At 67.5% G+C, this 56,947-nt stretch carries 52 protein-coding genes, 1 tRNA gene and 2 pseudogenes (1 of these 55 cut by a window edge); 34 read left to right on the top strand and 21 right to left on the bottom strand.

Features of this window, described 5'->3' with window-relative positions:
• The 3 genes in view from menD to ACYQ8K_RS05950 are tightly spaced (at most 51 nt apart) and all read left to right on the top strand, a layout consistent with a single transcriptional unit that may run on beyond the window.
• On the top strand, positions 1-103 hold the end of the coding sequence (gene menD, locus ACYQ8K_RS05960; protein ID WP_459967549.1) for a 2-succinyl-5-enolpyruvyl-6-hydroxy-3-cyclohexene-1-carboxylic-acid synthase. 1,544 nt of this gene lie to the left of the window's left edge; 103 of the gene's 1,647 nt are visible here — the last part of the coding sequence; its start codon lies beyond the left edge, outside the window; its stop codon occupies positions 101-103.
• Positions 104-114: 11 nt separating this feature from the next.
• A complete protein-coding gene (locus ACYQ8K_RS05955) occupies positions 115-672 on the top strand; it encodes a DUF3592 domain-containing protein (RefSeq protein WP_459967547.1) in 558 nt (185 codons plus the stop codon).
• 51 nt (positions 673-723) lie between these two features.
• Entirely contained in the window at positions 724-1,878 is a 1,155-nt protein-coding gene (locus ACYQ8K_RS05950) for a glycosyltransferase family 4 protein (protein ID WP_459967545.1), read from the top strand.
• Between the two features lie 10 nt (positions 1,879-1,888).
• Here ACYQ8K_RS05950 and ACYQ8K_RS05945 read toward each other — a convergent pair whose 3' ends face one another.
• The 4 genes from ACYQ8K_RS05945 to ACYQ8K_RS05930 all read right to left on the bottom strand — a co-directional run bounded on the left by ACYQ8K_RS05945 (position 1,889) and on the right by ACYQ8K_RS05930 (position 6,144).
• Entirely contained in the window at positions 1,889-3,127 is a 1,239-nt protein-coding gene (locus tag ACYQ8K_RS05945) for a cytochrome P450 (RefSeq protein ID WP_459967543.1), read from the bottom strand.
• 246 nt (positions 3,128-3,373) lie between these two features.
• Positions 3,374-4,861: an FAD-dependent oxidoreductase gene (locus ACYQ8K_RS05940; protein WP_459967541.1), complete on the bottom strand. Its 1,488-nt coding sequence runs from the start codon at positions 4,859-4,861 to the stop codon at positions 3,374-3,376.
• A gap of 174 nt (positions 4,862-5,035) precedes the next feature.
• Positions 5,036-5,236 (bottom strand): CsbD family protein, encoded by a 201-nt coding sequence (locus tag ACYQ8K_RS05935; protein WP_459967540.1) that lies wholly within the window; start codon positions 5,234-5,236, stop codon positions 5,036-5,038.
• An 83-nt stretch (positions 5,237-5,319) separates the two neighbouring features.
• A complete protein-coding gene (locus tag ACYQ8K_RS05930) occupies positions 5,320-6,144 on the bottom strand; it encodes an SDR family oxidoreductase (protein WP_459967538.1) in 825 nt (274 codons plus the stop codon).
• Positions 6,145-6,201: 57 nt separating this feature from the next.
• Here ACYQ8K_RS05930 and ACYQ8K_RS05925 point away from each other — a divergent pair, with 57 nt between their 5' ends.
• A complete protein-coding gene (locus ACYQ8K_RS05925) occupies positions 6,202-6,894 on the top strand; it encodes a demethylmenaquinone methyltransferase (protein ID WP_459967536.1) in 693 nt (230 codons plus the stop codon).
• A 7-nt stretch (positions 6,895-6,901) separates the two neighbouring features.
• Here ACYQ8K_RS05925 and ACYQ8K_RS05920 read toward each other — a convergent pair whose 3' ends face one another.
• Positions 6,902-7,312: a DUF732 domain-containing protein gene (locus ACYQ8K_RS05920; RefSeq protein WP_459967535.1), complete on the bottom strand. Its 411-nt coding sequence runs from the start codon at positions 7,310-7,312 to the stop codon at positions 6,902-6,904.
• 112 nt (positions 7,313-7,424) lie between these two features.
• Positions 7,425-8,663, bottom strand: a complete 1,239-nt coding sequence (gene menJ / locus ACYQ8K_RS05915; RefSeq protein ID WP_459967534.1) for a menaquinone reductase — start codon at positions 8,661-8,663, stop codon at positions 7,425-7,427.
• A gap of 22 nt (positions 8,664-8,685) precedes the next feature.
• Here menJ and grcC1 point away from each other — a divergent pair, with 22 nt between their 5' ends.
• From grcC1 to ACYQ8K_RS05900, 3 genes are all read left to right on the top strand, one after another.
• The gene (grcC1, locus tag ACYQ8K_RS05910; protein WP_459967532.1) at positions 8,686-9,693 is read left to right on the top strand and encodes a nonaprenyl/(2E,6E)-farnesyl/geranylgeranyl diphosphat synthase; all 1,008 of its coding nucleotides are present in this window, start codon (positions 8,686-8,688) and stop codon (positions 9,691-9,693) included.
• A gap of 103 nt (positions 9,694-9,796) precedes the next feature.
• A complete protein-coding gene (gene htpX / locus ACYQ8K_RS05905) occupies positions 9,797-10,660 on the top strand; it encodes a zinc metalloprotease HtpX (protein WP_459967531.1) in 864 nt (287 codons plus the stop codon).
• A gap of 23 nt (positions 10,661-10,683) precedes the next feature.
• A complete protein-coding gene (locus ACYQ8K_RS05900; RefSeq protein WP_459967647.1) occupies positions 10,684-10,944 on the top strand; it encodes a helix-turn-helix domain-containing protein in 261 nt (86 codons plus the stop codon).
• A gap of 46 nt (positions 10,945-10,990) precedes the next feature.
• Here ACYQ8K_RS05900 and ACYQ8K_RS05895 read toward each other — a convergent pair whose 3' ends face one another.
• The 4 genes from ACYQ8K_RS05895 to ACYQ8K_RS05880 all read right to left on the bottom strand — a co-directional run bounded on the left by ACYQ8K_RS05895 (position 10,991) and on the right by ACYQ8K_RS05880 (position 15,948).
• Positions 10,991-12,511, bottom strand: a complete 1,521-nt coding sequence (locus ACYQ8K_RS05895) for a SulP family inorganic anion transporter (protein ID WP_459967530.1) — start codon at positions 12,509-12,511, stop codon at positions 10,991-10,993.
• 242 nt (positions 12,512-12,753) lie between these two features.
• Complete coding sequence (locus tag ACYQ8K_RS05890; protein WP_459967529.1) at positions 12,754-13,779, bottom strand: NAD(P)H-dependent glycerol-3-phosphate dehydrogenase; 1,026 nt, start codon at positions 13,777-13,779, stop codon at positions 12,754-12,756.
• A 60-nt stretch (positions 13,780-13,839) separates the two neighbouring features.
• Entirely contained in the window at positions 13,840-15,351 is a 1,512-nt protein-coding gene (locus tag ACYQ8K_RS05885) for a flavin-containing monooxygenase (protein ID WP_459967528.1), read from the bottom strand.
• Between the two features lie 105 nt (positions 15,352-15,456).
• On the bottom strand, positions 15,457-15,948 hold the full coding sequence (locus tag ACYQ8K_RS05880) for a YajQ family cyclic di-GMP-binding protein (RefSeq protein ID WP_065055770.1): 492 nt from the start codon (positions 15,946-15,948) through the stop codon (positions 15,457-15,459).
• Positions 15,949-16,017: 69 nt separating this feature from the next.
• On the opposite strand from ACYQ8K_RS05880, the gene ACYQ8K_RS05875 reads away from it, so the two are divergent.
• The 3 genes from ACYQ8K_RS05875 (at position 16,018) to ACYQ8K_RS05865 (ending at position 18,163) form a co-directional block, all read left to right on the top strand.
• A tRNA-Tyr gene (locus ACYQ8K_RS05875) sits at positions 16,018-16,101 on the top strand.
• Positions 16,102-16,594: 493 nt separating this feature from the next.
• Positions 16,595-17,638 carry a Fic family protein gene (locus tag ACYQ8K_RS05870; protein ID WP_459967527.1) on the top strand — a complete coding sequence of 348 codons (1,044 nt, stop codon included), beginning with the start codon at positions 16,595-16,597 and terminating at the stop codon, positions 17,636-17,638.
• 270 nt (positions 17,639-17,908) lie between these two features.
• Positions 17,909-18,163 carry a hypothetical protein gene (locus tag ACYQ8K_RS05865; RefSeq protein WP_459967525.1) on the top strand — a complete coding sequence of 85 codons (255 nt, stop codon included), beginning with the start codon at positions 17,909-17,911 and terminating at the stop codon, positions 18,161-18,163.
• Between the two features lie 257 nt (positions 18,164-18,420).
• Here ACYQ8K_RS05865 and ACYQ8K_RS05860 read toward each other — a convergent pair whose 3' ends face one another.
• Entirely contained in the window at positions 18,421-19,368 is a 948-nt protein-coding gene (locus ACYQ8K_RS05860) for a DMT family transporter (RefSeq protein ID WP_459967524.1), read from the bottom strand.
• Positions 19,369-19,487: 119 nt separating this feature from the next.
• Between ACYQ8K_RS05860 and ACYQ8K_RS05855 the strand changes: the two genes are divergently transcribed.
• Positions 19,488-19,988, top strand: coding sequence for a hypothetical protein (locus ACYQ8K_RS05855; protein WP_459967522.1), 501 nt, complete (start codon positions 19,488-19,490; stop codon positions 19,986-19,988).
• Between the two features lie 45 nt (positions 19,989-20,033).
• Positions 20,034-20,570 (top strand): hypothetical protein, encoded by a 537-nt coding sequence (locus tag ACYQ8K_RS05850; RefSeq protein WP_459967521.1) that lies wholly within the window; start codon positions 20,034-20,036, stop codon positions 20,568-20,570.
• Between the two features lie 172 nt (positions 20,571-20,742).
• Here the strand turns inward: ACYQ8K_RS05850 and ACYQ8K_RS05845 are convergent, their stop codons facing one another.
• Positions 20,743-21,750 carry an Lrp/AsnC family transcriptional regulator gene (locus ACYQ8K_RS05845; RefSeq protein WP_459967519.1) on the bottom strand — a complete coding sequence of 336 codons (1,008 nt, stop codon included), beginning with the start codon at positions 21,748-21,750 and terminating at the stop codon, positions 20,743-20,745.
• Between the two features lie 100 nt (positions 21,751-21,850).
• Between ACYQ8K_RS05845 and ACYQ8K_RS05840 the strand changes: the two genes are divergently transcribed.
• From ACYQ8K_RS05840 to ACYQ8K_RS05815, 6 genes are all read left to right on the top strand, one after another.
• Positions 21,851-22,600, top strand: coding sequence for an SDR family oxidoreductase (locus ACYQ8K_RS05840; protein WP_459967518.1), 750 nt, complete (start codon positions 21,851-21,853; stop codon positions 22,598-22,600).
• 12 nt (positions 22,601-22,612) lie between these two features.
• On the top strand, positions 22,613-23,473 hold the full coding sequence (locus ACYQ8K_RS05835) for an LLM class flavin-dependent oxidoreductase (protein ID WP_459967517.1): 861 nt from the start codon (positions 22,613-22,615) through the stop codon (positions 23,471-23,473).
• A complete protein-coding gene (locus ACYQ8K_RS05830) occupies positions 23,470-24,279 on the top strand; it encodes an alpha/beta fold hydrolase (protein ID WP_459967515.1) in 810 nt (269 codons plus the stop codon). Before ACYQ8K_RS05835 ends, ACYQ8K_RS05830 begins: the two co-directional genes overlap by 4 nt.
• A gap of 125 nt (positions 24,280-24,404) precedes the next feature.
• Complete coding sequence (locus ACYQ8K_RS05825; protein WP_459967513.1) at positions 24,405-24,638, top strand: hypothetical protein; 234 nt, start codon at positions 24,405-24,407, stop codon at positions 24,636-24,638.
• Positions 24,628-24,939: a type II toxin-antitoxin system PemK/MazF family toxin gene (locus ACYQ8K_RS05820; protein WP_459967512.1), complete on the top strand. Its 312-nt coding sequence runs from the start codon at positions 24,628-24,630 to the stop codon at positions 24,937-24,939. Before ACYQ8K_RS05825 ends, ACYQ8K_RS05820 begins: the two co-directional genes overlap by 11 nt.
• Before the next feature lie 390 nt (positions 24,940-25,329).
• Positions 25,330-26,628 carry an NRAMP family divalent metal transporter gene (locus tag ACYQ8K_RS05815; RefSeq protein ID WP_459967510.1) on the top strand — a complete coding sequence of 433 codons (1,299 nt, stop codon included), beginning with the start codon at positions 25,330-25,332 and terminating at the stop codon, positions 26,626-26,628.
• A gap of 10 nt (positions 26,629-26,638) precedes the next feature.
• On the opposite strand, the gene ACYQ8K_RS05810 is transcribed toward ACYQ8K_RS05815, so the two are convergent.
• From ACYQ8K_RS05810 to ACYQ8K_RS05800, 3 genes are all read right to left on the bottom strand, one after another.
• Positions 26,639-27,922, bottom strand: a complete 1,284-nt coding sequence (locus ACYQ8K_RS05810) for a hypothetical protein (protein ID WP_459967645.1) — start codon at positions 27,920-27,922, stop codon at positions 26,639-26,641.
• 315 nt (positions 27,923-28,237) lie between these two features.
• Positions 28,238-29,467: a cytochrome P450 gene (locus tag ACYQ8K_RS05805; protein ID WP_459967509.1), complete on the bottom strand. Its 1,230-nt coding sequence runs from the start codon at positions 29,465-29,467 to the stop codon at positions 28,238-28,240.
• A 152-nt stretch (positions 29,468-29,619) separates the two neighbouring features.
• A complete protein-coding gene (locus ACYQ8K_RS05800; protein ID WP_459967508.1) occupies positions 29,620-30,516 on the bottom strand; it encodes an NYN domain-containing protein in 897 nt (298 codons plus the stop codon).
• A gap of 34 nt (positions 30,517-30,550) precedes the next feature.
• On the opposite strand from ACYQ8K_RS05800, the gene ACYQ8K_RS05795 reads away from it, so the two are divergent.
• Positions 30,551-31,429, top strand: coding sequence for an alpha/beta fold hydrolase (locus ACYQ8K_RS05795; RefSeq protein ID WP_459967506.1), 879 nt, complete (start codon positions 30,551-30,553; stop codon positions 31,427-31,429).
• On the opposite strand, the gene ACYQ8K_RS05790 is transcribed toward ACYQ8K_RS05795, so the two are convergent.
• On the bottom strand, positions 31,426-32,673 hold the full coding sequence (locus ACYQ8K_RS05790) for a cytochrome P450 (protein ID WP_459967504.1): 1,248 nt from the start codon (positions 32,671-32,673) through the stop codon (positions 31,426-31,428). The genes ACYQ8K_RS05795 and ACYQ8K_RS05790 overlap by 4 nt on opposite strands.
• Positions 32,674-32,745: 72 nt before the next feature.
• Positions 32,746-34,959 carry an FUSC family protein gene (locus ACYQ8K_RS05785; RefSeq protein WP_459967644.1) on the bottom strand — a complete coding sequence of 738 codons (2,214 nt, stop codon included), beginning with the start codon at positions 34,957-34,959 and terminating at the stop codon, positions 32,746-32,748.
• Positions 34,960-35,070: 111 nt separating this feature from the next.
• On the opposite strand from ACYQ8K_RS05785, the gene galT reads away from it, so the two are divergent.
• The 3 genes from galT (at position 35,071) to ACYQ8K_RS05770 (ending at position 38,193) form a co-directional block, all read left to right on the top strand.
• Positions 35,071-36,171 carry a galactose-1-phosphate uridylyltransferase gene (galT, locus tag ACYQ8K_RS05780; protein WP_459967503.1) on the top strand — a complete coding sequence of 367 codons (1,101 nt, stop codon included), beginning with the start codon at positions 35,071-35,073 and terminating at the stop codon, positions 36,169-36,171.
• A complete protein-coding gene (locus ACYQ8K_RS05775; protein ID WP_459967502.1) occupies positions 36,168-37,262 on the top strand; it encodes a galactokinase in 1,095 nt (364 codons plus the stop codon). Before galT ends, ACYQ8K_RS05775 begins: the two co-directional genes overlap by 4 nt.
• Before the next feature lie 241 nt (positions 37,263-37,503).
• On the top strand, positions 37,504-38,193 hold the full coding sequence (locus tag ACYQ8K_RS05770; protein WP_459967501.1) for a PAS and ANTAR domain-containing protein: 690 nt from the start codon (positions 37,504-37,506) through the stop codon (positions 38,191-38,193).
• A gap of 12 nt (positions 38,194-38,205) precedes the next feature.
• Here the strand turns inward: ACYQ8K_RS05770 and ACYQ8K_RS05765 are convergent, their stop codons facing one another.
• Positions 38,206-38,676 (bottom strand): hypothetical protein, encoded by a 471-nt coding sequence (locus ACYQ8K_RS05765; RefSeq protein ID WP_459967643.1) that lies wholly within the window; start codon positions 38,674-38,676, stop codon positions 38,206-38,208.
• Positions 38,637-39,116 (bottom strand): annotated as a pseudogene (locus ACYQ8K_RS05760) (LpqN/LpqT family lipoprotein); the annotation flags it as partial. The gene ACYQ8K_RS05765 and the pseudogene ACYQ8K_RS05760, both read right to left, overlap by 40 nt.
• 202 nt (positions 39,117-39,318) lie before the next feature.
• Between ACYQ8K_RS05760 and ACYQ8K_RS05755 the strand changes: the two are divergent.
• Positions 39,319-41,952, top strand: a pseudogene (locus ACYQ8K_RS05755) (GH92 family glycosyl hydrolase).
• 4 nt (positions 41,953-41,956) lie between these two features.
• Here ACYQ8K_RS05755 and ACYQ8K_RS05750 read toward each other — a convergent pair.
• Positions 41,957-44,332 (bottom strand): lysylphosphatidylglycerol synthase transmembrane domain-containing protein, encoded by a 2,376-nt coding sequence (locus ACYQ8K_RS05750; protein ID WP_459967500.1) that lies wholly within the window; start codon positions 44,330-44,332, stop codon positions 41,957-41,959.
• Positions 44,333-44,488: 156 nt separating this feature from the next.
• Here ACYQ8K_RS05750 and ACYQ8K_RS05745 point away from each other — a divergent pair, with 156 nt between their 5' ends.
• The 11 genes from ACYQ8K_RS05745 to ACYQ8K_RS05695 all read left to right on the top strand — a co-directional run bounded on the left by ACYQ8K_RS05745 (position 44,489) and on the right by ACYQ8K_RS05695 (position 56,754).
• Positions 44,489-45,439, top strand: a complete 951-nt coding sequence (locus ACYQ8K_RS05745) for a class I SAM-dependent methyltransferase (RefSeq protein WP_459967499.1) — start codon at positions 44,489-44,491, stop codon at positions 45,437-45,439.
• A 2-nt stretch (positions 45,440-45,441) separates the two neighbouring features.
• Positions 45,442-46,389 (top strand): class I SAM-dependent methyltransferase, encoded by a 948-nt coding sequence (locus ACYQ8K_RS05740; protein WP_459967498.1) that lies wholly within the window; start codon positions 45,442-45,444, stop codon positions 46,387-46,389.
• A gap of 83 nt (positions 46,390-46,472) precedes the next feature.
• Positions 46,473-47,195, top strand: coding sequence for a FadR/GntR family transcriptional regulator (locus tag ACYQ8K_RS05735; protein ID WP_459967497.1), 723 nt, complete (start codon positions 46,473-46,475; stop codon positions 47,193-47,195).
• A complete protein-coding gene (locus ACYQ8K_RS05730; protein ID WP_459967496.1) occupies positions 47,192-47,989 on the top strand; it encodes an MlaE family ABC transporter permease in 798 nt (265 codons plus the stop codon). The genes ACYQ8K_RS05735 and ACYQ8K_RS05730 overlap by 4 nt, the downstream gene beginning before the upstream one ends.
• Before the next feature lies 1 nt (position 47,990).
• A complete protein-coding gene (locus ACYQ8K_RS05725) occupies positions 47,991-48,860 on the top strand; it encodes an ABC transporter permease (RefSeq protein WP_459967495.1) in 870 nt (289 codons plus the stop codon).
• Positions 48,861-48,865: 5 nt separating this feature from the next.
• Positions 48,866-50,080, top strand: a complete 1,215-nt coding sequence (locus tag ACYQ8K_RS05720) for an MCE family protein (RefSeq protein ID WP_459967493.1) — start codon at positions 48,866-48,868, stop codon at positions 50,078-50,080.
• A complete protein-coding gene (locus ACYQ8K_RS05715; protein ID WP_459967492.1) occupies positions 50,077-51,108 on the top strand; it encodes an MCE family protein in 1,032 nt (343 codons plus the stop codon). Before ACYQ8K_RS05720 ends, ACYQ8K_RS05715 begins: the two co-directional genes overlap by 4 nt.
• Positions 51,105-52,562 carry a virulence factor Mce family protein gene (locus tag ACYQ8K_RS05710; protein ID WP_459967490.1) on the top strand — a complete coding sequence of 486 codons (1,458 nt, stop codon included), beginning with the start codon at positions 51,105-51,107 and terminating at the stop codon, positions 52,560-52,562. The genes ACYQ8K_RS05715 and ACYQ8K_RS05710 overlap by 4 nt, the downstream gene beginning before the upstream one ends.
• On the top strand, positions 52,559-54,058 hold the full coding sequence (locus ACYQ8K_RS05705) for a virulence factor Mce family protein (RefSeq protein ID WP_459967489.1): 1,500 nt from the start codon (positions 52,559-52,561) through the stop codon (positions 54,056-54,058). The genes ACYQ8K_RS05710 and ACYQ8K_RS05705 overlap by 4 nt, the downstream gene beginning before the upstream one ends.
• A gap of 8 nt (positions 54,059-54,066) precedes the next feature.
• A complete protein-coding gene (locus ACYQ8K_RS05700; RefSeq protein WP_459967642.1) occupies positions 54,067-55,200 on the top strand; it encodes a virulence factor Mce family protein in 1,134 nt (377 codons plus the stop codon).
• A 3-nt stretch (positions 55,201-55,203) separates the two neighbouring features.
• Positions 55,204-56,754 carry an MCE family protein gene (locus ACYQ8K_RS05695; RefSeq protein ID WP_459967488.1) on the top strand — a complete coding sequence of 517 codons (1,551 nt, stop codon included), beginning with the start codon at positions 55,204-55,206 and terminating at the stop codon, positions 56,752-56,754.
• A gap of 103 nt (positions 56,755-56,857) precedes the next feature.
• Here the strand turns inward: ACYQ8K_RS05695 and ACYQ8K_RS05690 are convergent.
• A partial coding sequence (locus ACYQ8K_RS05690) for a hypothetical protein (protein ID WP_459967641.1) occupies positions 56,858-56,947 on the bottom strand: 90 nt, incomplete at its 5' end.

Here is a 56,947-nt window from a genome sequence, read left to right as displayed (position 1 = left end):
CACGGCCCTCGACGAACCGGGGCCCGGGATGCGGGTGCTGGAGGTCAAGGCCGACCGGTCGTCGCTGCGGCAGCTGCACGCGGCTATCAAGGCCGCGCTGTGAGGCGCATCTAGATGGCGGTATCTCCAAAAGTACTGCTGCGCATCCTGATTCATGGGCGTAGTGATGAACCGCCGAAAACGCGGTCGCGGATTGCGTTGCGGTGGGCCCGGATTGCGGTGCTGATCGTGACGGGCCTGGTCACTTTGCAGTCCGTGCTGCTGGTGGCCGGCGCCTGGCGCAACGACATCGCGATCACCCACAACATGGGCGTCGCGCAGGCCGAGGTGCTCAGCGCCGGGCCGCGCCGCTCCACGATCGAATTCGTCACCCCCGAGCGGGTCACCTATCGCCCCGAGCTCGGCGTGCTTTATCCGTCCCATCTGGCCACCGGGATGCGCATCTACGTCGAGTACAACAAGAACGACCCGAACCTGGTTCGCGTGCAGCATCGCAACGCCGGGCTGGCGATCATCCCGGCGGGTTCCATCGCGGTGGTGGGCTGGCTGGCCGCGGCGGCGATCCTGGTGGCGCTGGCGCTGCTGGACAAGTGGCTGGACCGTCGCGACGACCCCCGCGACGCACCGGCCAGCCCGGCCGCAAAAAGTGTCGGACCTGCAAATTTCGCGTGACGTATACACACAGTCAACCTTGCCGACAGCCGACGCTGACACCGTAGTGATGTGCGCGTTGCCATCGTCGCGGAATCCTTCCTCCCCGAAGTCAACGGTGTCAGCAACTCGGTGATCCGGGTGCTCGAGCACCTGCGCCGGACGGAGCATGAAGCCCTCGTCATCGCCCCCGACACGCCTCCCGGTCAGCCCCGGGCCGATCGCATTTACGACGGGATCCGCGTTCACCGGGTGCCGTCGCGGATGTTTCCCAAGGTGACCACGCTGCCGCTCGGCGTGCCGACGCCCCGGCTGGTGAAGGTGTTGCGCGGATTCGATCCGCACGTGGTGCATCTCGCTTCGCCCGCGCTGCTCGGCTACGGCGGGGTGCGGGCGGCGCGGTGGCTCGGGGTGCCGACGGTCGCGGTGTATCAGACCGACGTGCCGGGCTTCGCGGCGAGCTACGGCATTCCGATGACGGCGCGGGCCGCCTGGGCCTGGTTCCGTCACCTGCACGGTCTCGCCGACCGTACCCTGGCGCCATCCAGTGTGACGATGGAATCGCTTGTAGCTCACCGCTTTCCGCGAGTTCACCGGTGGGCGCGCGGCGTCGACGTGCTGCGGTTCGCGCCGTCCGCGCGCAACGAGACGCTGCGCGCACGCTGGTCGCCACAGGGCAAGCCGATCGTCGGATTCGTGGGCCGGCTCGCGCCCGAGAAGCATGTCGAGCGACTCATCGGGCTGGCCGCCGGCGACGCGGTTCAGCTCGTCATCGTGGGCGACGGTGTCGACCGCGACAAGCTGCGAAAGGCAATGCCGACAGCGGTTTTCACGGGCGCGCTATACGGCGAAGAACTCGCCGCGGCGTACGCCAGCATGGACGTGTTCGTACATCCCGGTGAGCACGAGACGTTTTGTCAGGTCGTGCAAGAAGCGCTGGCGTCGGGGTTGCCGGTGATCGCCCCCGACGCCGGCGGCCCACGTGACCTCGTCACCCCGTGGCGAACCGGTCTGCTGTTGGCCGTCAACGAGTTCGAGTCCCGGCTGCCCGACGCGGTCGCACACCTGATCACCGAACGGCCGCGCTACGCGCTGGCCGCCCGGCGCAGCGTGGTCGGCCGGAGTTGGCCGGTCATCTGCGACGAACTCCTCGGCCACTACGAGGCGGTGCTGTCGCCGTTCGTGCGACGCCAGCTGCTGTCCACCCGTCACGCGCAGGGGGAGTGAGCGGGGGCCGTCACGCTACGGCGTCGAATTCGATTGGCAGCGTGGTCGGTCCGCTCAGCCCGATTAGGGGCTTCCATGGCGCGGGTCCGCTGCGGCGGGCGTTGGGCATGTGCTGCGTCATGATCGCCAAGGCTTCGGCGAGCTCGAGTCGGGCCAGGTTGGCGCCTAGGCAATAGTGCATGCCGGCGCCGAACGTCTGTATCGGCGGCGCTCCCGTGCGGGTGATGTCGAGTCGGTCGGGGTCGTCATAGATGGCGGGATCGCGGTTGGCGGCGGCGGTGTTTGCGATAACCGGTGTGCCCGCGGGGATGACCACGCCGACGAGCTCGACGTCCTCGTGAGCGATGCGCAAGGTGACACCCGCGATCGGTGAATGCCGCATGGTCTCCTCAACCGCGCTGTTCGCGAGGTCGGGACGCGCGGCCAGCAGGGCCCACTGATCGGGGTGATCGCAGAGCACCTGCACCGAGGCGGCCAACTGATTACGGGTGGTGTCCGTGCCGGCCACCAGCAGGCTCGCGGTCAGCATTCGCAGCTCGTCGAGGGTGAGGCGATCGCCGTCGTCCTCGGCGCGGATCAAATCGGAGATGAGGTCGTCGGTCAGCCTGTGCCGTCGCTGCACAACCATGTCGTCGATGTAGGCATCGAGCTGTTCCCATGCGGCCAGGATGGTGCGCTGGTGGGTGGCCGCCTCCCAGCTGAAGGCCTTGAAGATGTCGTCGGTCCAGTCCGAGAACAGCTTCCAGTCCTCGGCCGGGGCGCCCAACAGCGCACAGATGATCGGGATCGGATATTGGCGGGCGATGTCGGTGACCACCTCGCAGCGCCCGGTCGCGGTGTGGCGGTGCACCAGTTCGGTGATCACCTCGACGATCGTCGAGCGCAGCCGCGCGGTGGCGCGCGGCGTGAAGGCCTTGGACACGAGCCGGCGCAGCCGACGGTGTTCTGCCCCGTCGAGACTGATCAGGTTCGTGGCGACGCGCTCCCACAATGGTCCGGAGGTGATGCCCTGGAAGGCGAGGAACATGCCCTGTGGCACGCGGAATCGCGGGTCGCGCAACACCGTTCGGACCAGCTCATAGGTCAGCAACTCCGGCCCATGCGAACCGATGGCGATCGGTGCCTGGCGGCGCGCCTCTCTGAAGATTGCGTGGGCCTCGTCGATGCCTTGGCAATGTTCGTAGTTCATCGTCGGAAGGCCGGCATCATAGACGCTCGGGCAGATCGACGCGTCAACCGTGATGGTCATGGTGTGCCCCGTAGGTCGTCGGTGAGGTGCTTGCACCACCGAGTGTTATCGGCGTGGGAACCCACCGCACGCGTAGCCGACTACCTGTCTTGCAGGCTTTTTCGCGCGATCCGGTTCACGCCCGAGCGCTGCGGGACGCCCGGGCGTGAACGGGACCGGCGTCGAGTGAATGCCGTTCATCAACATCGATGGCATCCGCTCGATTGGCTCGGCCGATTCCAGATTTCTCATCCGCACGAGCGATGACTACGTTGTGACGCCGGGTGTCAGCTGCTCACCCAGTGGGCCACAACGGATTTGGAATCGTTCCCGGACTGTGTCGAGGACATGTCGCTGGTGCTCGCGTTCCCGGCGATGCGTGAGCATGAACCGTGCCAGGCCCGGCAGGCGGCGCGGTAGGGGGTACCACTTGTCGAAATCGAGACCGTTCTCGTTGAACACGCGACTGGGGACGTTGTCGTAGATCAGGCTGAGGTTGTGCTGGACGAGCGCGAAGAGCACGTACGGAAATGCCAGCGGTGCCTTCTGCCGCAGTGCCTGCCAATCGATTTCGTAGAGCGGGATCTCACGGAGCTTGTCCAAGAACATCAAATGCCCCAGGAAATAGCCCATGAACGCCGGCAAGTGCAAAATAGCCGACCGCACGTTGATGGAAACGACTGCGCCACTGGGTGAAACGTACGGCTCGTAAAGATATTCGCCGGAGAACTTGACGTATCCCGTGCAGTTGACCACCCAGCTGCCCGGTTGGATCGTCTTCGTCGATCCGCTCCGGAACACCAACTCGGTCGTGCCATTGTGGTCGACCGCATCCTCGAAATAGTCCATGATGAGGTCGTTCAGCCCGGCGGAGATCGTGCGGTTCTCGGCCTCGGACAACACTCCCAGCACGAAGTTGTCCGCCTGCGGGGTCACGAACGTGCCGTGGGTGGCGCGATACCAATCTTGGACTTCCGATTCATTCGTGCCGTCGTACCGGCGGCTCAGCTGTGTGGCGAGGGCGCTCGGCGGTATGCCCGTCCACCAGCGGCGGGCGCCGCTCGGCAACAGGCTGTCACGGCAAGAGAAGAAGGTACCGCGGCCGGCAACGAGGTTCACCTCACGACCGGGGTAGGTGGTGATCAATGCGTGCGCAGTGTCCATCGCGGTCTTTCCGCCACCGATGATCCACACCGGCGCTTCGCTTTCCTCGATGTCGCCTTCCCGAACGTCGCAGTAGTCGGGCGACACCGAATGGACGCGCGTGCTGGAGATGTCGAGCGGTTCGTTGGGCGTGACGCCCAGGCCGTAGGCTTTGATCAATCGCTTGGCCTCGATGACGAGCCACCGGCCGTCGGCGGCTCCAGCGGTGACCCGCACGATTCCGTTCGCTTCTTCTTCCGACTCGAAGTTCCAGCCGAAGTACTCGTCGACCTGGACGCGCTCGCGTATCACGTCGACGCAGTGCTGAAAATGGTCGAGCACCTCGCCCTTGGTGGCCAGGTAGCTGCGGTCCTCGCCGAGCCTCCACTTGATGTTGCCCGCGGTGAACATGGGATGCGGTTGGTGCAGCCTGACGTAGGGGTACACGTCGACCCACATGCCCCCGACGCGCGGGCGACGGTCGATGAGGATCACCTTCTGATCGCGCGACAGGTATCGGCTCGCGGCGAACAGCGCGTTCAGCCCGGCGATGCCGGCTCCGACGATGCAAACGTCGCAGGTTTCCACGGGTGCGTACTGAGGTGCGGACATCGGAGCGCCTTTCCTCGCAGAGTCCTCATTGTGCGTCCGCACCCCGCTGCCTGGGATGAGTAATCGACTACTTCATTAATGGCGAGTCAACAAGATCTCGCAGCTGCGATTGAAGGCGCCGCCGGCTCGCGCGCGAGGGGTTCGTCGGCTAGACCTGCGCGAGGGGTTCGTCGGCTAGACCTGTCGGCGCCGCCGGGGCCGGCGGGGCCGGAATGCGTCTTTGACCTTTTCGCCGGCATCTCTCAAGTGGGCCGCCCGCTGGTCGGCCCTGCCCTCGGCTTCCAACGCCGGGTCGTTGATGGCGCGACCGGTTGCCGCCTTGAGCTTGCCCGTGACCTGCCGCACCTTGTTTCGGGCCTTATCCGCGGCGCTCATAGCGTGTCCTTCAATTCCGTTCCAAGTGGTACTAGAGCGCTTACCCCTTTTCCCGCCGAGCCACGCGCCTCTCCTCGCGCCGATCAGCCCTGCGCCAGCTCGGCGACGGGCTGCCATTCTTCCCAGTTGCGCAGCCGGCTCTCGTAGTCGGCCTTGGCCGTCTCCAGCGGGGAAGCGCCGAAAAACACTCGCAGCGGCGGCTTTTCGGCGTCGACCACCTTGAGCAGCGCGGCGGCGGACGCCGACGGGTCACCCGGGCTGGCCCACCGGCGGCCGCGCTCGGCCTGGACGGCCGCGCGGACGTCGTCGTAGGCCGGTATCGGATCGGCGTGCTTGGCGGAGTCACCGGCCCAGTCGGTGTCGAAGCCGCCCGGCTCGATCAGCGTGACGTGCACGCCGAACGGCGCGACCTCCTGTGCCAGCGCCTGCGAGAAGCCCTCCAGCGCCCACTTCGACGCGTGATAGATGCCGACCAACGGGAACGCGGTGATGCCCCCGATCGAGGACACCTGGATGATATGGCCGCTGCCCTGCGTGCGCAGGTAGGGCAGCGCGGCCTGAGTGATCCACAGTGCCCCAAAGACATTGGTTTCGATCTGGTCGCGCGCGTCCTGCTCGGAGAGTTCCTCGACGAAACCGAATTGCCCGTATCCCGCGTTGTTCACCACGATGTCGAGCCGGCCGAAGTGGTCGTGCGCCTGCTTGACCGCCGCGAAGTCGGCCGCCCGGTCGGTGACGTCCAAACGGATCGGCAGCAGCGCGTCGCCGTACTTGCGCGCCAGGTCGTCCAGTGAGGCGGTGTCGCGCGCCGTGGCGGCGACTTTGTCGCCACGCTCGAGCGCCGCGATCGTCCACGTCCGTCCGAAACCCCGCGATGTACCGGTGATAAACCAAACTTTTTGAGTCACGCCTTCCTACAACGCCGCCCACGCGACCTCATTCCCGCACGAGGTAGCGTCTTTCTGGTGAGCCGTGCGGAGTTGGACAAGGATCCCCGGGATGTCGCGTCGATGTTCGACGGCGTCGCCCGCCGGTACGACCTGACCAACACCGTGCTGTCGATGGGGCAGGACCGGTACTGGCGCAAGGCCACCCGGTCGGCGCTGGCCATCGGGCCCGGTCAGAAGGTGTTGGACCTCGCCGCGGGCACCGCGGTGTCCACCGTGGAGTTGGAGAAGTCCGGGGCGTGGTGCGTGGCCGCCGACTTCTCGGTCGGCATGCTGGCGGCGGGTGCGGCGCGCGACGTCCCGAAGGTCGCCGGCGATGCCACCAGGCTGCCGTTCGGCGACGACGTATTCGATGCCGTGACAATCAGTTTCGGGCTGCGCAACGTCGTCGACACCCAGGCCGGGCTGCGCGAGATGGCCCGCGTCACGCGGCCGGGCGGACGGTTGGTGGTGTGCGAGTTCTCCACGCCCAGCAACGCGCTGTTCGCCACCGTCTACAAGGAGTACTTGATGCGGGCGCTGCCGCGGGTGGCGCGGGCGGTGTCGAGCAATCCCGAGGCGTACGTGTACCTCGCGGAGTCGATCAGGGCGTGGCCCGATCAGGCGGCGCTGGCGCAGCAGATAATAAAGGCCGGTTGGACCGGGGTGCGTTGGCGCAATCTGACCGGCGGCATCGTCGCCCTGCACGCGGGGCACAAGCCCCTGCGCTGAGTCGGTTCTAGTGGTTGCCGGCGGCCTGCACGAAGGGCACCTGGTCGGGGCAGTAGTGATCGACCGCTGCGCCGAGGAATTGGAACGCCTGGCCCTGAGTGGTGCCGCGCGGCAGGTTGCGCTGGATGAAGGTGGCCGACTTGTACGCGTCGCCGTCCACGCCCCTGCCGATGCGGTCGCAGGTGATCTTGCCCAGCCACGCCAACTGATCCTGCGGCTGGTAGATGCCGAAGCCGTTGACGGTGTTCTTGAACGGCGCGTCGTAGTCGCTCGGGGGCGACGGCGTGCGCGGGGTGGGGTACGGCGCCGTCGGCGGCGGATCCGCCTGCGCCGGCACGGAGAGCTGCGCCGGCACGGCCAGCGCGGCCAGAGCGATTGCAGCAGCGGCTCCGATAGTAGCCAGGCTCGTTCCCTTCATTAGCTGGACTATACACGCCTCGCCGCGGGTGTGGAGACGAAAGCCCATCGTCGACCGACGGCCCCCTCAGACCGCGGCCGGCCCGCCGACCTGCGGCGATGGGAGTGATTGCTCAGCTGAACGGCGTGCGACGGTCGAGCAGCCGGGACAGCCGTCCGCCGCCGCGCCAGGCGCGCGCCACCCAGTCCGCGTCGTCGTCGGTGACCAGGTTGGCCATCACCCGCACGGCGATGGTCATCAGCGTCGTCGAGCGCATCGCGATCGGTCCGGTCGACGGCAGGAACCGCTGGAACGTCAGCAGCAGGGCCAGCCGGCGCGCCACCGAGAAGCCGCGACCGTAGTGCTGCTGCAGCAGCGATGGCCACACCTGCGACAGGTCGGGGCAGTCCAGCAGCGCCGCGGCCAGCCGCCCGGTCTCGAGGCCGTAGTCGATGCCTTCGCCATTGAGTGGGTTCACGCAGGCCGCGGCGTCGCCGATCAGCATCCAGTTGGCGCCGGCCACCCCCGACACCGCGCCGCCCATCGGCAGCAGCGCCGAGGCCACCGCGCGCGGGTGGCCGGTGAAGCCCCACTCGTCGCGGCGTAGGTCGGTGTAGTAGTCGATCAGCGGCCGCAGCGCCAGGTCGGCCGGCCGTTTCGCCGTCGACAACGCGCCGACGCCGATGTTCACCTCGCCGTTGCCGAGCGGAAAGATCCAGCCGTAGCCGGGCAGCACTTTGTCCTTGGAGCCGTCGGGTCCGCGCAGTTCCAGATGCGACGTCAGCCAGGGGTCGTCGGCGCGCGCGGTGGTCAGGTAACCGCGCGCGGGCACGCCGAAAACCGTTTGCGTGTGGCAGCGCCCGCCCCCGTTTCGGGCCCGCCACGAGCGCGCGCCGTCGGCCACGATCAAGTGGCCACAGCTCACCTCGGTGCCGTCGGCCAGCGTCACCGAAGTCACCCGTCCCAATGAATCATGTTGCGCGGCAACGGCCTTGGTCCCGAGCAGCATCCGCGCCCCGGACTCCTCTGCGACTTTGCGAATCCGGTCGTCCAGCTCGAAGCGGGCCACCGCGCTGCCGGTCGACGGGAACGACGGGCCGGGCCAGTCGACCTGCACCTCGCCGCCGAACCCGCTCATCCGCAGCCCCCGATGCCGGATGCGGGTGTCCAGCCAGTCGCGCAGGCCCAGCCGTTCCAGCTCGGCGACCGCGCGCGGGGTCAGCCCGTCGCCGCAGGCCTTGTCGCGGGGAAAGTTCGCCGAATCGATGACCAGGACGTCGTTGCCCGCGCGGGCGGCCCAGGCCGCCGCCGCCGAACCTGCGGGTCCTGCGCCCACGACCACCACTTGGGCTCGGGTCGCTGCCGTCCTCATGCACACCAGTATGTTTGGTCCCGTGAGTACTCCGGCGACGGTGGTGGCGGGCGTTGACTTCGGTGACCCCGCGTTCGCGGCGACCGTACGGGATGGTGTCGGCCGCATCGAGCAGCTCATGGAGGCGGAATTCCGCAGCGCCGACGACATCATGACCGAGTCGCTGACGCACCTGTTCAAGGCCGGCGGCAAGCGGTTCCGGCCGCTGTTCACGGTGCTGTCGGCGCAGATCGGGCCCGACCCGGACGGGGTGGACGTGACCATCGCCGGCGCCGTCATCGAGCTGGTGCACCTGGCCACGCTGTACCACGACGACGTGATGGACGAGGCCGAGGTGCGTCGCGGCACCCCCACCGCCAACGTGCGCTGGGGCAACAACGTCGCGATCCTGGCCGGCGACTACCTGTTCGCCACGGCCTCCCGGTTGGTCTCCCGGCTCGGGCCCGAGGCGGTGCGGCTGATCGCCGAGACGTTCGCCCAGCTGGTGACGGGGCAGATGCGCGAGACCCGCGGGTTCGTCCAGGGATCCGACCCGATCGAGCACTACCTGAAAGTGGTGTACGAGAAGACCGCGTGCCTGATCGCCGCGGCGGGCCGGTTCGGCGCCATGTTTTCGGGCGCCGACGCCGATCAGGTGGAGCGGCTGAGCCGCCTGGGCGGCATCGTGGGCACCGCGTTCCAGATCTCCGACGACATCATCGACATCGACAGCGACTCCCACGAGTCCGGCAAGCTGCCCGGCACCGACGTGCGCGAAGGCGTGCACACCCTGCCCATGGTCTACGCGCTGCGCGAACCCGGCCCCGAGGCGGCGCGGCTGCGTGAGCTGCTGGTCGGGCCCATCGACGACGACGACGCGGTGGCCGAGGCGCTGGCGTTGCTGCGGGCGTCGCCGGGCATGACCAAGGCCAAGCACTCGCTGCAGGACTACGCGGCGCAGGCCCACCAGGAGCTGGCCCTGTTGCCGGACGTCCCCGGCCGCCACGCCCTGCAGACGCTGGTCGACTACACCATCAGCCGGCACGGCTAGGGGCGATCGCGAAGTCCTGTGGAACCAACGGGACCATCTCGGGCGTTCAATGAGCTGTAATCGGCAATAACGCGCGCCCCCGAGTGTTCCAAGGAGGACACCGATGACCTGGCATCCGCATCACAACACGTTCAAGACGTTCGCGTTGCTGGTTGGCATGTCCGCGTTGATCGTGTTCGTCGGTTCGCTGTTCGGCCGGACCGCGATGTTCCTCGCGGTGCTGTTCGCCATCGGCATGAACGTCTACACGTACTACAACAGCGACAAGCTGGCGCTGCGGGCGATGCGCGCGCAGCCGGTGTCGGAGGTGCAGGCGCCGGCGATGTACCGGATCGTGCGTGAGCTGGCCACCGCCGCGCACCAGCCGATGCCCCGGCTGTACATCAGCGACACCAACGCGCCCAACGCGTTCGCGACCGGGCGCAACCCCCGCAACGCGGCGGTCTGCTGCACCACGGGCATTTTGGACATCCTCACCGAGCGCGAGCTGCGCGCCGTGCTGGGGCACGAACTTTCGCACGTCTACAACCGCGACATCCTGATCTCGTGCATCGCTGGCGCGCTGGCGTCGGTGATCACCGCGCTGGCCAACATGGCGATGTTCGCCGGCATGTTCGGCGGTAACGACCGCGATGGCGAGAATCCCTTTGCGCTGCTGCTGGTTTCGTTGCTCGGTCCGATCGCCGCGACCGTGGTGCGGCTGGCGGTGTCGAGGTCACGCGAATACCAGGCGGACGAATCGGGCGCGGTGCTGACCGGCGACCCGCTGGCGCTGGCGTCGGCCCTGCGCAAAATCTCCGGCGGGGTCCAGGCCGCCCCGCTGCCGCCGGAGCCCCAGCTGGCCAGCCAGGCGCACCTGATGATCGCCAACCCCTTCCGGGCGGGCGAGCGGATCGGATCGCTGTTTTCGACGCACCCGCCGATCGAGGACCGTATCCGCCGGCTGGAGGAAATGGCCGGACGCTAGCCCGAGTCCGCACGTACCATCGGATTTGGAGGGTGATGGCGATGACTGAACCCAATTCGATGGATATTCACGAAGCCGGGCTGGCGCTGGATCTGCCCGACTTGATCTTCGAGACGCGCGCCGGTGCCGGCATGAATCAGGCCCAATTGGCCGAGGCGCTGGGCACCACCCGCGAAGCCGTCGCCGCGTGGGAGGACGGGACCGAGGTGCCCCGCGTGGACGTGCTGGAACGGCTGGCGCAGGTGTGCGGCAAGCGGTTACACATCCGCATCGACGTCGACTGACCGTTGCGCGCCCCTTGTGCCCGAGCCGGGTCGGGCCGGAAACCAGTTACGCTGCGGCCTCGGGCCTTTGCGCGTCGACCAGCGGTTCGTCCGCGTCGCGACGACCCGTTTCGATCACGCCCTGAATGTGAACCGTCCCGCCCGTCGCCTCATGCTGTTGCTGCCAGTCGGTAATCGTCTGGTGCGCAGCGTGATCGAGGTAATGCACCGCAATGGCCACGGTCGCCGTCGCGCCCTGCGGGACCGACGCGAGCATCCGCGTCAGCCTCGGCAGCGCCAGGAAGGTGCATGCCGCGCCCTGGATGCTCACCCGCCATTCGTCGTCCACCGGCGTGGCTTCGATCTTGGCCCGGATCACCCGCCAGCCGGTCAGCGTGATGGCCAGCGCGAGCCCGATCATCACCCCGTGCAGCAGGTTGAGGAAGATGACGCAGACGGCCGTCACGACGTACACCGCGAGATCGCCGTGCTTCATTGCGGTTTCGATGTGTGCCGGCTTCAGCAGCTGAATCCCGATCACGATGAGCAGACCGGCGAGGGCGGCGGTCGGGATCTTTTCGACCAGCCCCGCGAACGGGATGGTGAACAACAGGATCCAGACGCCGTGCATGATCGCCGAGGCGCGAGATTTGGCCCCCGCGTTGACATTTGTGGAGCTGCGCACGATGACCCCGGTTACCGGGAGCCCGCCGATGCTGCCCGACAGGATGTTGGCGGCGCCCTGTCCCACCAGCTCGCGGTTGAAATCGGTGCGTGGCCCGTTGTGCATCCGGTCAACCGACACCGCCGACAGCAGGCTCTCGACGCTGGCGATGAGCGCCACCGTGATCACCCCGATCGCGACCGCGCCCCAGTTGCCGTGGGGAAGCTCGGGTAACTGCAGCGCATCCAGCGGTGACCCCTCGAGGTTGATCCGGCGCACGTGGAACGGGAAGGCCACCGAGATCACCGTCACCGCCACGATGGCGACCAGCGGACCCGGAACGCGGCGCACCTTGGCCGGAACCCATCGCCACGCCACCAGGATGACGATGACCAGCACCCCCAGGATCACGCCCGGGCGGTGCGCGCCGATGATCTGGCCGGGCAGCCCGATGAGGTTGTGCCAGGCCGTGCTCTTGGACTTCCCACCGAGCAGCACGTGCGCCTGCTGCAGGGCGATCGTGATGCCGATGCCGGCCAGCATCGCGTGCACGACGACCGGCGAGATCGCCAGGGCCGCGCGCGCAACCCGGCTGAGCCCCAGCAGCACCTGCACGACTCCGGCGGCAACCGTGATCAAGCACGTTATGCCCCAACCGAAATCGGACACCAGGCCGGCGACAATCACCGTCAGCCCGGCCGCGGGGCCACTGACCTGCAGCGGGGAGCCACCCAACGAGCCCACGACGATCCCGCCGACGATCGCGGCGATCAGGCCGGCGAGCACCGGCGCGTTGGACGCGATCGCGATCCCCAGCGATAGGGGCAGTGCGACCAGGAAGACCACGAGTGATGACGGCAGATCGTGCCGGATGACGCCCCGCAGCCGATCGATGCGCGGCCGGTCCTGTTCAACGTTGTGCATCGGTCGCGTCCCTCGTTAGGTGTTAGCGGGGGATGTCCGATATCCATCCCATATTTGGTCTAGTTACCTCTTCGTAACGTGTTGGCGTACAGACGATTACGCCGGGCCGACCCGCAGGATCGCGCCCGGAAACTCCTGGTCGCCTGGAACGACGGTATTTTGCTGGCAAACGCCGGTCAAGCCGACGGGCCCTGCCCATAGAGAACGCAAAGATTTGAATTCCCTGGCCTCGAAGAACCAGTTCAGAAGCCCGAGCCGTGCACCTCATGGCCGGGAACCTCGGCGATCAGGCCCCGATAGGCCTGCTCGACCGACGAGCCGTGGTTGATCACCGCGTCGACCTCGCGCGCGATCGGCATGGTGAGGCCGAACTCGTTGGCAAACTCCATGATCACGCTCGCGGCCTTGACGCCCTCGGCGACCTGGTTCATCGAGGCGATGATCTCGTCGATCGGCTTGCCGGCCCCCAGCTGCTCACCGACGTGTCGATTCCGGCTGCGCTGGCTGGTACAGGTGACGATGAGGTCGCCCAGCCCGGCCAGGCCCGGGAAGGTATCCGGGTTGCCGCCCAGGGCGACGCCCAGCTTGGTCATCTCGCGCAGCGCGCGGGCGATCACCAGCGCGCGGGTGTTCTCCCCGATGCCCAGCGAGTAGCCCATCCCGACCGAGATGGCGTAGACGTTCTTCAGCGCCCCGGCCATCTCGACCCCGATGACGTCATCGGTGGTGTACACGCGGAAGCGCCGGGTGCGGAACAGGCCCGACAGCCGGGTCGCCAGATGCTGGTCCGGCATCGCCAGCACCGCCGCGGCCGCGTAGCCCTCGCCGACCTCGCGCGCGATGTTCGGCCCGGCCAGGATGCCGGCGGGGTGGCCGGGCAGGGTCTCCTCGATGATCTGCGACATCCGCATGTTGGTGCCCTGCTCGAGTCCCTTGACGAGCGACACCACCGGCACCCACGGCCGCAGCTCCTTGGCCAGCTCGCTCAGCACGCCCCGAAAGCCGTGCGAGGGAACGCCCATCACCACGACATCGGCGGAGTTCGCCGCCTCGGCGAAGTCGGTCGTGGCGCGCAAAGTGTCGCTCAGCACGACGTCGTTGCCGAGGTACCGGCTGTTGCGGTGGTTCTCGTTGATGTCGTCGGCGGTCGCCTCGGAGCGCACCCACTGCAGCGTCGGACCGCGACGCGCGCAGATTGATGCCACGGTGGTGCCCCAGGAACCGCCACCGAGGACAACGACTTTGGGTTCGCGCTTCTCAGATGCCATGGCGATCAGCGTATTGCGGACACCTGCGATTTAGTAGCAGTTCACGAACACTCAGATTGGCTAGCCGGCCAGCGGTGCCCGGTCGTCGACGCGGCCGAACACCATCGCCTCCTCGATCCGGTCGAACCGGTAGTCGAGGGCGTCGGCCAGATAGTTCTGCCGCACGTTCCAGGGCCGCTTGGTGCCCGACTTCGGCAGCATGTGCACCGAGCGCAGCACGTAGCCGGCGTTGATGTCCCACGACGGCTTCTCGGCCATCGGCTCGTTGCCGCGATGCGGGGCGGCGCGGGTGTAGCCGTGAGAAGCCATGTGTTCCATCAGCTTTGCCGTGGCGCGGGCGGTGATGTCGGCGCGCAACGTCCACGAGGCGTTGGTGTAGCCCACGCACCAGAACAGGTTCGGCACGTCTTCGAGCATGTGCGCTTTGTAGACGAAGCGGTCGCTGGTCTTGATCTCGGTGCCGTCCAGGCTGATCGCCGCCCCGCCGAGCGCCTGCAGCTGCAGCCCGGTGGCGGTGACGATGATGTCGGCGTCGAGGTGCCCGCCAGATTTCAGCGCGATGCCGGTCGCGTCGAAATGGTCGATGTGGTCGGTGACCACCTCGGCGCCACCCGCGCTGATGGCGTTGTACAGGTCGGCGTCGGGGATCAGGCACATCCGCTGGTCCCACGGGTTGTAGCGCGGCTTGAAGTGGGTGTCGACGTCGTAGCCGGCGGGCAGGCTGCTGATCGCCTTGCGCCGCAGCAGCCATCGCACCAGCCCCGGCGCCTTGCGGGACAACGCGAAGAACACCGCCTCGGTCAGGGCGCTGTACAAGCGGATGACGAGATGAGCCGGCTTGCGGGGCAACAGCTTTCGAGCGATCGCGGCAACGGTGCCGTACTTGGACGCCGAAATGAGATAGGTCGGCGAGCGCTGCAGCATGGTGACTTTCGCGGCGCGGTCCGACAGCGACGGCAGCAGCGTGACCGCGGTGGCCCCGCTGCCGATCACCACGACTTTCTTGCCCGCGTAATCCAGGTCTTCGGGCCAGTGCTGCGGGTGCACCACGGTGCCCTCGAACTGCTCGATGCCGGGGAATTCGGGGGTGTAGCCCTCGTCGTAGTTGTAGTAGCCGCTGCCGAAGAACAGGAAGCGGCCGCGGTACAGCTTGCGCGCGCCATCCTGCTCGACGGTGACCGTCCAGGTGTCGGTGGCGGAGTCCCAGTCGGCCGAGCGCACGTAGCTGTTGAACCGGATGTGCCGGTCGATGCCGTACTTGCGCGCGGTGGCGGCCAGATACTCGCGGATGTGCACGCCGTCGGCGACGCCCTCTCTGCGCGTCCACGGCTCGAACGGGAAGGACAGCGTGAAGATGCTGCTGTCGGAGCGCACCCCCGGATAGCGGAACAGGTCCCACGTCCCGCCGATCTGCGCGCGCCGCTCCAGGACGGTGTACGTCAGGTTCGGGTTGCGCTCGGTGATCCGATAGGCCGCGTCGATGCCGGAGATGCCGGCGCCGACGATGATCACGTCGGAGTATCCGGCGTCGGTCGCGCCGCTATCGGCGGCTTCCTGGGGAGTCACGGTCATCGTGAACCTCGCTCAAATTGTGGGACTCGCCACCAGCCTAGAGACCCACCGGTTGGTCGGGCTAGAAACTCGCGAATCCGCGCGACGGCGCGCCAACCGCGCCGGTCAGCGGTAGTTGACGAACTGCAGCGCAACATCCAGGTCGGCCTGCTTGAGCAGAGCTTGGACGGCCTGCAGGTCGTCGCGCTTTTTGCTGGTGACCCGGATTTCCTCGCCCTGGATCTGCGTCTTGACGGACTTGGGGCCGTCGTCGCGGATCAGCTTGGTGATCTTCTTGGCGTTCTCGCTGCTGATCCCCTGCTTGAGGGTGCCGTTGATCTTGTAGGTCTTGCCCGAGGCCTGCGGTTCGCCGGCGTCGAAGGCCTTCATCGAGATGTCGCGGCGGATCAGCTTCTCCTTGAAGACGTCGACGGCCGCCTTGACGCGTTCCTCGGTGGACGACGTCAGCTCGATTGCCTCGTCGCCCTTCCAGGCGATTGTGGTGTCGGTGCCGCGGAAGTCGAATCGGGTGGCCAACTCCTTGGCCGCCTGGTTGAGCGCGTTGTCGACCTCCTGGCGATCCACTTTGCTGACGATGTCGAACGATGAGTCCGCCATGCGTTCCGTCCCTTCACTCGGTGATAGGCGTTTGTGCTTTGTCTACTCGCTCGTTGTAACCTGTCTGGCGGCAGGTTGCCCGAGCGGCCAATGGGAGCGGACTGTAAATCCGTCGCGAAAGCTTCACAGGTTCGAATCCTGTACCTGCCACCACACGTCAGCCGGCGTTTCTGGCTGCCGGAACACGCTTGGGTGCGTGGCTGGTGCGCAGTCGGTACGCAATAGCTGCGGCAGTCTCCCGACTCGCTTAACCCTTTGCCTTCGAACCGTGCCGATCCTTCCACTGACAAGTTGCGATCCAAACTCGTAGATCGTCGAACCGAACGTCGCGCAGCGGAACGTCAGTCACTGCGACGCGGCGCTGGGCGCGGGCGCAGCCCGGTCTCGAACTGCTTAGCTTGAACCTACGGGCATGTCATTCAGGAAACAGGACTGAAACCTGAACGAATGTCCCCTTGGTTCAAGATAGCTTGCACGGTTGAGCACGTCATTCAGGAAATTGGCTTAAACTTGAATGGTGGACGTTGAGGCGGTACGTCAGTCCCCCATTGGGGAGTTGGTACCAATCAGTGGGACTGACCCGCGAACAATGACGCCCTGGGAGTACTGGGCCTACCTACCTAGCGCACTTCCCCAACTGCCTCACTTGACACCAAGAGCGATCTCACTGTCCGCGAAGGCCGGAGCCGCCGTCGCACGCCTCGACGAAGCTGTAGCCCGGCTGCCTAGACCCGAAATTCTCGTACGACCAATCATCAGGAAAGAAGCACGAAGCACATCAGCGCTGGAAGGCACATATGCGACTTTCGAGGAAGTCCTCGAGGCCGACTTCCTCGAAGACCAGCAGATGTCGTCCGAGCAGCGGGAAGTCCGCAACTTTGTCGAGGCGACCGAGTCCGCCGTAATTAGCATCCAAGACCGCCGCATCACCCGCTCCTTCCTGGGCGAACTGCAGCGCATGATCGTAAAAAAAACCCCCGGCGACACGCCAGACGCCGGCGACATCAGGCCACATCAGGTCGCAATCGGCCCCAAGGACAAACCCATCGAGGAAGCCCGGTTCGTCCCATGCCCTCCGGGAGCTCAACTCGAAGCTGGTGTTAAGGACTGGGAGAGCTGGATCGCGGCAGAGTCGGATCTACTGATAATCGCGAAGGTGGCGATCGCCCACTACCAGTTCGAAACATTGCACCCATACGGTGACGGGAACGGCCGGCTTGGCCGACTCATATCCATACTGCAACTGATGAAGGAAGGCGAGCTGCGCTGGGCAGTCCTGAACATCGCACCTTGGTTCGAGGCCCACCGAGACCTCTACCAAGAAGGACTGCTGCAGCTAACGCTTACCGGGGATTTCAGTACGTGGGTCGAGTTATTTGCGCACGCAGTGGAAATGCAAGCGCGCGAAGGCCTGCAGAAAATCCAGGAGTTGCTCGCCCTCCGCGATCAGATGGTTGCCACGCTGCGCGCGGGCGGACTGCGCGGATCGGCTATCGAGATCGCAGAGATACTCATCGGCTACCCCGTAATTGATGTCCGCACAGCCAGCCGACTCATTAACAAAACCTTCGAGGCGAGCAACGTCGCCATCGCCAAGCTGGTCGAGCACGGCATCTTGCAAGAGATCACAGGACGGTCGCAGAATCGGCTATTCGGCTGCGTCCAGGCGGCGTACACCATCACCAAGTAGGCCAGCAGAGCAGCGGCGGCAGACGCGCAATGGTTACGCCGGCACGGCCCCGAAAACGGGCCGCCGAGGGGGCTTTTGAGCTGCCTTCGGGCGATCCGGTTCCGGGGACATCTGCCCGGTCCGCTCGTGGGGTTGTGATTTGACGTTGCCGAAAGCCCGATCTAAATGTACGAATGTCAAACAATCCGGCTGAAACACGCACGGCCGCAATCCTTCCCACGGCGCGTTTTCGCGCGTAGCGTTGTATTACCTGGGAAAGGTGGTTTGCCCATGAGTGTCACATCTGACATCGCCAAGGCCACCGGACTGTTCCAACAAGGCGTCGACCTGATGGACTCTGCAGATAGCGTGGGCGGCCTCGAAGTCGCACGAAACATGATGCAGGACGCTATGTTCGAACTATTAGACGTGAAAGTAATTCTTCGGGCCAGCGATCCCATGGCGGCGCGACTGGAACAAACGGTGCGGCGCGGGAATGTCTATCTCGATCGCCTCGACATTTTCATCGCTGAAGCGACGGGCTGAGCCCTTTCTGACGGACCCTGACCGAGACGGCACCCCGGCGCTGACTCCTCCCAACCCAACCCCGGCGTCGGGGTGTCCCGCTGTGCGCATTACCGACACTCGTTGTGTCCGAGGCCTGTCCGAGACCTTTCGCTAAGGCCCGCAAGGCTGAAACCCTGCCGGCGTTCGGGGACACCCAAACCCACGTGCAGGCTGGGGTGTCCGAAATCGCCTCGGCTACAAGCGGATCAGACCGACCGGCGCCTCACTCGGGGCGATCACACCCGCCGCCCGCCCGCGCTGACGGCCGCCAGCGTGGCCTCGTCCCGGCTGGGGGCGGGTTCGCGGTCCGGGACGTCGGCATTGTCGATCGCCTGGCTGCGGCCCAGGGCGACGGTGGCCGCCGCCATTGCCGCCACCGCGACGGCGAGGACGAGCGCCGTCAGGTCGCCCACCGCCAGGTGCTCGCCGAGTACGACAACCCCGAGCGCGACGGCAACCACCGGTTCACCCACCAGCATGATCGGCACTGACGCCTGCAGCGCACCGGCGTGAAAGGCCGAGTTCTGCACGACCGTCACCGTCACGGCCAGCGCAACCAGCACATACGGGGCGGGGACGGTCATGAGCGCATGCCATCCGCCGACCGAATAGCGGTGGGTGCAGACCTTCGTGACGACCGCGATCATGCCGAGCAGGATCGCCACCGCGACACCCAGCAGCGAGGCCCGCACCCGGCCCGCGGCGCGGTGGGCGGCAACGACGCAGGCGATCACCGACGGCACGGTGATCGCCAGCGCCAACGTCCACGCCGGAATCGGGGGACGGCTGTGGCCCTCGCGGGGCTGGCCCACCAGCAGGAAGACCGCCAGCGCGGCCGTCAGCAGCATCGCCCAGCCCCACTGGGCCCGACTGATGCGCTGGTGGCACAGCGCCGCGCTCAACGGCAGCGCGAACAGCAGCGACGACACCAGCAGCGGCTGGACGAGCAGCAGCGACCCGTGCGCCAGCGCCACGGCCTGAAACACGTAGCCGGCGACTGCGGCAAACGTTCCCGCCCACCACAGCGGTTGGCGGGCCAGCGTCGTCGCCATCGCCGCCGACATGGCCTCATCACCCGGAACGCGGTGGGTGGCCCGCTGGCGGACCACGATTCCCACCGCCGCCCAGAACGCGGAAAGCAAAGCCGAGAAGATCGCAACCGCGTGCGTCGTCACCCACCCCATGCCCTGAGGGGTACCCCTGACCTCGGCGGGGTTAACTTGCTCTTTCGGCGCCGGCCTGTCTCGCCTTACGCTGGGTGGCCGGCGGGAAGTTCGTCCCGATCGGCGGATCGAAAGGAAACATGCTGCGTAGCAAGGTATTCACCATAGCGGCGGTCGTCGCGGCCATCGCGTCAGCGGCGCTGACACTGCTGCCCTGGATCGACTTGAGCCACTTGGGTTTTCCCATCCGGTGGAACGGTCTCGGCATATACGACGGAGAGGATGCCGATCACTACGGCCCCTTGCTCAGCGGGATGGTGAACAGCACGCCGGGTTGGATCGTGCTGATCGCCGCGATCGCCGCCGCCGCCACGTTGCTGGCCGCATCGCGGGCGCGCTGGCTCGGCCTGGTCGCATGCGGCTGCGCTGCGGTCGCATTCGTCACCGCGGTCCTGTGCTGGCTGTATCCGGCATTGCTGGTCGACGGCACCAAGCACGAGATGGGGGCGTCCGGGCTGGCGGATCGGGAGTTCGTGAATTCCAGCGCACTGCTCGCTGAGGCCGCGGTCACCGCCGTGCTGGTGGTCTGCACTGTACTCGCCGTCTTCGGTGCGAAAAACGTTGCCAGCGAAGGTGATTGAATCCCTGAGCGGTGAGCGCCTGGTAAGATCGTCGAGGTCGCCGCGATGAAACTCGCGATAACCGTGGGAGTTTGCGTTGTCGCCGCGTCGGTGCTCGCGCCGGTGGCGACCGCGGATCCCCCGCCATTTCCGGATTTGAGCGACTTCCACGCCGTCAACGCCCGCGACTACGAAACCTACGCAACCTACGGAATTCAAGGCGTGCAATTCGCCACCCCGGGCGGCTACCGGTGCCGGATGGACACAAATTTCAAGGCATCACGGCAGATGGTGGACTGCTGGGGCGCGCTGCCTGGGACCGCCCAAAATCATGTCGGGTTGATCACCCAATCGAAGCAGACAACCGCCGCGATGTTGTCCGACGTGGATCTGTCCTCGATGGAGCAGTACGACTTCCGGCCCAGCGAGGGACCATCGGGGGTCATCGACCCCAAGGACTACAAACCGTTAGCGCCACACAACAAGGTGAGCTATGCCGGATTCACCTGCGGCGTGGATCCGGTTACGACAGCATGCGAGTCAGACGACCCGTCCAGCCAGCACGGATTTGTCCTTTCCCCACAAGGCAGCCGGACTTTCTAGGAGACATCGGCATCAATCAGCGTTGCTGGCACCAGGTTTCGATGTGAGCGTGGCGAGCGCCGCGCCGAGCGGCGGGCCGGTGGCCGCGATCGAGGCGATCAGCACGAGCCGTCCCGGTGCGCTGTTGACCATGCCGATGAGCTCGTGCCCATGGTGCCCGCCGTGTCTTTCATCAGCGCACAGTGCGAACCGGGCGGGGGTTGATCAACCTTCCTTGGGCCACAAGCGATCCGTGTTGCTTGAGGCGCTGAGTGCGGATGTTGACCTCGTAGCTGAGGATTTCCTCGATCTGTCCCAGTTGCTCGCTGAGGTACCAATACAGATCGTCGATGTCCCGGCAGATGACAATCGCCACCAGGTTTTTGGTCCCACTAACGGCGCCGGCGAATGCGATGTGGTGGTGCGCCGCGATACGCTCGCCCACGCGGTGGATGTCGCGGGGCGCCAACGTGAGCCACAGCATCGCGCTGAGCCGGTGGCCGAGCCGTTCCGGTAAGAGGTCGACGTCGTAGAGCAGCGCACCGCAGGCTTCCAGCGCCGCGATTCGCCGCCCGACTCGGGCCACCGACCAGCCGGCGCGTGCGGCGAGTTTCGGTTGTGACGTCCGGCCGTCCTCGGCGAGCGCCTCGAAGATCGGGCGGTCTTCGGCGCTGGGCAAGCACTGTTGAGCGCTTGGCACCGGGCCGGTCCGCTCAGCCAGGATCTCTGCGGCTTGCCGATCGGTGAGCGTGTGGCCGTAGCCGGTCCACGGCGCGCTTGCGGGCTGCCCGAACGAATGCAGCAGCAGATCGATAGTGATCTCGGTGACCGATGTTGTTCGCGGTAGCAGGTGCAGGAGATCGTCACGAGTGTCACCCACCGGTGCACGGATGACGCAGACCAGATCAGTCCATCCCGCCAGCACGTTGGCGTGGGACACGTCTGGCCGGCGTACCAGGGCGTCGGCCAGCTTCTGTATGCGTTCGGGTGCGGCCCGCATCCGGCACACCCAACTCCCTTCGCCGTCGACCCACCGGTTCTCCAGGCCGACAACGCGCACCACGCCGTCGCGGCGCAGTCGGTGGTAGCGCCGCGCCACTGTCTGCTCGGTGGCCTCGACGACGGCGGCGATCCGGCGAAACGACACGCGCGGAGCCAACTGCAACGCATGCAGAATCTGCGCGTCCAACTCGTCGAGCACAAAGAAAAGTATGCGCTAACCCCGGCCTGGATGAAGACTTCTCACCTAATTCGCCGCAACGATCGTAATTTCGGCGGTGGCGCTGTGAGGCTAGGGACCCATGGAGCTGACAGGCAACACCGTTTTGGTCACCGGTGGTGGCAGCGGGATCGGTCGCGGACTGGCCGAAGCCCTGCATCGGGCGGGCAACCAGGTTGTGATCGCCGGGCGCCGTCGCGACGTGCTGGAAGCCGTCGCCGCCGCCAACCCGGGCATCGCATACCGTCACTTGGACCTGGCGGAGGCGGACAGCATCAACCAGTTGGCCATCGAACTGACCGGCAGCTACCCGGATCTGAACATCCTGGTGAACAACGCGGGGGTCATGCGCACCGAGGACCTGTCGACCGGCGATGCCGCCCCAGCCGAAATCGCCGAGCAGACCGTTGCGGTCAATCTGTTGGGCCCGATCCGGCTCACCGCGGCACTGCTCCCCACCCTGCTGTTGCAACCGCGCGCCGCAATCGCCAACATCACCTCCGCTTTGGCGTTCGTCCCCAGAGCGGTCGTGCCGACTTACTCAGCGTCCAAGGCGGGCCTGCACGCCTACACCCAGTCGCTTCGCCACCAATTGCGGCACACTCCGGTCCAGGTCATCGAGATCATCCCGCCGCGGGTCGAGACCGACATGCTCGCCCAGCAGGGCGGCGGGCAGGGCGCGATGTCGTTGAATGCCTTTGTTGCCGAGACGATGTCGCTGTTGCACAGCCAGCCTCACGCTGCAGAGATCGTGGTCGATGCCGCTCAACGGGTGCGATTCGCCGCCCGCGACGGGCACTACGACGACGTCTTCACGGCAATCAACCCGTAAGGAGCGATCACCATGCACATCGGAATCGGACTGCCCAGCCATATCGCGCACGCGTCGGGGCCGTTGACCGCCGAGTGGGCGCGCCGAGCCGAACAGCGGGGCTTCGCCGAACTCGCCGCGATAGACCGGCTCGTCTACGAAAGCCTCGACTCGGTCGTCGCGATGGCTGTGGCCGCGGGCGCAACCACAGACATCGGCCTGATGACCAACGTGCTGCTGGCTCCGCTGTACCCCGCGGCGGTGCTGAGCAAGCAAGTCGCCACCCTCGCCGACGCATCTGGCGGGCGGCTCACCCTCGGCCTTGGTGTCGGGAGCCGAGCCGACGACTACGCCGCCGCCGTCGTGGACTATCGGCGGCGCGGGCGCATCCTCGACGAGACCGTGGCCGTGTTGCGCGACACGTGTGCAGGCCGGACCGTTACGGGCGACAAGCCGTTGACCCCAGCGGCGGTGCGGATTCCCATCCTGTTCGGCGGCCGAGCGGACGCGACAATCCGTCGCGCGGCCACGATCGGTGACGGCTGGACCGCGGGAGCGTTGCGCGACTACGCCAACCAGGCTGCGTTCGCCGACCGGGTGCGCGCGGCATGGACAGAGGCGGGCCGTGCGGAGCGCCCGCGGCTTCAGGCCAGTGTCAACTTCGCCTTCGGTGATGCCGCCACAGTCGCTGCGGGTCGTGCCCACCTGCACCGCTACTACGGCTTCAAGCCTGACTATGCCGCGCTCAACGCAGCCGACATGATCAGCTCGGCCAACGAGGCGGCCCAGACCGTGCGCGCCTATCGCGACCTGGGCTTCGACGGACTCATGTTCCACCCGTGCGTCGCCGAGATCGATCAGATCGACCACCTAGCCGAGGCGGTTCTGTCATGACCTTCTTTGAAACACAGGGCATCTCGCTGTACTACGAGACGTACGGGGATTCGGGCGATCCGCCCGTGCTCTTGCTGTCCGGCCTGGCCGGCGTCGGCGCCAGCTGGAGCAACCAGATCAGCCGATTCGCCTCCCGATTTCACGTCATCGTCCCCGACCAGCGCGGGACCGGACGGACCAGCCGCACGGATGTCGGCCACTCGACCGAACAACTCGCCGCCGACATGGCCAGCCTCGTCGATCACCTACATGTCGGTCCAGTACATGTCGTCGGAGCCTCCACCGGCGGAGCCATCGCGCAATACATGGCGCTGGATCACCCGCATACCGTTGCCACCCTGACTCTCGTGGCCTCCTTCGCCCGCTTCGATGCCTACCTGCGGCGCGAGTTCGCGGCGCGACGCAGAATGGCTGCCGAGTGGGACCGAGAGTCGTTGCTTTCGGCCTATTCGCTGTTCTTGTTCTCCCCAACGTTTTTCCGCTGCCACCCGGAGAAAGTTGCGGCCTGGATCGAACGGGCGGCCGCGGTGCCGATGCAGCAAGGCGACATCGACATCTCATTACGGCGCATCGACATGATCGCGGCCCACGACACGCTGTCACGACTCGGGTGCATCGTGCAGCCGACGCTGGTGATCTGCGGTGCAGACGACTTCTGCACGCCGCTGCCGCTCTCCCAGGAGATCGCGAGCCGAATCCCGCACGCCGAGTTGGTGATACCCGCTTGCGGGCACTTCGTCGAGCATGAGCTCGATGACCAGTTCTTCGGACTCGTCTCCCGATTCATCGAGCAGCGCAAGGCCTGACCGAAATCAACTCAGGCGCCCGGCGACGATGCCGCAGCGCGGATCTGGTTGGCAACCTTTGCCGCGCCGCCGTGCGTGCTTGCGCGATCCGGCGGTCGTCTTACAAAACGTAGTACGCTATAGCCATGGCTGACACGATTACCTTCCGGCCGGACGCAGATACATCGAAGGCGCTGGAGGTCTTGACCAGAGATGGCACGGCTGTGTCCGCAGCCGTTCGAGCTGCTCTCATCGAAGCCGCACGACGGAAGGCCAGCGCGGCGATTCGCGCCGAGGCCGAAACGCTCGCTGAAGACGAGGCCGATCGCGCCGAGGCCATCCAGGTGCTGCGCGATATGGAGACGCTGCGTGCGCGGTGAGGTCTTCCAGTTGCATGCCCCGCGGGGGAGTCGTGGTCGCGAGCAGTCGGGTTCCCGCTACGCCGTCGTCGTCCAGTCAGATCAACTGCCTTTGTCTACCTGGCTCGTTGCCCCGACGTCTACGTCGGCTCGTGCCGCCAGCTTTCGACCCGAGGTTGAAATCGGCGGCGTAAGCACCCGCGTCCTTGCCGAGCAGGTCGCGGCGGTCGACCCAGGCCGGCTCGGCAAAAGCGTCGGGTTGCTCAGCGTCGACGAGATGCGCCGCGTTGATGCGGCGCTGCGCATCGTCCTCGATCTCTGAGCGCGCCACCGTCGCGTCGGATGAAAATAGTTGGCGCACAGGGCAATGCGCATCGTTTACTGGTAATCACCCATATTCGAGCACTGCATATCCGCCTAGGCCATCCGCACTAGCGAACCAGCCGTCGCGCTAGGCGGGGTGCAGGCTGACGGGGATGCCGGAGTAGATGCCGCAGACCGAGGTGCAGACGCGGCAGAAGCTACGCACCGTTTGCATACTCCGGTAACGTACTCTCGCTGTTCGAGAAGGCCTATCGCATTTTCGAGAATGGCCATGCCTTTTTGGCCAATGACACTCTCCGCAAAAGGCACCTGCGGTTAGGCGACCCTTAGTTATCCTCGGGGCGGACCGGGTTGGACGAACGCAGTCGTACCAGAGGAGTAATCAGGGGTGACCGAGACAACCGCGCAGCCGGTGACGGCCGAATTCGACGATCGACCGCCGGTGTCACTGCGAACGCGTGGCCGTTGGCTGCGGTGGGGGCTGCTGTCGGTGTGGGGTCCCGGGCTGGTGGTGATGCTGGCCGACACCGACGCCGGGTCGCTGATCACCGCGTCGCAGTCCGGCGCCCAGTGGGGCTACCGGATGGTGCTGCCGCAGCTGATCTTGATGCCGGTCCTCTACGTCGTGCAGGAGATGACCGTGCGGCTGGGCATCGTCACCAAGCGCGGCCACGGCGCGCTGATCCGGGAGCGGTTCGGCCGCGGCTGGGCGTGGTTGTCGGCGTTCACCCTGTTCGCCTCGGCGATCGGGGCGTTGCTGACGGAATTCGCCGGCGTGGCCGGCGTCGGTGAGCTGTTCGGCGTCTCACGCTGGGTGAGCATCCCGGTCGCGACCGTCGCGCTGCTGGCACTGGCGCTGACGGGTAGCTACCGGCGGGTCGAGCGCATCGGCCTCGTCGTCGGCGCGGCCGAACTGGCGTTCCTGGTAGCCATGGTGATGGCCCGGCCGGATCCGAAGGCACTGATGCACGGCCTGACGTCGATGCCGCTGGGCAACTCGTCGTATCTGTTGTTGGTCGCGGCCAACGTCGGCGCGGTCATCATGCCGTGGATGATCTTCTACCAGCAGGGCGCGGTGGTCGATAAGCGGTTGTCGGAGAGCACGATTCGCCAGGCCCGGTACGACACCGCCTTCGGCGCGGTGCTGACCCAGCTGATCATGATCGCGGTGGTGATCACCATGGCCTCCACGATCGGCAAGCGCGGCGGCGGGGCGGAGCTGGAGACCGTCGGCCAGATCGCCCAATCGTTGACGCCCTACCTGGGTCACGTCGGCGGGACGGTGCTGTTCGGCCTGGGCATGCTGGGTGCGGCGCTGGTGGCCGCAATCGTCGCCTCGCTGGCCGGTGCGTGGGGGCTCGCGGAGGTGTTTGGCTGGAAGCACACGCTCAACGAGCGGCCCAGCCGCGCCACCGCCAAGTTCTACCTCACCTATGGGCTCGCCCACATCGTGGGCGCGGTGCTGGTGCTGGCCAGTGTCGACCTGGTCAACCTGGCCGTCGATGTCGAGGTGATGAACGCGCTGCTGCTACCGATCGTGCTGGGCCTGCTGCTGGCGCTGGAGGCCAGGGCGCTGCCCGAGCAGTGGCGCATGCAGGGGTTGCACAAACACCTCACCCGCGCACTGTGTTTCGTGACCATCGGCTTCGGCCTTTACATGGTTCCGCAGGCGCTCGGCGTGTTCTGAGCGCGAAATCTCAGAACCAAGGCCCGGGGTAGTGGCCGTCCTGGTCTTGCACCATGACGATCTCCTTGCACTCGCCGTTGGACCCCGGCGCCGTCTCGCCACGGCACACGAGGGTCCATCCGGAGATCCTCTCGAAGGGGCGTAGCGACCAGTTCGGCGCGACGGGATCGGTCGCGGGCAAAGCGATTACCGAGAATGTCCCGCCGGCGCCGGTGATGTAGAGGTGGTCTTCGAAAAATGCCAGCTTGGCGATCGACATCTTCTTGGCGTCGTCCCGGTTCTTCTGGAAATCCCACTGCTGACTGCGCAGGTTCCACACGCCGAAGCCGAACTGCGAGGTGTCCGAGCCGTGGCCGTCGACGAACAGTTTCCCATCGGACAGCGCCGCGCTCAGCCCGCCGCCCGAGATCCGGTCGGAATCGCCGATCTTGATGATGGACTTGGCGTTGAGGTCGTAAAACATCGTCGACAGCACCGGGGGGTTGTACGAGTCCCAGTGCGTGATCTTCACCAGTTTGTTTGGGCCGTCGGTCAATTCGGCGTCGACGGATTGCACGTCATTGTCCTGGTAGATCGCGTCCCCGCTGGGCAGGCGCAGCTCGGCGCCGGACGTCTTCGAAGGCTCGGTGTTGCGCTGGAACGCCAGAACGTCCTGCCAGACCCGGCCGGGCTGCGGGTCGTTCCACATCATCGACAGGTCGCCGCCGGACAGGACCACGGTGCGCGGCGGCGATGCGGCGCCGTGGCCGTCGGTGAAGGCGTTGAGCCACGCCACACCCGAGGCCGTCGAGGCCAGCCCCCAATCCTTCGACGCGGCCGGCTTCAAGTCGGGGGTGGGCGGCTGCAGCTCCTTGGTGGCCAGCTGCTGGCCGGACTTGGAGTCGAGCACGAAGGCGGTGGTGGTGGTGACCTCGGGGGACGGGGCCTGCGCGGGCTTGATCGTCGTGACGACGTAGACGACCCTCATGTCGTCGGCGGTTCCGGTCAGCGCGCAGATGCCGCCGGTGAGGTTCTGCCCGGCCGGAATCGCGGGAATGGCGGGCGCGACGTATTGCCCGCTCTTCGGGTCGAAGATCTTCGGCCGGATGTCCTCGAGCGCCGTCTTGCCGGCCGAGAACTTCTCCGGGCAACCGAAATACGCCGTTCCGCCGTAGCTTTTCCAGTCCTTTTCCAGCGGGCCAGTGATCGGGGCGGGCGGGGGAGCCGCGCGGGCGCTGGTTTTTGGGACGGACGTCGACGTGGTGGGGGTGAGTGCGGGCGGCGCGGCGGTCTCCGAACACGACGCGACGGCCAGGCAGCCGAGGGGCGCCCGCCCCGCGGGGGCGCGGGGGCGGGTCTGCCGGGGTGCGCCTCCCCGCGCCCCCCCCCCCCCCCCCCCCCCCCCCCCCCCCCCCCCCCCCCCCCCCCCCCCCCCCCCCCCCCCCCCCCACGCCTCGGCGCCTACGGCGGCGGGCCCGTAGGTGAACAGGCGGTGCCGGGTCGCATGCACCCAGGCTGCACGCATTGAAAACCCCCGTTAAGTTCGTGTAACCAAGCAGCGTAAGGCCGCCCCGATGCGTCCGCGACTTGGGCGCATAGCCGCGTGTGTCACAGCGGGCGCCGGCGATACCTACCGGTCGAATTCGATGGGCAGGCTCTTCGGCCCGCTCAGGCTCACCATCGGCTTCCATGGCGCCGGTCCGGCCATGCGCGGGTTTTGCAGCCGGTTCGCCAGGACGTTCAGCGCCTCGGCGATCTCCCGCCTGGCCAGGTTCGCGCCCAGGCAGTAGTGCACGCCGCCGCCGAACGTCAGAATGGGTGGCGCCGCGTCGCGGGTGATGTCGACGCGGTCGGGGTCGTCGTATACCGCCGGATCACGGTTGGCCGCAAAGGTATTCACCAACACCGCGGTGCCGGCGGAGAACGAGTAGCCGTCGAGCTCGGCATCCTCGACCACCAGGCGCAGGGTTCCGCAGGCGATCGGCGAGTGCCGCATGGTCTCCTCGACGGCACGCATCGCCAGCTCGGGCCGCTGCCGCAGCAGCTCCCACTGCTCGGGGTGTTCGCACAGCACCTGCACCGAGGCGGCCACCTGGTTGCGGGTGGTGTCCGTCCCCGCCAGCAGCAGGCCGCCGGCCAGCATGCGCAGCTCGGCGGCGTCCAGGCGGTCGCCCTCGTCCTCGGCGCGAATCAGGTCGGAAAGCAGGTCATCGGTCAAACTGTGCCGGCGGCGCTCGACCATCTCGTCGACGTAGTCGTCGAGCTCGCGCCACGCGCGCATCACGACCTGCTCGACCGCGCGGAGGTCGACGGTGAAGCTGAAGGCCTTGAACACGTCGTCGGCCCACAACGAGAACTGTTGCCAATCCTCGCGGGGCGCGCCGAGCAGCGCGCAGATGATCGGCACGGGGTAGGGGCGCGCGATGTCGGTGACGACATCGCACCGGCCCGCGCCGGCCACCTGATCGATTAACTCCGTCATCACGCCGGCCATGGTGTCGTGCAGCCGCGCGACCGTTCGCGGGGTGAACGCCTTGGAGCACAGGCTGCGCAGCCGATGGTGTGCGTCGCCCTCCAGACACAACAGGCTGTTGGCGACCTTGTCCCACAGCGGGCCCGAGTCGATGCCCTGAGCGAGCAGGTTGATGCCGGGCGGGATCTGGAATCGGGGGTCCCGTAGGACGGAACGGACCAGGCGGTAGGAGAGCACCTCGGGCCCGTGCGGTCCCATCGCGACGGGGGCCCGCCGCTGCGCCTCCCTCAGCCGCGGATAGACCTGCGCGGGTGTTTCCTCGGGGTCGTACGAAAGCGTCGGCAGGTCTGCCTCGAAAACGCTTGGGGGAGCGGCACCGACGGTCATGACGGTCTCCTTGGCTCCGCAGAATGCTGCGGACGACTTTCAGACAATGTATGGCCAGCACGGGGGAGTGTCAACGACATCGCCGAGCACTTGGCGCGAGCGCCATACACGTGAGCGAAAACGCATTGCCGCGGCGCGTCCCGCCGTGCCGCTCAATCCTGCGCGCGCAGCCGCACCATCCGCGTCGTCGACGTCTCATCCAGCTCGACGACGTCGGAGCGCGAACGCAGGAAGTCGCTGAATGAGCGGAATCCCAAAGATTTTTCGCTGAACGACGGGTCCATCCGCTTCATCTGCGCCTTGACGGCCGAGTTGTGCAGCCAGTCGACGTCGTCTTTCTCCAAGCCGATCTGCAGCGCGCGCGTCAGCAGCGCGGTGGCGGCGCCCTGCGGGTCGGGCTGCTCGTCGGGCTCGTCCGGCTTGGCCGACTTGGCCCGGGTGGCCCGTTTCTTCGGCTTGGCCGCCTCCGCGTCGGCGGGTGCCGGCACCGGGACCCCGGGCAGCGCGTCGTAGATGACGAACTCGTCGCAGGCGGCCGCGAGTGCGCGGCTCGACGCGCCGGCCACCCCGATGCCCACCACGTACCGGCCGAGCCTCTTGCAGCGCTGGGCCAGCGGAATGTAGTCGGAATCACCGGCCACGATCACCACGTGGGTCAGGTCGGGCAGCCGGAACATGTCCTCGACCGCGTCCACGGCCAACCGGATGTCGGCGCCGTTCTTGCCGTAGGCGGCCGCCGGGAACAGCTGCACCAGGTCGACCGCGCGGGCCACCAGTTGCCCGCGATACCCGGCGTTGATGTCCGCCGACCAGTCGGCGTAGGCGCGGGTGAGCACCAGGGTCCCGAACGACGAGGCGAAGTCGAGGATCGCGGCGACGTCGACCGTCGCCCGGTCCAGCCGCTCGGGATGCTGCTCGAGCCCCTTGGCCTTGTCCCGCTGGAACGAATTCCGCCCGTGCATCTGGTCGTACCGGGAGATCACGATGTTGTCGAAGTCGAGGTAGACGGCCACTCGCGTCGCAACCGGTTCGGTCATGCCTTCGATCATTGCTGAGCAGAACCAAAGCGGGTACACAGCCCACATGAATGAGGTGAAGTTTCTCCACCTGCACGGCGATCGCATCGCCTACCGCGACGCGGGTGAGGGCGAGGTGCTGCTGCTCATCCACGGCATGGCGGGCAGTTCGGAGACCTGGCGGTCGGTGATCCCGCCGCTGTCGAAGAAGTTTCGGGTCATCGCCCCGGACCTGCTCGGCCACGGCGAGTCGGCGAAACCCCGCACGGACTATTCCCTGGGCGCGTTCGCGGTGTGGCTTCGTGATTTCCTCGACGAGCTCGGCGTCGGCCGCGCCACCGTCGTCGGTCACTCGCTCGGCGGTGGCGTCGCGATGCAGTTCGTTTACCAGCATCCCGACTACGCCCAGCGGCTGATCCTGATCAGCAGCGGCGGACTGGGTCCCGACGTCGGCTGGGTGTTGCGGCTGCTCTCGGCGCCCGGGGCGGAGTTGGTGCTGCCGATCATCGCCCCGCCGCCCGTGTTGTCGGTCGGCAACGCGCTGCGGTCCTGGATGAAGGCCGCCGGCATCCGCTCGCCCCGCGGCGCCGAGCTGTGGAGCGCCTACTCCTCGTTGTCCGACGGCGAAACCCGGCAGTCGTTCCTGAAGACGCTGCGCTCGGTCGTCGATTACCGCGGGCAGGCGGTCAGCGCGCTCAACAGGCTCCGGTTGCGCGAGGACCTCCCGGTGATGGCGATCTGGGGCGAGTGCGACGGGATCATTCCCGTCGACCACGCCTACGCCGCGCATGAGGCGCGCACCGACGCCAGGCTCGAGGTGCTGCCCGATGTGGGTCACTTCGCGCAGGTCGAGGCCCCCGAGCGGGTGGTGGAGCTGATCGAGGACTTCATCGCCGCGGGGGAGCGCCGCGATACGCAGAGCCCGCAGCCGTCCGGGCACAGCTAGCGCGCGCCGCTGTAGTCGACCCGCCAGTGCTTGATGCCGTTGATGAAGGATGACCGCAGCCGTTCGGGGTCACCGGCCGAGCGCAGGTCGGGCAGGTGGTCGGCGATCGCGTTGAACATCAGGTCGATCGTCATGCGGGCCAGATTGGCGCCGATGCAGTAATGCGCTCCGGTGCCGCCGAATCCGACGTGCGGGTTGGGGCTGCGCAGGATGTCGAAAGTGAACGGGTCGTCGAAGACCTCTTCGTCGAAGTTCGCCGACCGGTAGAACAGCACCACCCGCTGGCCCTGCTTGATGCGCACGCCGCCGAGTTCGGTGTCCGCCAGCGCGGTGCGCTGAAACGCCGTGATCGGGGTGGCCCACCGGATGATCTCGTCGGCAGCGGTTTTCGGTCGCTGCGCCTTGAACAACTCCCACTGGTCCGGGTGGTCGGTGAAGGCCATCATCCCCTGCGTGATCGAGTTGCGGGTCGTCTCGTTGCCGGCCACGGCGAGCGTGACCACGAACATGCCGAACTCGGCGTCGGAGAGCCGCTGCTCCTCGGAATCGGCCTCGATCAGCGTGGTGACGATGTCGCGATCCCGGGGGCCGGGGTCCTCGGCCTTGCGCGCCGCCAATTGCATGGCGTACCATATCAATTCGCCCGCCGACGTCAGCGCGTCATGGCCGGCAAACTCCGGGTCGTCGCTGCCGATCATGTTGTTGGTCCAGTCGAACAGCTTGTCGTAGTCCTCCGCCGGCACACCGAGCAGGCCCGAAATCGCTTGCAGCGGAAGCTCACACGCCACCTGCCGGACGAAGTCCCCCGACCCCTGCGCCGCGGCCCCGGCGGTGATGCGCCGCGCGCGTTCGGTGAGCTCGGCGCGCAACCGCTCGACCGCGCGCGGCGTGAAACCACGCGAGACGATCTTGCGCAGTCGGCTGTGCTCGGGGTCGTCCATCATGATCATCGACGCCCGACCGGCCTCGATCTGCCCCTGTGCCAAGTCTTCTCGATAGCGGGGCACGATCGACTTGGTGGCCGACGAGTAGACATCGCTGCGCAGCGACACCTCGCGGATGTCGCGGTGCTTGGTCACCACCCAGTAGCCGCCGTCGCCGAAGCCCCCTTGATCGAGGGGCTGTTCGTTCCACCAGATGGGTTCCGTGGCGCGCAGTTCGGCGAATTCCTGCACGGGGAGCCGATGCGCGTAGATGTCGGGGTCGGTGAAATCGAAGCCCGGCGGGAGGTTCGGTGTCGGCATGGGATTTCTCCTCGACTCCTGCGGCGGTTAGCAAGATGGTAGCCGCGGGCGTTCGGATCGCCTAGCAAATCGTCAGCGCGACGCGGGGCTGGCCGTCCTGACGCTTTCGCGCCCACCGAGATTGGTGGCCGCGGTGATGACGGCGCGCTCGATCTGGCGCAGCGCGTGCACCGCGGTGAGGAAGCGCCGGGTGTCGGGGCCGGTGTCGCCGCGGCCGTTGCCGTCGTGCTGCCGGGCCACCGTCTCGGCGGCGTCGAGTTCGTCGGCCGCCGAGACCAGGGTAGGTGCTTGGCCGCCCTCGATGGCTTCCTGCAACGCGTCGATGTTGCGTCGTGTCTGGGCCGCGGCCGCCGAAAACGCATGAGCTAGTTCCGAGGCCAGCGAGGGTGACCCGACGGGATCCCGGTACTGCTCGGCGCTGCGCGCCAGGCTCCGGCCGTAACGGTCGCAGGCGGTGAAGATCCGCAGTGCGCGCCGGATGCTGCGCCGGCCGGCAAGTCCGGCGACGCCGGCCAGCAACGGCTTGGCGGTGACCCGGAACTGCTGCAGGTCCCGATCGAGCTGACGCGCCTGCTCCGACGGGCTGGCGCTGTCCTGGGCGCCGAACATGGTCGCGGTGGAGACTTCGATCAGGACGGACAGGCTCGTCAAGAAGGCGCGGGTGTCGGTGCGGATCGCCGTTCTGGTGTTGGTCGGCAGCACCACGACCGCGACGGTCGCCCCGATGACGGCGCCGATCGCGGTCTCTTCGATCCGCAGCATCAGCACGCCGAACGAAAACTGGCCGAGCAGCCCGTACAGCAGCGCCAGCATGGTGGTGATCCAGAAGGTCATCAGGCTGTACGTGACCGTCATGAAGTAGAACGCGCAGAACAGGCACACGAAAATGCCGACCAGCGCGGCGGTCTTGTGGCCGGTCAGCAGCGTGGCCACCAGCACGCCGCACGGCACGCCGAGCAGCGTCCCGAGCAGTCGTTGCCAGCCCTTGGTCAGGGTTTCGCCCCAGGAGTTGGTGCCGGCGAAGATGACGAACGCCGCGATCACCGCCCAGTACCAGCGCGCCGGCGAGACCAGTTCGCCGATGACGATGGCCAGGGATGCGGCGACGGAGACCTGGATGGCCTGCCGGGTGGTCGGCCGCAGCCCGGTGGCCGGCTCTTCCCCGGCGGTCTCGTCGGGGAGGGCGTCCCCGGGTGGCTGTGGGCGCTCGCCATCGCCGTCGTCCAGGGGCCGGCCGGTGGCCACCCGGTCGACGATCGCCCGCACGTCGGACGTCGCCGACGCGGCGTTGATGATCGCCAGCGCGAGGCGGCGCACGGCCGCGCTGCCCTCGTCGTCGCCCGCGGGCGCGGGTTGCTCGTCGAGCAGCCGTTGCGCGCGGTCGGCGGCGCGGCGCAGCCCGTCAGGTTCGGGCAGCCGGATAGCCCGCGACAGTTGGGTGAGCGCGTCGACGAGCGCGGCCCGGGTGGGCGCGGGCATGGAATCGGGGTCCTCGCAAGCGATGACGGCCGCGCGGCGGCCGGCGGTGGCGACCCATTCGATGGCAAGCTCCGCGTCCAGCAGCCAGGGCGCGAGTTGTTCTGCGGTGACGCCGGGCCACAGGGTGCCGGGGTCGGCCTTGTCTTCGATCTGGCTCTGCACCATCAGGGCGGTCTCGTTGAGCCGGATGGTGCGCGCCCGCATTCGGCGCCGCCGCCGTTCGTCGAGGCGGCCCGTGCGCACCGCCTCGGCGGTGGTGTCGAGGACGATCGCCATCCGGGCCCGCAGCGCCCGAATGGTGGCACGCAGTACCCGTTCGGGCCGATCGGGCATCACGTAGGTGCTCATCAGGTACGTGCACACGGTGCCCACCGCGACTGCCCCGATCATCCAGGGCAGCTCCGCGAGCCGGGCCCGCAGATACAACGTGAAGAAGTAGGACATGAACGCGACCATGCCCAGAGCCCTGCCCCGCGCCCCGTAGCGCCGGATGTATGCCGCGGTGAACACGACGAGCACGAAGACGAGGTCGCTGACCACCGTGTGCGGCGCCAGCACCGCGGCGGCGGTGATGGACGCGGCGGCGGGCAGGGGCAGCAACGCCATCGTGATCCGCTGCTGATGTGGGTCGGGCTCGTTGACGGAGCGGGACGCGACCATGGTGATGACGACGCCCAGCAGGGCGACGGTCAGCGGTTGTCCCGTCGCCCTGGTGAGGATGAAGAGCGCCAGCAGGGAAAGGCCCAGCGCGGCCGTCGTCCGAGTGGCCATTCGCAGCCGAAGCAAGCCAGGATCGGAGCCGATCACCCAGTTGCGGGCGCGTTCGTAAAGAACAGTTATCGGGGGACCGCCTCTCTTGCGCTTACTCAACATGGTTACCCGAACCGCGACGCGGCGACCAAGCTAGTCTTCGACATCGTGACTCCGCCGACGCTCGCGAAGCTGGCTGACGGCCGTGACCTGCTGTTCTTCGCGCTGCCCGGGCATCGTCCGGCGCCGGTGGAGGACCGCAGGCCGCTGCCGGCGCGGGATCCCGCCGCGCAGTCGCAGTTGCGCTTCGACCGGTCCACCGGGCAGTGGGTGATCGTCGCGGCGCTGCGCCAGGATCGCACCTACAAGCCGCCACCGGAGGCCTGCCCGCTGTGCCCCGGCCCGACCGGACTGACCAGTGAGGTGCCCGCCCCCGACTACGACGTCGTCGTATTCGAGAACCGATTCCCCAGCCTGTCCGGCGCGCTGCCGTCGCTGCCCGCCTCGGCGCCCGTGCCCGGCGAGGACGGCTTCGTGACCGCGCCCGGGCACGGCCACTGCGAGGTGATCTGCTTCTCCGCCAACCACACCGGGTCCGTCGCCGAGCTGGAGCCGGCGCACGCGCGGCTGGTCGTCGAGGCGTGGCGGCATCGCACCGCCGACCTGATGGCCAGGCCGGGCATCGAGCAGGTGTTCTGCTTCGAGAACCGCGGCGAGGAAATCGGGGTGACGCTGACCCATCCGCACGGGCAGATCTACGGCTATCCCTTTCTGACACCGCGCACCGCCACCATGCTGGAGCAGGCTCGTCGCCATCGGGACCGGCACGGCGGCAACCTGTTCGGCGACCTGCTGGCACGCGAGGTCGCCGACGGCAGCCGCGTCGTCGCGCGCAACGAGCTGTTCACCGCGTTCGTGCCGTTCGCGGCGCGCTGGCCGGTCGAGGTACACATCTACCCGAACCGGTTCGTGCGCAACCTGATTGAACTCGACGAGGACGAGACGGATGCGTTCGTGGGCGTCTACCTCGACGTCCTCGGGCGGTTCGACCGGATGTATTCCACGCCGCTGCCCTACATTTCGGCGCTGCACCAGTACGCCGACACCGCCGCCCAGGCCGACGGCTACTTTCACGTCGAATTGATGTCCATCCGGCGCAGCGCCACCAAGCTCAAGTACCTGGCGGCGTCCGAATCGGCGATGGACGCCTTCATCGGCGACGTCACGCCGGAAAGCGTGGCCCAGCTGTTGCGGGACCTCGCGCAATGACCACGCCGATCCGGTTCGCCGCACCGGGGCGGATCAACCTGATCGGCGAACACACTGACTACAACCTGGGTTTCGCGCTGCCCATCGCGTTGCCGCAGCGCACCGTCGCGACGTTCGCGCCCGCTGACGACGACGCGATCACCGTGGTCAGCGACCGCGCGGACGCCCCGGTGCGGGTCCGGATCGGCACCGCTCCCGGTGAGGTGACCGGTTGGGCGGCCTATGTGGCCGGGGTGGTGTGGGCGCTGCGCCAGGGCGGCCACCCGGTGCCCGGCGGCACCATGTCGATCACCAGCGACGTGGAAATGGGATCGGGACTGTCGTCCTCGGCGGCGCTGGAATGCGCGGCGCTGGGCGCGATCACCTGGGCCGCCGGCGTCCGCATCGAGGTCAAGGAGCAGGCCAGGCTGGCCCAGCGGGCCGAGAACGAGTATGTGGGCGCGCCAACGGGTTTGCTCGACCAGCTCGCCGCGCTCTTCGGCCGCGACGCGACCGCGGTGCTGATCGACTTCGCCGACCTGAGCGTCACGCCGGTGGTTTTCGACCCGGAGTCCGCGGGCGTCGCGTTGCTGCTGATCGACTCCCGGGAGCGGCACAGCCACGCGGGTGGCGACTACGCGGCGCGCCGCGCGTCCTGCGAGCGCGCCGCCGCCGACCTGGCGGCGTCGTCGCTGCGGGCGGCCGCCGATCGCGGGCCGGCCGAACTGTCGGCCGTGCGTGACCCGGTCGACGCCCGCCGTGCGCGACACGTGCTCAGTGAAAACCGGCGGGTCGTCGACTGCGTTGCGGCGCTGAGAAATTCGGACTACGCCGAAGCCGGACGGATCTTCACCGCCTCGCACGCCTCCATGCGCGACGATTTCGAGATCACCACCGAACGCATCGACCTGATCGCCGGCACCGCGGTGCGCGCGGGCGCGCTGGGGGCGCGGATGACCGGAGGCGGCTTCGGCGGCTGCGTGATCGCCCTGGTGCCGCTGGACCGCACCGAGCAGGTCGCCGAGGCGGTGCGGCGCGCCGCGACCGACGCCGGTTTCGAGCGGCCGACCGTGACCCGGACCCGCGCGGCCGCGGGCGCGGGGCTCGTGTGAGGAAACGGCATCGACGGCGGCGGGCGGCGACCGCGGCTCACCGGCGCCCGAAGTTACTTGCCCGGCAATTTCGCCATTCTGCCGATGACCAGTGGTCACTAAATGTAACGTGAACCCCCATGGGGGTATCTCACTCCTGCATGTGCAGCACGGGTTTTCCCGTCCGGATAGTAGCGATGGGCGTGCCATCGCTACCGACGCCTGCCGCCGATTACCTCGCCGTCGACGCGAAACGCTCGCCGTGGCTTGGAATTTAGAAGGCCAAGCCGCGGCGATCGAGCGGGGGCTGGGCGGCGCCACCCCGCAACGCGCGGGCTGGTTCCGTTTTTACTTCGAAGGCCAGCGCTGGGTGTGGTCCGACGAGGTTCAGCGCATGCACGGGTACAAACCGGGCGCGGTGACACCCACCACCGAGCTGGTGTTGTCACACAAGCATCCGGCCGATCGTCCCCAGGTGACCGACGGCATCAACGACATGATTCGGCGTCGTCAGGCGTTTTCCACCCGGCATCGCATCGTGGACACCGCCGGAATGATCCACCACGTCCTCGTGGTGGGCGATCCGTTCTGCGATGACGGCGGGAAAGTCGTCGGAACCCACGGCTTCTACATCGAACTCACGCCGCCGCCCGCCCGCGCCCGGGAGGACTCCATCAGCGCCAAGGTCGCCGAAATCGCCGGGCGCCGCGGCGTGATCGACCGCACCAAAGGCATGCTGATGCTGATCTACGGCATCGACGAGGACGCCGCGTTCAACATGCTCAAAACCTTGTCCCAGTCGGGAAACACGAAGCTCGGGCTGCTCGCCCAACGGATCGCCGATGACTTCGCGGCGCTGGGCAAAGAGGTGATCACCGCGCGCTCGCGCTTCGACCAGCGGCTGCGTGAAGCGCACCTGCGGCCGCCCGGCGCCGGCGACGACGGCGGCTGAGCGGGTGCGGTTCTAGTCCGCGGGACTCAGCCGGACCGCCCCCAGATGCAGGCGATCGACCGCCTCGGCGAACTCATCGCGTGTCGGGATGTGCTGGTCGCGAAACTTCAGCCCGATCATGCGTTGTGCGCGCTGAACTCCGTACGACTCCGCGCAACGCGACAACAAATCCGAAACGACGCCCCGGTCGCGGATCAGTTCACCGCGCATCGCCGTCGTCTTACCGTCATAGACGACTTGGACGGGGGCGGCGCCGCGGAAGTTCTGCTTCCATCCAGCGCTGGTCAGCGCGTACAGCCGGCCGTCAATCAGGTGGGCGCTCAACGGAATTGAATACGGCCGCCCGGTCTTGCGCCCGGTGAAGCTCAACACCATGAACTGATTGCGGGCGAGCCCGGCCAGCGGACTGCGCAGTAGCAATCCCATTGCCGGATTGACCAGACGCCGAGGGTGGACGCGGAGCCGTCGCCCCCGCCCTGGTATCCGGGCAGGTTCTGCACCTCGCCCGGCGCGTATTGGATGAGCTTGGCCGGGTCGACGTTGCCGGTCAGCCTGGAGAACAGCGCCGAGACCGTGGGCGGATCCGAGGGATTGGCGGGCTGACTCTGCACGATGCCGCCGTAGGAAGTGCCCGAGTTCTGGTTGAGCTGCCAGCCCGCGGGTACCGGCAGGTCGACAGTGGGGCCCGGATCGCCGTGGCGCACCGGCGTTTCGGAGATGTTGTTGTCCTTCACGTAGTCCGCGATGGTGTATTTGACTTTGGCCGCCGGCGGCGCGCTGGTTTGCGACGACGTTGCCGAGGCCGTCGACGTCGTCGTCGAAGTGGACGTCGGCGTTTTTTCACCCGATTTGTGGTCGTGGCCGCAACCGACGAGCGCTAAAGTCAACGCCACAGAAATGGTTGCTAGCGTCAAATGTTTCATCGATCGGATCTCTCCGAAAATTGTGCCGTTACCAGCTCCGTCCGTGCTGGGCACGACAGTAAGCGAAATGGCTCGTCGCTTTGCCAGTATCTTTCGGACGGTTTGCCGTGGTCGCCGCCGGCCGCCAATCGTTATCCAATTCGTCGGCCAAAACGCCACACCAATACGCCGTTATGCAGTCGTTTTCCAGTATTAGACAGGTATGCGGTCGCGGCGGGCCCTCATTGCGGTCATCGCGGCGTCGGCCGTGTTCGTGGTCTTCATCGCGGCGGCCCCGCCGAGGGGATACGACGGCCCGCCGGTGTTCGTGGCCAATCCCGTCGACCACGTCGTGACCCTGATCGGCACCGGGACGGGCGGTGAGACGGTGGGGGAGATCAACAACTTCCCGGGCGCCACCGTACCGTTCGGCATGGTGCAGTACTCGCCGGACACCGCCGGCAACTACGCCGGCTACAACTACGACAACCCGCGCGCAACCGGGTTCAGCATGACCCACGCGTCGGTGGGATGCGCTGCCTTCGGCGACATTTCGATGCTGCCGGTCACCGGCGAAATCGGCCCGCAACCCTGGAACGCCTCCGAGCGGATCGCCCACGACGACACCGAGCAGGGCGTGCCCGGCTACTACACGGTGCGCTTCCCCGGCACCGGGGTGAAGGCGGAACTCACCGCTACCGCGCACACGGGCGTCGGGCGTTTCAGCTACCCCGGCAACGGACGGCCCGCGCTGTTCCAGGTGCGCTCGGGCTCGTCGCTGGCGGGCAACTCCCGCGCGACCATCCAGATCGGCGAGGACAACACCACCATTACCGGGTGGGCTACCAGCGGCGGATTCTGCGACAGGCCGAACGCCTACACCGTGTACTTCGCGATGAAGTTCAGCCAGCCCTTCACCTCGTACGGATCCTGGGACGGCAGTGCGGTTTACGCCGGCGCCCGCAGCGCAAACGCGCCGTATAGCGGAGGGTATGTAGAGTTCCCGCCCGGCTCGACGCTGCAGGTGCGCACCGCGATCTCCTACGTGGGCATCGAGGGTGCGCGCGCAAACCTGGCGGCCGAGGACGCGGCGGGCTTCGACGACGTTCGCGGGGCCGCGTCGAGGGAGTGGAACGTCGCGCTGTCGCGCGTGTCGGTCGCCGGCCGCGACGTCGACGATCTGACCACGTTCTATACCTCCCTGTATCGATCGCTGTTGCACCCCAACATGTTCAACGACACCGACGGGCGCTACGTCGGGTTCGACGGCTCCATCCACACGGTGGCCGCCGGCCACACGCAATATGCCAATTTTTCCGACTGGGACACCTACCGATGCCTGGCCGCGCTGCAGGCACTGCTGTTCCCGGAGCGGGCGAGCGACATGGCCCAATCGCTGGTGAACGACGCCGAGCAGAGCGGCGCGCTGCCCCGGTGGGCGTTCGCCAACGCCGCCACCGGTGAGATGAGCGGCGACAGCGTGGTGCCGCTGATCGTGAACCTGAACACCTTCGGCGCCAACGACTTCGACGCCAAAACGGCGTTGCTCTACATGGTGGACGGGGCGACCCAAGGCGGTGTGGGCCTGAACGGCTACGTGGAGCGCCGCGGCATCGCCACCTATCAGCGGCTCGGCTATGCGCCGTTCACGCTGGAGTTCGGCCGCAACGGCTGGATCGCCGACGCGTCGATCACCCTCGAGTGGTCGCTGGACGACTTCGCCATTTCCCGATTCGCCGACTCGCTGGGCGATGCCGCGACCGCCGCCGAATTCGCGAGCCGGGCGCAGTACTGGCAGAACCTGTTCAACCCGACCACCCGATACATCCTGCCGCGCAGCTGGACCGGCTACTTCCGCCGCGGCCCCGGGTTTGTGGTGGTCCCGGAAGACTTCGGCCAGGTGGGGTACGACGAGGGCAACGCCGAACAGTACGTCTGGTCGGTGCCGCACAATGTCGCCGGCCTGGTGACCGCGCTCGGCGGCCGCGCCGCGGTGGCCGATCGGCTCGACCGCTTCACCGAGAAGCTCAACGTCGGACCCAACCAGCCGTACCTGTGGGCCGGCAACGAACCGAGTGTCGGTGTGCCGTGGCTGTACAACTACATCGGCCAACCGTGGAAGACGCAGCGCACCGTCGACCGGGTGCGGGGGCTCTTCGCTGCGACCGCCGACGGTGAGCCGGGCAACGACGACCTGGGAGCGCTGGCCAGCTGGTACGTGTGGGCGGCGCTGGGGCTGTACCCGGCCACCCCTGGAACGCCCATCCTCACCGTGGGTGCGCCGCTGTTCGACCGCATCGAAATCGCGCTGCCCGCAAACAAATCCATCCGTATCGCCGCCCCGGGCGCCTCCGGACCGCACCACCTCAAGTAAATCAGCGGCCTGAAGGTCGACGGCCAGGCCACCGACCGCACCTGGCTGCCCGAGTCGATCATCCGCACCGGCGGTACGCTGGCCTTCTCGCTGGCCGCCTATCCCGACAAGCAGTGGGGCACAGCCGAAGCGGATGCGCCGCCGTCGTTTGGGACGGGCAGTTCGGCGGTGGCCGTCAACGTCGATCAGCCCGTCGTCACGATCGCGCCCGGGCACTCGGGCAGCGTCACCCTCGATGCGCAACGCATGACCGACGGCCCCGACGGCTACGCCGTCACGGGCACCTCGTCGGATGGCGGGATCGGCGTGCAGCCGGCGTCGGGCCGATTCGCCGCCGACGGATCGGCCGCCGTCACCGTCCCGATCACCGTCGCGCAGTCGGTGCCCGAGGACTATTACCTGGTGTCCTTGACCACCACGGTCGGCCACACCGTGCGCACCTCAACGGTTCTCGTGGTCGCACAGGCCGAATCCGACAATTAGGCCCTCAGACCATCTCGTTGGTGGTCAGCCAGCGCATCACCGGCCACCCGACGAACACCGGTAGCCAGCAAGTCAGCATCCGGTACAGCAGGACCGACGGCACGCCGACGGCCGCCGGCACGCCGAACGCGGCCAGGCCACCGATCAGCGCCGCCTCGACCGCCCCGACACCGCCGGGTGTGGGCGCCGCGGACGCCAGCGTCCCGCCGACCATGGTGACCACCGTGACGGCCACGAAAGTCGTTCCGCCGCCGAAGGCTTCGATGCTGGCCCACAACGCCAGCGCCGCGCCAAGGGTGGTGCCCGCGCAACCCAGCAGGATCAGGGCCAGGCGCCGCGGTTCGCGGGCCAGCTTCACCAGATCGGTCACCACCTCGTTCAGCTTGGGCCGCACCTCGGTCGCCAGCCACTTGCGCAGCGTGGGCACGAACAGGAACGTGCCGATGATGCCCAGCGCGACGCCCGCGATCAGGTACAGCAGCGTCGCGCTCGGCACGAAATGCCGCAGGTTCATCGAGGCGCCGGCCGCGGCGGTGAACAAGACCAGCAGCGCCAGATGCGCGATCACCTGTACCGACTGCTGCAGCGCCACCGCCGCGGTCGCCCGCATCGCCGACAGGCCGCTCTTCTGCAAGAACCGGGTACTCAGCGCCAGCCCGCCGACGCCCGCCGGGGTGGTGGTCGCGGCAAAAGTGTTGGCCACCTGGGCGATTGACAGCGTCCAGAAGTTCACCATGCCGTCGGCACACGCCCACAGCGCGGCGGCCGCGCCGACGTAGGTCAGCGCCGACACCAGCAGGCCCAGCAGCGCCCACCACCAGTTCGCGGTCCTCAGCTGCGAGAAGAACGTCGGCGCCGTGCTGATGAAGGGGTATGCCACATAGACCAGCGCGCCGAAGAGCACCAGCTGGACGATCTGGCTGCGGGTGAACCTGGTGATGGTCTGCGGCTTGATCTGATCGGCACCGGTCTGACGCTTGACCTCGGCCCGGGCGCCGGAGATGACGGCGCCGGCGTCGGGTACCGACCGTCGAATACGGCGCGGCACAGCGACTTTCGTGAGCCGACGGGACGCGCTCAAGATGGTGTCCTTGCCGAACACGTCGATCGCCGCGCGCACCGCCGACTTCGGGTCGTAGAGCGAGGAGGTGGTCACCAGCAGCTGGGCGATGTCGGATTGAAGCTGAGCCTCGGTCGCCCCGTATTCGGCGCTGCCGAACCCGCCGAACATCACGGTGTCGTCCTCCACCGTGATGTGGTGGCTGCGCAGGTCACCGTGGGCGATCTGGCGGTCGTTGAGGACGCGCAGCGATTCCCACGGTCGCCCAACGGGAGTCGTCTCGGCGCATTCGGCGATGGGCGTGCCCTGAGGGGGCCGGTGCGAGTAGAGCATCCACCCGCGGTCCAGGGGGGCGACGGCGACGGTCGTCGTGTTGGACAGGCCCGCATCACCGATGGCGATCGCCATCAACGCCCGATACTCCACGGCCCGCCGCATGGAGGTCACCAGGGGCGCGGTCTCGGTGTCGCGCAGCCGCAGCTTTCCCCACAGCTGGCGCAGCGCGCCGCCGCTGCGCTGATGCGGGCCGTACAGCTCGATCAGCGCCGTCTCCCCCAGGTGTTCGCCGTCGGCCGACAGGATCAGCGGGCCGCGGCCGGCCGGGCGGACCACGGTGAGACGCGAGACGGCGAAGCCGCCCTTGGCCAGGGCGCGCACCGCGGCATCCAGCGGCACCTCGAGTGCCGGAGTGCCGACCACCAGCACCACCAGTGCGCCGACGACCCATCCGACCGCCAGGCCGACCAACGACCGCGCCGGGACGATCGCGCTGATCACCAGATGAATGGGGACGAAGGCCAGCAGCAGCGCCCACCACCAGTGCCGCCAGCGCGCCGGCAGCCAGGGCCCCGACACCGTCAGCACCGCCGCCAGCATCCCGATCCACCGGGGGTCGTCGAGCAATTGCGCCGGCAGCGTGGTCAGCCGGTCGAGGGCGTCGAAGTGCCACCGCGGCGCGGCGAGCCCGGTGCCGCTGATCGACAACAAGACGATCGCACTCAACCCCGCGGCGGCATAGGCGCCCAGCAGTTTCCACTGTCCGGCGACGATCAGGCCGATGAGGATCATGAACGGCAATGCCACGATGGCCAATCCGTAGATCAGGTACACCACATCGGATTGCGTCGGCGACAAGACGCCGACGATCTGCGAAACGGATTTTTCCAGCGCGATCCATTGCGGGCGGGTGATCACCGAACCCGTGATCACCACCGCCAGGAACAGCAAGGCCAGCACCAGCCGCAGGATGTCGTTGGTCCGCCGGGTCAACGGATGCAGCAAGTTGCCGGAGACGACGATGTCGCGCCCGTCAACTCGCATGTGCATCCTTCGGATTCGCGCTGACGCCGTGCTTTCGGCCTGCTAACCGGCCCGCCGACAAGTTAACTCAATACCCGGTCCGTTGACAGCTCCCACTCATCCGGCGCGCGTAGGGTCGGGTACATAGGCGTGCTAGCGAATTGGGGAGGCACCGGCGTGGCCAGGACCGACAACGACAGCTGGGAGATCACCGAGAGCGTGGGGGCGACGGCGCTCGGTGTGGCGGCGGCCCGGGCCGCGGCAACCGAAAGCGAGAACCCGCTGATCAGCGACCCGTTCGCCCGGGTGTTCCTGCGGGCCGCCGGGGAAGGCATGTGGGACTGGTTCGCGGCCCCCAACCTGCCCGCCCAGGTCGCCGAGATCGATCCCGACCTCAAGCCGCGGATGCAGGGCATGGTCGACTACATGGCCGCGCGGACGGCCTTCTTCGACCAGTTCTTCCTCGACGCGACCGGCTCGGGCGTGCGGCAGGTGGTGATCCTGGCGGCGGGGCTGGACTCGCGGGCGTGGCGGCTGCCCTGGCCGGACGGCACCACGGTGTACGAGCTGGATCAGCCCCGGGTGCTGGACTTCAAGGCGTCGACGCTGCGCGACCAGGGTGCCCAGCCGACCTGCGAGCTGGTGAGCGTTCCCGTCGACCTGCGTCACGACTGGCCGTCCGCTTTGCAGCGGGCCGGATTTGACGCCGCGGCGCCCAGCGTGTGGTCGGCCGAGGGGCTGTTGCCGTTTCTGCCGGCGGCCGCCCAGGAACTGTTGTTCGAGCGGGTACAGGCGCTCGGCGCGCAGGGCAGCCGGATCGCCGTGGAGGCGCCCGGACCCGACTTCCTCGACGAGGGCGCCCGCGACCGGCAGCGCCAGACCATGCAGCGGGTGCGCGACCTGATGGCCGAACTGGAGCCCGACCGCGACATTCCCGACGTGCAAGACCTCTGGTACTTCGAGGAACGCGAAGACGTCGGGGACTGGCTGGGCCGGCACGGCTGGGACGTCACGGTCACCCCGGCGCCGGACCTGATGGCCGGCTACGACCGCAGACCACCACAAGACATCGACGATGCCACGCCGCAGACGCTGTTCGTGGCGGCGCAGCGGAAGGGAAGGCACTGAGGATGGCGAGGACCGACAACGACAGCTGGGCGATCACCGAAAGCGTGGGGGCGACCGCGCTGGGAGTCGCTTCGGCCCGTGCGGCGGAGACCCGCAACGAAAACCCGTTGATCACAGACCCGTTCGCGCAGGTGTTCCTGGACGCCGCGGGCGACGGCGTGTGGAACTGGCACTCCGCGGGCGAGCTACCGGACGAGGTCGTCGAGGCCGAACCGACGTTGCCGCTGCAGATGCAGTCGATGCTCGGCTACATGGCTTCGCGCACAGCGTTTTTCGACAAGTTCTTCCTGGACGCCGTCGGCGCGGGCATCCGGCAGGCGGTCATCCTGGCGGCCGGGCTGGACGCGCGGTCCTGGCGGCTGCCCTGGCCGGCGGGCATCACGGTCTACGAGCTCGACCAGACCCGGGTGCTGGATTTCAAGGCCGCCACGTTGGCCGAGCACGGGGCGCAGCCCGCCTGCAACCGGGTCGCTGTGCCGGTGGACCTGCGCCAGGATTGGCCGGCCGCGTTGCGGCAGGCGGGATTTGACGCCTCCGAGCCCAGCGTCTGGTCGGCCGAGGGGTTGATGCCGTATCTGCCCGCCGCCGCCCAGGACCTGCTGTTCGATCGCATTCAGGGGCTGACCGTTCCCGGCAGCCGGGTCGCCGTGGAGGCGCTGGGTCCGACGTTCCTCGACCCGAAGTTCCGCGCCAAGCGCCGTGAGCGGATGGACCGGATCCGCGGGCTGATGGCCGGCGTGGACCCGGACCGTCAGGTGCCCCGGACCGACGAGCTCTGGTATTTCGAGGAGCGCGAGGACGTCGGCGAGTGGTTCGGCCGGCACGGCTGGGACGTGACGGTGACGCCTGCCGACGAGCTGATGGCCGGGTACGGGCGCGCGGCGCCCGAGGAGGTCCGCGACTACGTGCCCGGGAATCTGTTTGTGGCGGCGCACCGCTCGGCGAATTAGCCGCCCCGCAAAGACTCGGAAAGATTCGCGACACGCCGGTGGTCTGACCACCTGACTGGCGGTCGGCCAGCCACACTGGCCGCATGGCGCTGCAGCCGGTAATTCGCCGATCGGTGCCTGAAGCGGTTTTCGACCAGATCGCGACCGATGTGCTCAGCGGCGAGATGCAGCCGGGTTCGCCGCTGCCCAGCGAGCGCAGGCTGGCGGAGGTATTCGGGGTGTCTCGCCCCGCCGTCCGCGAGGCGCTCAAGCGGCTCTCGGCCGCCAGCCTGGTCGAGGTGCGCCAGGGCGGCGTCACGACCGTCCGGGATTTCCGCCGGCACGCCGGCCTTGATCTGCTGCCCCAGTTGTTGTTTCGCCAGGGCGAACTCGACGCGAGCGTGTTCCGCAGCATCCTCGAGACCAGGCTGCGCATCGGCCCGAAGGTCGCGGAGTTGGCGGCCGAGCAACACGGCCCCGAACTGGCTGCGCTGCTTGAAGATTCGCTGCGCCGAATGGAGGGCGCGGAGAGCCCGGCCGAGTGGCATCGTGACACCCTCGGGTTCTGGGACCACATGGTCGACAGTTCCGGCTCGATCGTATTCCGGTTGATGTACAACCCTTTCCGCGCGGCGTACGAGCGGGCGCTGATCGCCCTGGCCACCGCGATGGACGCCGAGGCCAACCGCACGGACGCGTACCGGAAACTGGCCGAGGTCATCTGCGCCGGAGATGCGGCCGAAGCGGGCACAGCCGCCCGGGGCGTCCTCGAACTCGCCAACTCCACGATGATCGCCGCGCTCGAACGGCGGGAGGCGCGGCGATGAGCACCCAGACCGTGATCGCCACGTATCTTCGCGGGCAGGTTCAGCCCGGAATCGACGCGGTCGGCGGCTTTTTCCGGACCTGCGTGCTGACCGGCAAGGCGTTGTTCCGGCGGCCCTTTCAGTGGCGGGAGACGATCGAGCAGGGCTGGTTCATCACCAGCGTCTCGCTGCTGCCCACCCTGGCCGTCGCGATTCCGCTCACCGTGCTGATCATCTTCACGCTCAACATCCTGCTGGCGGAGTTCGGTGCCGCCGACATCTCCGGCGCCGGCGCGGCTTTGGGCGCGGTGACGCAGCTGGGCCCGCTGACCACCGTGCTGGTGATCGCCGGTGCCGGATCCACGGCGATCTGTGCCGACCTGGGCGCGCGCACCATCCGCGAGGAGATCGACGCGCTGGAGGTGCTCGGCATCGATCCGATCCACCGGCTGGTGGTCCCCCGCGTCGTCGCCGCGACCATCGTCGCCACCCTGCTCAACGGCGCGGTGATCACCATCGGCCTGGTCGGCGGGTTCGTGTTCGGTGTTTTCATCCAACACATTTCGGCGGGCGCCTACGTCGGCACCCTCACCCTGATCACCGGCCTGCCCGAGGTGGTCATCTCGGTGGTCAAGTCGGCCATCTTCGGAACGATCGCCGGGCTGGTCGGATGCTATCGCGGCCTGACGACGAAGGGCGGCCCCAAGGGCGTCGGCACCGCCGTCAACGAGACGCTGGTGCTGTGCGTGATCGCGCTGTTCGCCGTCAACGTGGTGCTGACCACGATCGGCGTGCGGTTCGGGACGGGCCGCTGATATGGCGACCGGTGCAGTACTGCGCGCCCGCTATCCCCGAACGGCCGCCAGCCTCAGCCGCTATGGCGGCGGAACGTCCCGAAGACTCTGGCAGATCGGCATTTTCGCGCGGTTCGCCCGGATCAGCGTCGGCCAGATCGGGTGGGCGCTGCGCCATTACCGGCGGGAGACGTTGCGGCTCGTCGCCGAGATCGGCATGGGCACCGGCGCGATGGCCGTCGTCGGCGGCACGGTCGCGATCATCGGGTTCGTGACGTTGTCCGGCGGATCGCTGATCGCGATCCAGGGCTTCGCGTCGCTCGGCAACATCGGCGTCGAAGCGTTCACCGGATTCTTTGCCGCACTGGCCAACACACGCATCGCCGCGCCGATCGTCGCCGGGGTCACGCTGGCCGCCACGGTCGGCGCCGGCGCGACCGCCCAGCTGGGCGCCATGCGGATCAGCGAGGAGATCGACGCGCTGGAAGTCATGGGCATCAAATCGATTTCGTTTCTGGTCTCCACCCGGATCCTGGGCGGCCTCGGGGTGATCGTGCCGCTGTACGCGCTGGCCCTCGACATGGCTTTCACGTCGGGCCAGGTCGTCACGACGGTGTTCTACGGGCAGTCGAACGGCACCTACGAGCACTACTTCCGCACCTTTCTGCGGCCGGAGGACGTCGGCTGGTCGGTTCTGGAGGTCGTCATCATCGCGGTGGTGGTGATGATCACCCACTGCTACTACGGCTATACCGCCAGCGGCGGCCCCGTCGGCGTGGGCCAGGCGGTCGGTCGATCGATGCGATTCTCACTGGTCTCGGTGGTGGTCGTGGTCCTGCTCGCCCAGTTGGCGCTCTACGGCGTCGACCCGAACTTCAACCTGACGGTGTAACGGCCATGGCGACGCCGGTGCCGCGGACGGGGCGACGCGCGTGGGTGTACGTCGAGGGCGTCATCCTGCTGTTGGTCTGCGGCCTGGTTCTGACGTTGGTGTACCTGCAGTTTCGCGGGGACTTCACGCCCAAGACCGAGCTGACGATGGTCGCCACCCGGGCCGGCCTGGTGATGGAGCCGGGATCCAAGGTCACCTACAACGGGGTCGAGATCGGCCGGGTGGCCGGCATCTCGGAGATAGAGCGGGACGGTGCCCCGGCCGCCAAGCTGCTGTTGGATGTGGATCCGCGCTACATCAGTCTGATTCCGGCGAACGTGGTGGCCAACATCGAGGCGGCAACCCTGTTCGGCAACAAGTACGTGTCGTTGGTCGCTCCGGAAAACGCGTCGCGGCAGCGGATCTCGCCACGCGACGTGATCGATGCGCGGTCGGTGACCACTGAATTCAACACATTGTTCGAGACGGTCACCTCGATAGCCGAGAAAGTGAATCCGATCGAGCTCAACGCGACGCTGTCCGCGCTGGCGCAGGCTCTGGACGGGCTGGGCGGCAAGTTCGGCGAGTCCATCATCAACGGCAATGAGATTCTGGCGCAGTTGAATCCGCGAATGCCGCAGATTCGCTACGACGTGCGCCGCCTGACGGATCTGGCCCGGGTATACACCAAGGCCTCGCCCGACCTGTGGGAGTTCCTGCGCAACGCGGTGACCACCGCGCGGACCCTGACCCGCCAACAGGGCGACCTGGACGCCGCGCTGTTGGCGGCGGTGGGCGTGGGCCACAACGGCGAAGACATCTTCGCCAACGGCGGGCCGTACCTCGCGCGGGGGGCCGCGGACCTGGTGCCCACCGCCGATCTGCTCGACACCTACAGCCCCGAACTGTTCTGCATGATCCGCAATTTCCACGACGCCGCCCCGGAGGTCGCGAAAGCCGCTGGCGGCAACGGCTATTCGTTGGCGGCGGCCGGATCGATCATCGGTGCGCCCAATCCCTATGTCTATCCGGACAATCTGCCGCGGGTGAACGCGCACGGCGGCCCCGGCGGCCGGCCGGGCTGCTGGCAGAAGATCACCCGGGACCTGTGGCCGGCGCCGTATCTGGTGATGGACACCGGCGCCAGCCTGGCGCCCTACAACCACCTCGAAATCGGTCAGCCGCTGGCCACCGAATTCGTCTGGGGCCGCCAGTACGGGGAGAACACGATCAACCCATGAAAATCACCGGTACCGCAGTCAAACTCGGCGTCTTCTGGTCCGTGCTGGCGTTGTTCACCGTGATGATCATCGTCGTGTTCGGCCAGGTGCGATTCGACCGCACCACCGGGTACTCCGCGGTGTTCACCGACGCGAGCGGGCTGCGGGCCGGGCAGTTCGTGCGCGCGTCCGGCGTCGAGGTGGGCAAGGTTTCCAAGGTGACGTTGACCGATGGCGACTCGCGGGTGTTGGTGGAGTTCAACGTGGACCGAACGCTGCCGCTGGATCAGGCGACGACCGCGTCGATCCGCTACCTCAACCTGATCGGTGACCGCTACCTGGAGCTCAAGCACGGTGCGAGTGGGCGACCGCTGCCCCCGGGCGGCGAGATCCCCCTCGAGCGCACCCAGCCGGCGCTGGACCTCGACGCGCTGATCGGCGGGTTCCGGCCGCTGTTCAAGGCTTTGGACCCCAACAAGGTGAACAGCATCGCCCAGTCGATCATCACGGTGTTTCAGGGGCAGGGCGCCACCATCAACGACATCCTCGACCAGACCGCGGCACTGACCGCGGCGCTGGCCGACCGCGACAAGGCGATCGGCGAGGTGATCAACAACCTGAACACCGTGCTGGCCACCACCGTCAAGCACGAGAAGGAGTTCGACCGGACGGTCGACAAGCTGGAGCTGCTGATCACCGGCTTGAAGAACCGGGCCGATCCGCTGGCCGCGGCGGCGGCGCACATCAGCGACGCGGCCGGAACCGTGGCAAGTCTGCTGAGCGAGGACCGGTCACCGCTGCACGGCACGCTCGGACACCTCGAGGGCATCCAGCAATCACTGATCAACGACCTGCCGACCCTGGACAACGTGCTGGAGAAACTGCCGGGCGCCTTCCGCGTCATCGGCCGCGCCGGCGGCATCTACGGCGACTTCTACAACTTCTACCTGTGTGACATCTCGATCAAAGTCAACGGATTGCAGCCCGGCGGTCCGGTGCGCACGATCAAGCTCTTCGGACAGCCGACCGGGAGGTGCACCCCGCAATGAGAACGCTGACGGAGTTCAACCGCACCCGCGTCGGCCTGATGGGCACGCTGGTGACGTTGCTCGTTGTCGGTGTGGGGCAGAGCTTCACCAGCGTGCCGATGCTGTTCGCCACGCCGACCTACTACGCGCAGTTCTCCGACACCGGGGGCATCAACGTCGGCGACAAGGTGGAAATCGCCGGGGTGAACGTGGGATTGGTGAACTCGTTGGTGATCCGCGGCGACCGGGTCCTGGTCGGCTTCTCGATGCCCGGCAAGACGGTCGGGACGCAGAGCCGCGCCGCGATCCGCACCGATACCTTCCTCGGCCGCAAGAACATGGCGATCCAGCCGCGCGGCTCGGATCCCTTGCAGCCCAACGGGATGATTCCCTCCGCTCAGACCACGACGCCCTACCAGATCTACGACGCGTTCGTCGATGTCACGAAGGCGGCGACGGACTGGAACATCGACGTCGTCAAGCGGTCGCTGAACGTGTTGTCGGAGACGTTCGATCAGACCGCGCCGCACTTGAAGGCCGCCCTCGACGGCGTGGCCAAATTCTCCGGCACCATCGGCCATCGCGACGATCAGATCAAGCAACTGCTGGCCAACGCCGACAAGATCACCCGGGTGCTCGGCGACCGAAGCCCGCAGGTCGACGGCCTCCTGGTCAACGCCAACACCCTGCTCGCCGCGTTCCGACAGCGCAGCCAGGCGCTGAGCATTCTGCTGAGCAACGTGTCGGCGGTGTCGACGCAGGTGTCCGGGTTCATCAAGGAGAACCCCAACGCGCACCATGTGCTGCAGCAGCTGGGCACGGTCAGCGACGAGCTGGTCAAGCGCAAGAAGGAACTGTCCGATGTGCTCATGCTGGTCAGCAGGTACACCGCGTCCCTGACCGAAGCGGTGGCGTCCGGACCGTTCTTCAAGGCCATCGTCGCGAATCTGCTTCCCTACCAAGTCCTTCAGCCGTGGGTCGACGCGGCGTTCAAGAAGCGGGGCATCGACCCGGAGAACTTCTGGCGCAGCGCGGGGCTACCGGCGTTCCGCTGGCCCGACCCCAACGGCACCCGGTTGCCCAATGGCGCACCACCGCCGGGACCGCCGGTGCTGGAGGGCACCCCGGACCATCCGGGGCCGGCCGTCCCACCAGGATCGCCGTGTTCGTACACGTCGGCCGCCGACAGCCCGCCGCGCCCCGGAAATCCGTTGCCGTGCGCCCTTTCCGGCCAGGGCCCGTTCGGCCCGGTCCCCGGCGGGTTCCCGGCCCCGCTCGATGTCGAGGCGTCGCAGCCCAACCCGGACGGGCCGGCGCCGGGCCCTGGCATCCCGAGCGCGGGTCGCCCGGGTGAGGCGCCGCCGGACGTTCCCGGCACCCCGGTTCCGCTGCCGGCGCACGCGCCACCGGGGGCGCGTACCGAAAACCTGGGACCGGCGGGTCCGACCCAGCAGCGAGGGGGCAGCGACCGATGAGCACCATCTTCGACATCCGCAATCTGCGATTGCCCAAGGTGTCCGCCCGGGTGCTGGTGGTCGCGGGGCTGGCGGCGGTCTTCGTCCTCACCGCGGCGGCCGCCGGAGTTCAGCTCTACCGGAAACTCACCACGACGACGGTCGTCGCGTACTTCTCCGAGACCCTCGCCCTCTACCCGGGTGACCGGGTTCAGATCATGGGGGTGCGGGTCGGTTCGATCGACAAGATCGAGCCGGCCGGCGACAAGATGCGAGTCACGTTGCACTACAACAACAAATACCGGGTGCCCGCGAGGGCCACCGCATCGATCCTCAACCCCAGCCTGGTGGCCTCGCGCACCATCCAGTTGTCACCGCCGTACACCGGCGGCCCGGTGCTGCGCGACGGCGACGTCATCCCGATCGAGCGTACCCAGGTGCCCGTGGAGTGGGATCAGCTGCGCGACTCCATCAACGGCATTTTGCGGCAGCTGGGCCCGACACCCCGGCAGCCGGCGGGGCCGTTCGGCGACGTCATCGAATCGGCCGCCGACAACCTGGCCGGCAAGGGCAAGCAGGTCAACGACACCCTGAACAGCTTGTCGCAGGCGCTGACCGCGCTCAACGAGGGCCGCGGGGACTTCGTCGCCATCACCAAAAGCCTGGCCGAGTTCGTCACGGCGCTGTATCAGCACAAGCAACAGTTCGTCGCGCTCAACGACAACCTGGCCCAGTTCACCGACTGGTTCACCAAATCCGACCACCAGGTGGGAGACACCATCACCCACCTCGACGACGTCCTCGATTCCGCCCGAAAGTTCTTGAACGACAACGGGTCCGTCCTGACCCACGACGTCGACAACCTCGGCGACGTGACCACCACGATCCTGCAACCCGAGCCCCGAGATGGTCTGGAAACCGCCCTGCACGTGCTGCCCACCTTTGCCGGCAACTTCAACAACCTCTACCAGCCCGCACACAGCTCGCTGGTGGGCCTGTTCGTGTTTCCCAACTTCGCCAACCCCATTCACTTCCTGTGCAGCGCCATCCAGGCCGGCAGCCGCCTGGGCTATCAGGATTCGGCCGAACTGTGCGCGCAGTATCTGGCCCCGGTGCTCGACGCCATCAAATTCAACTACCCGCCGGCCAGCCTGAATCCGTTCAACTCCGCGGCCACCCTGCCCAAGGAGGTGGCGTACTCCGAAGAGCGGCTGCACCCGCCGCCCGGATACAAAGACACCACGGTCCCGGGGATCTTTTCGCGCGATACCCCGTTTTCGCATGGCAACCACGAGCCGGGGTGGGTGGTCGCGCCCGGGATGCAGGGCACGCAGGTCCAGCCGTTCACCGCCGACATGCTCACGCCCGACTCCCTGACCGAGCTGATGGGGGGCCAAGACGCCGCGCCACCGCCGCCGGGGACCAACTCCTCCGGACCGCCCAACGCCTATGATGAGTCGAATCCCGCGGCCCCGCCGTGGTTTTCGCCGCCCGCACGGCCGGGGCCGGGCCGGTGACGCGCCGGATGACCGGGGCGGCCCGCCGTGGGGTGGTGGTGTTGCTGGTCGCCGCGATGCTGACGTCCTGCAATTGGCGGGGCATCGCCGACGTGCCGCTGCCGGTCGGCCACGGCACCGGTGCCGACCACATGACGATCTACGTGCAGATGCCGGACACGCTGGCGCTGAACACCAACAGCCGGGTCAGGGTCGCCGACGTGTGGGTCGGCACGGTGCGGGCCATCACCCTGAAGAATTGGATCGCCACGCTGAGGCTGGATCTCGATCCCGGCGTGCGGCTCCCGGCGAATGCGACCGCGAAGATCGGCCAGACCAGCCTGCTGGGCACCCAGCACATCGAGCTGGCCGCGCCGAAAAACCCATCCGCGCAACGCTTGAAGAGCGGCGACACGATCCCCTTGAAGGATTCCTCGGCCTATCCGACCGTCGAGCGGACGCTGGCCAGCGTGGCGGTGATCCTCAATGGCGGCGGCATCGCGAACCTCGACGCGATTCAGACCGAGGTCGTCAGCATCCTCGATGGACACGCCGAGCAGATTCGCGAATTCCTCGGCCGGCTGGACACTTTCATCACCGAATTGAGCCGGCAACGCGATGACCTCACCCGTGCGATCGATTCGAGCAATGAACTCCTGACCATCTTCGCAAACCGCAGGGAAACGCTGGACCGGGTCCTGACCGACATCCCGCCCCTGATACAGCATTTCGCCGATACCCGCGAGTTGTTCGCCGACGCCACCGAATCCCTGGGTCGATTCAGCAGCGCCGCCAACCGGGCCCTGGTCGATACCCGGCCCAATCTCTACCGGAGCCTGCTGTCGCTGCAACGACCGTTGGGCCAACTCGTCCCGGCCTCCCCGTTCGTGGCCGGCGCGCTGAAACTGGGCCTCACCGCGCCGTTCAACATCGACGACGTCAACCAGGTGATCCGCGGTGACTACGTCAACGTGTCCGCCGCGCTCGACCTGACGCTGTCCACCATCGACAACACGATGCTCACCGGCACCGGCCTTTCGGGCGCGCTGCGCGCGCTCGAGCAGTCGTGGGGCCGGGACCCGAACACCATGATCCCGGATGTCCGCTACACGCCCAACCCGAACGACGCGCCCGGCGGGCCGCTGGTGGAAAGGGGTGAATGAAAGATGTTGCCCCGCATGATCAAAACACAGCTGGTGCTGCTGACGGCCGTGGCGGTGGCCGCGGTGGTGGTCCTTGGCTGGTACTACCTGCGGATACCGAGTCTGGTCGGCGTCGGTCGTTACACCCTCTACGCCGAGCTGCCGCAGTCCGGGGGGCTGTATCGAACGGCCAACGTCACCTATCGGGGAATCACCATCGGCAAGGTCACCGGGGTCGAACCGACCGAGCGCGGCGCCCGCGCAACGATGAGCATCGAGGACGGCTATCGGATACCGGCCGACGCGTCGGCCAACGTGCACTCGGTCTCCGCGGTGGGCGAGCAGTACCTCGACCTGGTGTCGACCGCCAACCGCGGTCCGTATCTGGCGGATGGCCAGACGATCAGCAAGAGCACGGTGCCCAGCCAGATCGGTCCCGCCCTGGATGCCGCCAACCGTGGCTTGGCGGTGCTGCCCAAAGACAAGGTCGCGTCGCTGCTCTACGAGGCGTCGCAGGCCGTGGGCGGGCTGGGGCCGTCGCTGCGGCGCCTGGTGGACGCCACCCAGGCGATTGCGCACGACTTCCAGGGCAGTATCGGGGATGTCGACGACATCGTCGAACGTGCGGCGCCCATCATCGACAGCCAGGCCGATTCCGCTGGCGCGATTGGGCGTTGGGCCGCCAACCTGAACACCCTGGCCGCGCAGACCGCGCAGCAGGATCGGTCGGTGCGCGGCATCCTGGCCAACGCGGCGCCGACCGCCGCACAGGTGAACGCCACCTTCGGTGGCGTGCGGGATTCGTTGCCGCAGACGCTGGCCAATCTCGAGGTCGTGATCGACATGCTCAAGCGCTATCACAACGGCGTCGAGCAGGCGTTGGTGTTCCTGCCGCAGTCGGGGGCGATCGCCCAGTCGGTGACCGCGCAATCGCCGGGCCAGGCCGCGCTCGGGGTCGGCGCCATCTCGCTCAACCAGCCACCGCCGTGCCTGACCGGTTTCCTGCCGGCGTCGCAGTGGCGCGCGCCCGCGGACACCAGCACCGCGCCGCTGCCGGCCGGCACCTACTGCAAGATCCCGATGGATGCGACGAATGTCGTTCGCGGAGCGCGTAATTACCCGTGCGTGGATGCGCCGGGCAAGCGGGCGGCGACCCCGCGGGAGTGCCGCAGCACCGAACCGTACGTGCCGGCGGGCACCAACCCCTGGTATGGCGACCCCGATCAGATACTGACCTGTCCCGCACCGAGCGCGCGTTGTGACCAGCCCGTGAAACCGGGCCTGGTGATCCCGGCGCCGTCGGTCGACAACGGCGTCAACCCGCTTCCCGCCGACCAGCTGCCGGGTACCCCACCGCCGATCAGCGATCCGCTGCAGCGGCCGGGATCGGGCACCGTGGTGTGCAACGGGCAGCAGCCGAACCCGTGCACGTACACCCCGAGCGCGCCGCCCGCGGCGCTGTACGACGTGCGCAGCGGCATGGTCGTGGGCCCCGACGGTGTGGTGTATTCGGTGGCGAACTCGGCCAACATCGGTGACCAGGGCTGGAAGAAGATGCTGGGGCCCGCGGGCTGACACGGCGGGCCGCGGTGCGTCGGCGGCCTCGATGTCCACGGCGCGGTAGCCGGCCGACAACGGGAACGAATTACTGGATGCCCCAATGTGTTTGAGCTTTCAGTTAGTTGGTTGTCGGTGGTGGTTGGGGTTGGAAGGGGGTGTACCACCACCAGTCGGCGCGTTCGCCGAGGGGCCCGGGGCAGGGCGCGAC

The organism is Mycobacterium sp. MUNTM1 (assembly GCF_054660795.1).
Note: the sequence above shows the minus strand (reverse complement) of the source record. Positions and strands in the feature narration are given on the sequence as shown.

Bases quoted from the DNA above. Each gene is read 5' to 3' on its own strand.
- ACYQ8K_RS05885 (WP_459967528.1), bottom strand. From the start codon at position 15,351: ATGACCGTGACTCCCCAGGAAGCCGCCGATAGCGGCGCGACCGACGCC.
- ACYQ8K_RS05890 (WP_459967529.1), bottom strand. From the start codon at position 13,779: ATGGCATCTGAGAAGCGCGAACCCAAAGTCGTTGTCCTCGGTGGCGGT.
- ACYQ8K_RS05865 (WP_459967525.1), top strand. From the start codon at position 17,909: ATGAGTGTCACATCTGACATCGCCAAGGCCACCGGACTGTTCCAACAA.
- ACYQ8K_RS05775 (WP_459967502.1), top strand. From the start codon at position 36,168: ATGACCACGCCGATCCGGTTCGCCGCACCGGGGCGGATCAACCTGATC.
- ACYQ8K_RS05840 (WP_459967518.1), top strand. From the start codon at position 21,851: ATGGAGCTGACAGGCAACACCGTTTTGGTCACCGGTGGTGGCAGCGGG.
- ACYQ8K_RS05720 (WP_459967493.1), top strand. From the start codon at position 48,866: ATGGCGACGCCGGTGCCGCGGACGGGGCGACGCGCGTGGGTGTACGTC.
- ACYQ8K_RS05835 (WP_459967517.1), top strand. From the start codon at position 22,613: ATGCACATCGGAATCGGACTGCCCAGCCATATCGCGCACGCGTCGGGG.
- ACYQ8K_RS05880 (WP_065055770.1), bottom strand. From the start codon at position 15,948: ATGGCGGACTCATCGTTCGACATCGTCAGCAAAGTGGATCGCCAGGAG.
- ACYQ8K_RS05740 (WP_459967498.1), top strand. From the start codon at position 45,442: ATGGCGAGGACCGACAACGACAGCTGGGCGATCACCGAAAGCGTGGGG.
- ACYQ8K_RS05955 (WP_459967547.1), top strand. From the start codon at position 115: ATGGCGGTATCTCCAAAAGTACTGCTGCGCATCCTGATTCATGGGCGT.
- ACYQ8K_RS05695 (WP_459967488.1), top strand. From the start codon at position 55,204: ATGTTGCCCCGCATGATCAAAACACAGCTGGTGCTGCTGACGGCCGTG.
- menJ (WP_459967534.1), bottom strand. From the start codon at position 8,663: ATGAGGACGGCAGCGACCCGAGCCCAAGTGGTGGTCGTGGGCGCAGGA.
- ACYQ8K_RS05940 (WP_459967541.1), bottom strand. From the start codon at position 4,861: ATGTCCGCACCTCAGTACGCACCCGTGGAAACCTGCGACGTTTGCATC.
- ACYQ8K_RS05825 (WP_459967513.1), top strand. From the start codon at position 24,405: ATGGCTGACACGATTACCTTCCGGCCGGACGCAGATACATCGAAGGCG.
- ACYQ8K_RS05945 (WP_459967543.1), bottom strand. From the start codon at position 3,127: ATGACCATCACGGTTGACGCGTCGATCTGCCCGAGCGTCTATGATGCC.
- ACYQ8K_RS05935 (WP_459967540.1), bottom strand. From the start codon at position 5,236: ATGAGCGCCGCGGATAAGGCCCGAAACAAGGTGCGGCAGGTCACGGGC.
- ACYQ8K_RS05850 (WP_459967521.1), top strand. From the start codon at position 20,034: ATGAAACTCGCGATAACCGTGGGAGTTTGCGTTGTCGCCGCGTCGGTG.
- htpX (WP_459967531.1), top strand. From the start codon at position 9,797: ATGACCTGGCATCCGCATCACAACACGTTCAAGACGTTCGCGTTGCTG.
- ACYQ8K_RS05725 (WP_459967495.1), top strand. From the start codon at position 47,991: ATGGCGACCGGTGCAGTACTGCGCGCCCGCTATCCCCGAACGGCCGCC.
- ACYQ8K_RS05800 (WP_459967508.1), bottom strand. From the start codon at position 30,516: ATGATCGAAGGCATGACCGAACCGGTTGCGACGCGAGTGGCCGTCTAC.
- ACYQ8K_RS05895 (WP_459967530.1), bottom strand. From the start codon at position 12,511: ATGCACAACGTTGAACAGGACCGGCCGCGCATCGATCGGCTGCGGGGC.
- ACYQ8K_RS05705 (WP_459967489.1), top strand. From the start codon at position 52,559: ATGAGCACCATCTTCGACATCCGCAATCTGCGATTGCCCAAGGTGTCC.
- ACYQ8K_RS05730 (WP_459967496.1), top strand. From the start codon at position 47,192: ATGAGCACCCAGACCGTGATCGCCACGTATCTTCGCGGGCAGGTTCAG.
- ACYQ8K_RS05750 (WP_459967500.1), bottom strand. From the start codon at position 44,332: ATGCGAGTTGACGGGCGCGACATCGTCGTCTCCGGCAACTTGCTGCAT.
- ACYQ8K_RS05795 (WP_459967506.1), top strand. From the start codon at position 30,551: ATGAATGAGGTGAAGTTTCTCCACCTGCACGGCGATCGCATCGCCTAC.
- ACYQ8K_RS05735 (WP_459967497.1), top strand. From the start codon at position 46,473: ATGGCGCTGCAGCCGGTAATTCGCCGATCGGTGCCTGAAGCGGTTTTC.
- ACYQ8K_RS05710 (WP_459967490.1), top strand. From the start codon at position 51,105: ATGAGAACGCTGACGGAGTTCAACCGCACCCGCGTCGGCCTGATGGGC.
- ACYQ8K_RS05715 (WP_459967492.1), top strand. From the start codon at position 50,077: ATGAAAATCACCGGTACCGCAGTCAAACTCGGCGTCTTCTGGTCCGTG.
- ACYQ8K_RS05700 (WP_459967642.1), top strand. From the start codon at position 54,067: ATGACCGGGGCGGCCCGCCGTGGGGTGGTGGTGTTGCTGGTCGCCGCG.
- ACYQ8K_RS05860 (WP_459967524.1), bottom strand. From the start codon at position 19,368: ATGGGGTGGGTGACGACGCACGCGGTTGCGATCTTCTCGGCTTTGCTT.
- ACYQ8K_RS05805 (WP_459967509.1), bottom strand. From the start codon at position 29,467: ATGACCGTCGGTGCCGCTCCCCCAAGCGTTTTCGAGGCAGACCTGCCG.
- ACYQ8K_RS05920 (WP_459967535.1), bottom strand. From the start codon at position 7,312: ATGAAGGGAACGAGCCTGGCTACTATCGGAGCCGCTGCTGCAATCGCT.
- ACYQ8K_RS05790 (WP_459967504.1), bottom strand. From the start codon at position 32,673: ATGCCGACACCGAACCTCCCGCCGGGCTTCGATTTCACCGACCCCGAC.
- ACYQ8K_RS05830 (WP_459967515.1), top strand. From the start codon at position 23,470: ATGACCTTCTTTGAAACACAGGGCATCTCGCTGTACTACGAGACGTAC.
- ACYQ8K_RS05855 (WP_459967522.1), top strand. From the start codon at position 19,488: ATGCTGCGTAGCAAGGTATTCACCATAGCGGCGGTCGTCGCGGCCATC.